The 56928-nt window shown below is 60.4% G+C and carries 54 protein-coding genes and 1 riboswitch (2 of these 55 running past the window's edge); of the genes, 22 read left to right on the forward strand and 32 right to left on the reverse strand.

Annotated features, from left to right (window positions below; translation table 11 throughout):
- Together Q9290_RS11685 and Q9290_RS11690 are read right to left on the reverse strand one after the other, a co-directional pair.
- A protein-coding gene (locus Q9290_RS11685) for a PAS domain S-box protein (protein WP_306079823.1) crosses the window boundary here: on the reverse strand, window positions 1-1139 show its 5' portion. The gene continues 1705 nt to the left of window position 1, outside the view; the window shows 1139 of its 2844 coding nt (coding positions 1-1139); the start codon lies at window positions 1137-1139; its stop codon lies off the left edge, out of view.
- Entirely contained in the window at window positions 1139-2941 is a 1803-nt protein-coding gene (locus Q9290_RS11690; protein ID WP_306079824.1) for a sensor histidine kinase, read from the reverse strand. Before Q9290_RS11690 ends, Q9290_RS11685 begins: the two co-directional genes overlap by 1 nt.
- A gap of 145 nt (window positions 2942-3086) precedes the next feature.
- Between Q9290_RS11690 and Q9290_RS11695 the strand changes: the two genes are divergently transcribed.
- Genes Q9290_RS11695 through Q9290_RS11705 form a run of 3 tightly spaced genes read left to right on the forward strand, consistent with a single transcriptional unit; the run spans window position 3087 to window position 6329 of the window.
- Window positions 3087-4739: a GGDEF domain-containing protein gene (locus Q9290_RS11695; protein ID WP_306079825.1), complete on the forward strand. Its 1653-nt coding sequence runs from the start codon at window positions 3087-3089 to the stop codon at window positions 4737-4739.
- Window positions 4740-4748: 9 nt separating this feature from the next.
- Complete coding sequence (locus tag Q9290_RS11700) at window positions 4749-5906, forward strand: response regulator (RefSeq protein ID WP_306079826.1); 1158 nt, start codon at window positions 4749-4751, stop codon at window positions 5904-5906.
- Between the two features lie 27 nt (window positions 5907-5933).
- Window positions 5934-6329, forward strand: coding sequence for a response regulator (locus Q9290_RS11705; RefSeq protein WP_306079827.1), 396 nt, complete (start codon window positions 5934-5936; stop codon window positions 6327-6329).
- 252 nt (window positions 6330-6581) lie between these two features.
- Here the strand turns inward: Q9290_RS11705 and mnhG are convergent, their stop codons facing one another.
- From mnhG to polA, 9 genes are all read right to left on the reverse strand, one after another.
- A complete protein-coding gene (gene mnhG / locus Q9290_RS11710) occupies window positions 6582-6956 on the reverse strand; it encodes a monovalent cation/H(+) antiporter subunit G (protein WP_306079828.1) in 375 nt (124 codons plus the stop codon).
- Window positions 6946-7221, reverse strand: a complete 276-nt coding sequence (locus Q9290_RS11715) for a monovalent cation/H+ antiporter complex subunit F (protein ID WP_306079829.1) — start codon at window positions 7219-7221, stop codon at window positions 6946-6948. Before Q9290_RS11715 ends, mnhG begins: the two co-directional genes overlap by 11 nt.
- Before the next feature lie 4 nt (window positions 7222-7225).
- Window positions 7226-7699, reverse strand: coding sequence for a Na+/H+ antiporter subunit E (locus tag Q9290_RS11720; protein ID WP_306079830.1), 474 nt, complete (start codon window positions 7697-7699; stop codon window positions 7226-7228).
- On the reverse strand, window positions 7696-9198 hold the full coding sequence (locus tag Q9290_RS11725; protein ID WP_306079831.1) for a Na+/H+ antiporter subunit D: 1503 nt from the start codon (window positions 9196-9198) through the stop codon (window positions 7696-7698). The genes Q9290_RS11720 and Q9290_RS11725 overlap by 4 nt, the downstream gene beginning before the upstream one ends.
- Window positions 9195-9542 carry a Na+/H+ antiporter subunit C gene (locus Q9290_RS11730; RefSeq protein WP_306079832.1) on the reverse strand — a complete coding sequence of 116 codons (348 nt, stop codon included), beginning with the start codon at window positions 9540-9542 and terminating at the stop codon, window positions 9195-9197. The genes Q9290_RS11725 and Q9290_RS11730 overlap by 4 nt, the downstream gene beginning before the upstream one ends.
- Window positions 9543-9974 (reverse strand): Na+/H+ antiporter subunit B, encoded by a 432-nt coding sequence (locus Q9290_RS11735; protein WP_306079833.1) that lies wholly within the window; start codon window positions 9972-9974, stop codon window positions 9543-9545.
- Complete coding sequence (locus tag Q9290_RS11740; RefSeq protein WP_306079834.1) at window positions 9971-12268, reverse strand: putative monovalent cation/H+ antiporter subunit A; 2298 nt, start codon at window positions 12266-12268, stop codon at window positions 9971-9973. The genes Q9290_RS11735 and Q9290_RS11740 overlap by 4 nt, the downstream gene beginning before the upstream one ends.
- Window positions 12269-12466: 198 nt before the next feature.
- On the reverse strand, window positions 12467-13273 hold the full coding sequence (thiD, locus tag Q9290_RS11745; protein WP_306079835.1) for a bifunctional hydroxymethylpyrimidine kinase/phosphomethylpyrimidine kinase: 807 nt from the start codon (window positions 13271-13273) through the stop codon (window positions 12467-12469).
- Between the two features lie 34 nt (window positions 13274-13307).
- Window positions 13308-13407: riboswitch (TPP riboswitch) on the reverse strand.
- Window positions 13408-13677: 270 nt separating this feature from the next.
- Window positions 13678-16410 (reverse strand): DNA polymerase I, encoded by a 2733-nt coding sequence (gene polA, locus Q9290_RS11750; RefSeq protein ID WP_306079891.1) that lies wholly within the window; start codon window positions 16408-16410, stop codon window positions 13678-13680.
- A 312-nt stretch (window positions 16411-16722) separates the two neighbouring features.
- On the opposite strand from polA, the gene elbB reads away from it, so the two are divergent.
- Entirely contained in the window at window positions 16723-17370 is a 648-nt protein-coding gene (gene elbB / locus Q9290_RS11755; protein WP_306079836.1) for an isoprenoid biosynthesis glyoxalase ElbB, read from the forward strand.
- A 361-nt stretch (window positions 17371-17731) separates the two neighbouring features.
- On the opposite strand, the gene Q9290_RS11760 is transcribed toward elbB, so the two are convergent.
- The 3 genes from Q9290_RS11760 to Q9290_RS11770 form a co-directional block, all read right to left on the reverse strand.
- The gene (locus tag Q9290_RS11760) at window positions 17732-18391 is read right to left on the reverse strand and encodes a 7-cyano-7-deazaguanine/7-aminomethyl-7-deazaguanine transporter (protein ID WP_306079837.1); all 660 of its coding nucleotides are present in this window, start codon (window positions 18389-18391) and stop codon (window positions 17732-17734) included.
- A gap of 147 nt (window positions 18392-18538) precedes the next feature.
- Window positions 18539-18799, reverse strand: coding sequence for a DUF3630 family protein (locus tag Q9290_RS11765; protein WP_306079838.1), 261 nt, complete (start codon window positions 18797-18799; stop codon window positions 18539-18541).
- Window positions 18799-20232, reverse strand: a complete 1434-nt coding sequence (locus tag Q9290_RS11770; RefSeq protein ID WP_306079839.1) for a protein adenylyltransferase SelO — start codon at window positions 20230-20232, stop codon at window positions 18799-18801. Before Q9290_RS11770 ends, Q9290_RS11765 begins: the two co-directional genes overlap by 1 nt.
- 175 nt (window positions 20233-20407) lie before the next feature.
- On the opposite strand from Q9290_RS11770, the gene Q9290_RS11775 reads away from it, so the two are divergent.
- The gene (locus tag Q9290_RS11775) at window positions 20408-20707 is read left to right on the forward strand and encodes a c-type cytochrome (protein WP_306079892.1); all 300 of its coding nucleotides are present in this window, start codon (window positions 20408-20410) and stop codon (window positions 20705-20707) included.
- Window positions 20708-20758: 51 nt separating this feature from the next.
- Here Q9290_RS11775 and recQ read toward each other — a convergent pair whose 3' ends face one another.
- Entirely contained in the window at window positions 20759-22585 is a 1827-nt protein-coding gene (gene recQ / locus Q9290_RS11780) for a DNA helicase RecQ (protein WP_306079840.1), read from the reverse strand.
- Between the two features lie 153 nt (window positions 22586-22738).
- Here recQ and rarD point away from each other — a divergent pair, with 153 nt between their 5' ends.
- From rarD to Q9290_RS11800, 4 genes are all read left to right on the forward strand, one after another.
- Window positions 22739-23650 (forward strand): EamA family transporter RarD, encoded by a 912-nt coding sequence (rarD, locus tag Q9290_RS11785; RefSeq protein ID WP_306079841.1) that lies wholly within the window; start codon window positions 22739-22741, stop codon window positions 23648-23650.
- A gap of 9 nt (window positions 23651-23659) precedes the next feature.
- Window positions 23660-24448 carry an AraC family transcriptional regulator gene (locus Q9290_RS11790; protein WP_306079842.1) on the forward strand — a complete coding sequence of 263 codons (789 nt, stop codon included), beginning with the start codon at window positions 23660-23662 and terminating at the stop codon, window positions 24446-24448.
- A 63-nt stretch (window positions 24449-24511) separates the two neighbouring features.
- Window positions 24512-25141, forward strand: a complete 630-nt coding sequence (locus tag Q9290_RS11795) for a LysE family translocator (RefSeq protein ID WP_306079843.1) — start codon at window positions 24512-24514, stop codon at window positions 25139-25141.
- A 190-nt stretch (window positions 25142-25331) separates the two neighbouring features.
- Window positions 25332-26429, forward strand: a complete 1098-nt coding sequence (locus tag Q9290_RS11800; protein WP_306079844.1) for a chymotrypsin family serine protease — start codon at window positions 25332-25334, stop codon at window positions 26427-26429.
- Between the two features lie 18 nt (window positions 26430-26447).
- Here the strand turns inward: Q9290_RS11800 and uvrD are convergent, their stop codons facing one another.
- From uvrD to Q9290_RS11815, 3 genes are all read right to left on the reverse strand, one after another.
- Window positions 26448-28616 carry a DNA helicase II gene (uvrD, locus tag Q9290_RS11805; RefSeq protein ID WP_306079845.1) on the reverse strand — a complete coding sequence of 723 codons (2169 nt, stop codon included), beginning with the start codon at window positions 28614-28616 and terminating at the stop codon, window positions 26448-26450.
- A gap of 179 nt (window positions 28617-28795) precedes the next feature.
- Window positions 28796-29503, reverse strand: coding sequence for an HAD-IA family hydrolase (locus Q9290_RS11810; protein ID WP_306079846.1), 708 nt, complete (start codon window positions 29501-29503; stop codon window positions 28796-28798).
- Window positions 29504-29579: 76 nt separating this feature from the next.
- Entirely contained in the window at window positions 29580-30464 is an 885-nt protein-coding gene (locus Q9290_RS11815; protein ID WP_306079847.1) for a LysR family transcriptional regulator, read from the reverse strand.
- Window positions 30465-30702: 238 nt separating this feature from the next.
- On the opposite strand from Q9290_RS11815, the gene Q9290_RS11820 reads away from it, so the two are divergent.
- Genes Q9290_RS11820 through Q9290_RS11855 form a run of 8 tightly spaced genes read left to right on the forward strand, consistent with a single transcriptional unit; the run spans window position 30703 to window position 37408 of the window.
- Window positions 30703-31428, forward strand: coding sequence for a succinate dehydrogenase/fumarate reductase iron-sulfur subunit (locus Q9290_RS11820; protein ID WP_306079848.1), 726 nt, complete (start codon window positions 30703-30705; stop codon window positions 31426-31428).
- On the forward strand, window positions 31425-31763 hold the full coding sequence (locus Q9290_RS11825; RefSeq protein ID WP_306079849.1) for a hypothetical protein: 339 nt from the start codon (window positions 31425-31427) through the stop codon (window positions 31761-31763). The genes Q9290_RS11820 and Q9290_RS11825 overlap by 4 nt, the downstream gene beginning before the upstream one ends.
- Window positions 31760-32098 (forward strand): succinate dehydrogenase/fumarate reductase transmembrane subunit, encoded by a 339-nt coding sequence (locus Q9290_RS11830; RefSeq protein ID WP_306079850.1) that lies wholly within the window; start codon window positions 31760-31762, stop codon window positions 32096-32098. Before Q9290_RS11825 ends, Q9290_RS11830 begins: the two co-directional genes overlap by 4 nt.
- A 55-nt stretch (window positions 32099-32153) precedes the next feature.
- Entirely contained in the window at window positions 32154-33899 is a 1746-nt protein-coding gene (locus Q9290_RS11835; protein ID WP_306079851.1) for an L-aspartate oxidase, read from the forward strand.
- Complete coding sequence (locus Q9290_RS11840; RefSeq protein ID WP_306079852.1) at window positions 33899-34837, forward strand: fumarate hydratase; 939 nt, start codon at window positions 33899-33901, stop codon at window positions 34835-34837. Before Q9290_RS11835 ends, Q9290_RS11840 begins: the two co-directional genes overlap by 1 nt.
- On the forward strand, window positions 34837-35571 hold the full coding sequence (locus Q9290_RS11845) for a fumarate hydratase C-terminal domain-containing protein (RefSeq protein WP_306079853.1): 735 nt from the start codon (window positions 34837-34839) through the stop codon (window positions 35569-35571). The genes Q9290_RS11840 and Q9290_RS11845 overlap by 1 nt, the downstream gene beginning before the upstream one ends.
- Entirely contained in the window at window positions 35568-37058 is a 1491-nt protein-coding gene (locus Q9290_RS11850; RefSeq protein ID WP_306079854.1) for a CoA-acylating methylmalonate-semialdehyde dehydrogenase, read from the forward strand. The genes Q9290_RS11845 and Q9290_RS11850 overlap by 4 nt, the downstream gene beginning before the upstream one ends.
- 23 nt (window positions 37059-37081) lie before the next feature.
- Window positions 37082-37408 carry an NIPSNAP family protein gene (locus Q9290_RS11855; RefSeq protein WP_306079855.1) on the forward strand — a complete coding sequence of 109 codons (327 nt, stop codon included), beginning with the start codon at window positions 37082-37084 and terminating at the stop codon, window positions 37406-37408.
- 500 nt (window positions 37409-37908) lie between these two features.
- Here Q9290_RS11855 and Q9290_RS11860 read toward each other — a convergent pair whose 3' ends face one another.
- The 9 genes from Q9290_RS11860 to lptM all read right to left on the reverse strand — a co-directional run bounded on the left by Q9290_RS11860 (window position 37909) and on the right by lptM (window position 45846).
- Window positions 37909-38682 carry a sulfite exporter TauE/SafE family protein gene (locus tag Q9290_RS11860; protein ID WP_306079856.1) on the reverse strand — a complete coding sequence of 258 codons (774 nt, stop codon included), beginning with the start codon at window positions 38680-38682 and terminating at the stop codon, window positions 37909-37911.
- A gap of 84 nt (window positions 38683-38766) precedes the next feature.
- Window positions 38767-40278: a tripartite tricarboxylate transporter permease gene (locus tag Q9290_RS11865; RefSeq protein WP_306079857.1), complete on the reverse strand. Its 1512-nt coding sequence runs from the start codon at window positions 40276-40278 to the stop codon at window positions 38767-38769.
- Window positions 40279-40283: 5 nt separating this feature from the next.
- Complete coding sequence (locus Q9290_RS11870; protein ID WP_306079858.1) at window positions 40284-40778, reverse strand: tripartite tricarboxylate transporter TctB family protein; 495 nt, start codon at window positions 40776-40778, stop codon at window positions 40284-40286.
- 65 nt (window positions 40779-40843) lie between these two features.
- On the reverse strand, window positions 40844-41830 hold the full coding sequence (locus Q9290_RS11875) for a Bug family tripartite tricarboxylate transporter substrate binding protein (RefSeq protein ID WP_306079859.1): 987 nt from the start codon (window positions 41828-41830) through the stop codon (window positions 40844-40846).
- A 195-nt stretch (window positions 41831-42025) separates the two neighbouring features.
- Window positions 42026-42952: a tyrosine recombinase XerC gene (xerC, locus tag Q9290_RS11880; RefSeq protein WP_306079860.1), complete on the reverse strand. Its 927-nt coding sequence runs from the start codon at window positions 42950-42952 to the stop codon at window positions 42026-42028.
- Entirely contained in the window at window positions 42939-43622 is a 684-nt protein-coding gene (locus tag Q9290_RS11885) for a DUF484 family protein (protein ID WP_306079861.1), read from the reverse strand. Before Q9290_RS11885 ends, xerC begins: the two co-directional genes overlap by 14 nt.
- On the reverse strand, window positions 43619-44452 hold the full coding sequence (gene dapF, locus Q9290_RS11890) for a diaminopimelate epimerase (RefSeq protein WP_306079862.1): 834 nt from the start codon (window positions 44450-44452) through the stop codon (window positions 43619-43621). Before dapF ends, Q9290_RS11885 begins: the two co-directional genes overlap by 4 nt.
- Window positions 44453-44455: 3 nt before the next feature.
- Window positions 44456-45712, reverse strand: a complete 1257-nt coding sequence (gene lysA / locus Q9290_RS11895; RefSeq protein WP_306079863.1) for a diaminopimelate decarboxylase — start codon at window positions 45710-45712, stop codon at window positions 44456-44458.
- 11 nt (window positions 45713-45723) lie between these two features.
- A complete protein-coding gene (lptM, locus tag Q9290_RS11900; RefSeq protein ID WP_019934645.1) occupies window positions 45724-45846 on the reverse strand; it encodes an LPS translocon maturation chaperone LptM in 123 nt (40 codons plus the stop codon).
- 71 nt (window positions 45847-45917) lie between these two features.
- Between lptM and cyaY the strand changes: the two genes are divergently transcribed.
- Window positions 45918-46229, forward strand: coding sequence for an iron donor protein CyaY (gene cyaY, locus Q9290_RS11905; RefSeq protein WP_306079864.1), 312 nt, complete (start codon window positions 45918-45920; stop codon window positions 46227-46229).
- A 96-nt stretch (window positions 46230-46325) separates the two neighbouring features.
- Here cyaY and Q9290_RS11910 read toward each other — a convergent pair whose 3' ends face one another.
- Entirely contained in the window at window positions 46326-48830 is a 2505-nt protein-coding gene (locus Q9290_RS11910; RefSeq protein ID WP_306079865.1) for a class I adenylate cyclase, read from the reverse strand.
- Window positions 48831-49025: 195 nt separating this feature from the next.
- Between Q9290_RS11910 and hemC the strand changes: the two genes are divergently transcribed.
- Genes hemC through Q9290_RS11930 form a run of 4 tightly spaced genes read left to right on the forward strand, consistent with a single transcriptional unit; the run spans window position 49026 to window position 53018 of the window.
- On the forward strand, window positions 49026-49955 hold the full coding sequence (gene hemC, locus Q9290_RS11915) for a hydroxymethylbilane synthase (protein WP_306079866.1): 930 nt from the start codon (window positions 49026-49028) through the stop codon (window positions 49953-49955).
- Window positions 49952-50704, forward strand: a complete 753-nt coding sequence (locus tag Q9290_RS11920; RefSeq protein WP_306079867.1) for a uroporphyrinogen-III synthase — start codon at window positions 49952-49954, stop codon at window positions 50702-50704. Before hemC ends, Q9290_RS11920 begins: the two co-directional genes overlap by 4 nt.
- Window positions 50691-51830 carry a uroporphyrinogen-III C-methyltransferase gene (locus tag Q9290_RS11925; RefSeq protein WP_306079868.1) on the forward strand — a complete coding sequence of 380 codons (1140 nt, stop codon included), beginning with the start codon at window positions 50691-50693 and terminating at the stop codon, window positions 51828-51830. The genes Q9290_RS11920 and Q9290_RS11925 overlap by 14 nt, the downstream gene beginning before the upstream one ends.
- Window positions 51831-51839: 9 nt before the next feature.
- Window positions 51840-53018 (forward strand): heme biosynthesis HemY N-terminal domain-containing protein, encoded by a 1179-nt coding sequence (locus Q9290_RS11930; RefSeq protein ID WP_306079869.1) that lies wholly within the window; start codon window positions 51840-51842, stop codon window positions 53016-53018.
- Between the two features lie 227 nt (window positions 53019-53245).
- On the opposite strand, the gene Q9290_RS11935 is transcribed toward Q9290_RS11930, so the two are convergent.
- The 4 genes from Q9290_RS11935 to ilvD all read right to left on the reverse strand — a co-directional run.
- A complete protein-coding gene (locus Q9290_RS11935) occupies window positions 53246-54115 on the reverse strand; it encodes an NAD(P)-dependent oxidoreductase (RefSeq protein ID WP_306079870.1) in 870 nt (289 codons plus the stop codon).
- A complete protein-coding gene (locus Q9290_RS11940; protein WP_306079871.1) occupies window positions 54112-54954 on the reverse strand; it encodes an urea transporter in 843 nt (280 codons plus the stop codon). The genes Q9290_RS11935 and Q9290_RS11940 overlap by 4 nt, the downstream gene beginning before the upstream one ends.
- 310 nt (window positions 54955-55264) lie before the next feature.
- Complete coding sequence (gene ilvA / locus Q9290_RS11945) at window positions 55265-56821, reverse strand: threonine ammonia-lyase, biosynthetic (RefSeq protein WP_306079872.1); 1557 nt, start codon at window positions 56819-56821, stop codon at window positions 55265-55267.
- 3 nt (window positions 56822-56824) lie between these two features.
- Window positions 56825-56928, reverse strand: the 3' end of a protein-coding gene (gene ilvD / locus Q9290_RS11950; RefSeq protein WP_306079873.1) for a dihydroxy-acid dehydratase. 1747 nt of this gene lie beyond the right edge of the window; the window shows 104 of its 1851 coding nt (coding positions 1748-1851); its start codon lies beyond the right edge, outside the window — the gene reads right to left on this strand; the stop codon is at window positions 56825-56827.

Consider the following 56928-nt stretch of genomic DNA (forward strand, 5'->3'; position numbering starts at 1 on the left):
AGCCGGCAGTAGGTCTGCTCCAGCTCAAAGTGCAGGCCGGGGGCAATGCCGGCCTCATCGGGTGCCGACACCCAGCGCACCACGTAGACGTCACCGATGATTTCGCTGGCAATGGCCACCTCCAGCTGCAGAAATTCCCGCCCCAGCGCCAGCGCCTGGGTAATGCGCTCGTCCACCGAGCCTTCCAGCTTGAAGGCCATGCGGTTAAGCATGGCCAGGGCCCGGTTGCGCCGCTCCAGCTGGGCCAGCGCCTCCTGCTCGGCGCTGATGTCGATATGGGTGCCATAGATAATGCCCGGCTTGCCATCGGTGCCGCACTCGAGCAGCCGCCCGCGGCTGTGCACCCAGACCCAGTGGCCGTCCCGGTGACGCATTCTCAACCGGCATTCATAAACCGGGTTCAGGCCCTTGATATGCCGCTCCAGCATGTCTTCGGCCACCGCCAGATCCTCTGAGTGTACCCGGCTTTTCCAGGTGTCGAGACTGGTGGCGCCCAGCTCATCCAGCCGGTAGCCCAGCATGTCGGCCCAGCGGTCGTTAAAGTGGCACTGGCCAGTCTGCATATCGCACTGCCAGGTACCGATATTGGCCCCCTCGATAATCAGCTGGGCGCGGTATTCGCTCTCGGCCAGGCTTTTGCGCAGCTCTTCCAGCCGCTGCCGGCTGAGCTGCTCTTCCACGCAGTCGGCCAGGTTGCGCAGCAGCTCACGGTCGCGCTCGTCAAAGCGGCGGGGACGGAAGTCGATCACGCACAGGGTGCCGATACGAAACCCCTCGAGGCTGTGCAGGGGAGCACCGGCATAAAAACGAATATGAGGGGCGCCGGTCACCAGGGGATTGTCGGCAAAGCGTTCGTCCCTTGCGGCGTCTTCCACCACAAAGAGCCGGCTGTCGAGAATGGCATGACCGCAAAAGGAGATGTCGCGGCCGGTTTCACAGGCATCCAGACCCTGGGCCGACTTGAACCACTGGCGTTCGCTGTCGACCAGCGACACCAGGGCGATGTCGACACCAAAGCTCTGTTGCGCAATACGGGTCAGCCGGTCAAAGCGGGCCTCGGGAGGGCTGTCGAGCAGGCCGGTACGCAGCAGTGCCTGTAATCGTTGTTGCTCGTCAAAGGGCAAGGCGGGTGTTTTCATCACGGATGTCCCTCGCTTGAGGCGCCGCCGATCCCGGTTTCGGTACCGGCCGGCCATTCAATCCACAGGTGGGCGCCGCCTTGATTATAAAAACCGATACGTCCGCCCATCAGCTCCACCAGCTCCTTGCAGATGGCCAGTCCCAGCCCGGTACCCTGGACCGCGCGCATGGTGCCGTGTTCGGCCTGGGCGAAGCGATCAAACAGCCGGTCGGCAAAGGCCTCGGGAATGCCCCCGCCCTGATCGCTGACGATCAGCCGCAGCCGGTCTCCCTGAGGCCGCTCCACCGATACCGTGACCCGGCCGCCGGCGGGGGAAAACTTGATGGCATTGCTGATCAGGTTGTCCAGCAGCTGGCGCACCCGCAGCGGATCCAGCACCACCGGCAGCGGCCGGCCGTACGCATTGCGCAGGGTCACCTCGTGCTCTTCGGCCATGGGGCCGTTTCCGGTAACGGCTTCATCGATCAGCCCGTTAAGGCAGCAGGGCACCGGCGCCAGTTCCAGCTTGCCGGTGCTGAGCTTGCTGAAATCCAGCAGATCGTTGATCAGATGCTGCAGTCGCTCGCCGTTGCGCAGCGCCAGCTCCACCAGCTCGCCGGTTTTCTGCGGCAAGGGCCCGGATACCCCCGAGTTTACCAGCCGCAGGGCGCCGTTGATGGAGGTCAGCGGCGTACGCAGCTCGTGACTGACCACGGCCACAAAATCGTCTTTTACCTGACTCAGGGCCCGGCGCTCGGCGGTCAGCCGGTTAAAGGCCCGGGCCAGCCGCACCAGCTCGGGCACCCCGGTTTCCGGCAGGGGCTGATCGTTGCCGGCCCGGGATGCCATGGTGTGAATGCGCCGGGTCATGGCCTCCAGCGGCCGCATGGCGCTCCAGGCCATCCAGAAGGCGACCAGCGCCAGACCGGCGCCAATCAGCACACTGATGCCGGCAAACCGCATAAAAAAGGCCCGGGCTGGCGCCACCACCTGTTTGTGCGGCAGCGCCCGCACAAACAGCCACCCCAGCTGCTGCAGGTGGGTAGTGGCATACACCCACTGCTTTTCACCATGGCGCTCGATCACCCCCAGGCGCTCGCCGGCCAGGGCGGCGTCGATCAGCGGGTCCTGGCCCGGTGGCGGCAGCGGCTGCAGCTCACTCGCCAGCTCCCGGCCGTTATACACATACACCTGGTTCTCGGTGTCGAGGATCCTGAAGTTCACGCCTTCACGCAAGGCTTCGGTCAGCCGTTGTTCGGGCAAAATGGAGGTCTTGGCCAGGTTGAGCACGCCCCCCAGTATGCCCAGCAGGTCGCCGTCATCGGACAGAATAGGACTCAGAAAGGACACCAGCGGCGTACCGGTGGTGCGGCCGACAATGGGGTGACTGATCACCGCTTCATGGGTGCGCATCAGGGCCTTGAAATGAGCGCGGTCGGCGTAGTTGGTGCCCAGCCGGCCCGGCACCGGGGTGGTTTCGGCAATGGCGGTGGCGTTGGCATCAAACACCATGACGCCGTCGGGAAACAGCCGTTGCAGGGCGGAATGACGTTCCAGCCGGGCCAGCAGGCCGGCCAACGGATACATACTGATGCCATTCGACAGCTGGGGGGACAGGCTTTCCAGGGTCTGCTGGCGCAACGCCAGAGCCTGCTCCACCTGCTCGGCAGCGCGGACAGTTGCATTGAACTGGCGCTGGCTGTATAGCTGTTCAAAGTCGTCCACCAGCGAATGATAGGCAGTGGCCAGCACACCGAGCACGGTGAGCAGGGCGCCGGTCAGCATGATCAGCGCGATACGTCCCTTGAGAGATAATCCCATTTGGCCTTTTCCTTGTTCAATGGCGGGGCAAAACGGAACCTCCCTCTTACAAACAGGTCCCGTACGAAACTTTATCAACATATAATGGCCATGACCACGCAGAACAGGGTCACATGAATTTCACTCAATGTCCCGGGAGCCGCTAATGTCCGATACCAAGCCACTGGAACAACAGCTGGTCCTGCTGCGCGAGCGCTTTGGCGAACGCACCCTGACCCAGCTGCGGGAACTGCTGGACCGGCTCAGCGCCTGGCAACCGGCCCAGCCTCCCCAGCCGCTGCTGGAAGAGGTAAACCAGCTGCAGCACCGGCTGGCCGGCTCGTCGGGCACCTTTGGCCTGACCGAGCTGGGCCGGCAGGCCTCGGCTCAGGAGCTGGCGCTCAAGGCCCGGCTGACCCCGGGGAAACTGGCCGACGAAGGCGCCGCCGCCCTGCTCGACCAGGCCCGACACGATCTGACCCTGCTGATGGGGTTACTGCAGCCGCCCCCGCAGCCGGTGTCCGTTCCTCCTCCCCAGGCTCCCGCCGCCGCCGAGGCCGGCCATGAATTGCTGGTACTGGGCCAGCGGCTGAGTGCCCTGGCCGACGCCCTGCTCCATTACGGTTACCGGGTGCACACCAGCAGCAGCCAGGCGCTGCAGCCGTCGGACTGGCACGACGGTCTGATCATGCTCACCGACGACTCGCAGTTGCAGGCCGCCACTGACTGGAACCGGCAACAGGCCATGCGGGCCGGCGGCAAGGCGGTCCCGGTGTTGTGTGCCGGCGCCGGGACCGACTTTGCCAGCCGCTACCAACTGGCCGAACTGGGCGTGGACGGCCTCTTTACCCTGCCGGCAGACGTTCCCGAGCTGGTGGAACGCATTGAGCGGCTGCGCCGAGAGCGTCTCGACACAGGCAGGGCCAGGGTGCTGCTGCTGGATGACGACGAAGATCTGGCCGAACGTTACCGCCTGGTGCTGACCGGCGCCGGCATGGTTGCCCGCGTGCTGAACCGTCCCGAGGCCCTGATGACGGAGCTGGCCGAGTTCCGCCCCGATATTTTGCTGATGGACATTCACATGCCGCCCTGGTCGGGCACCACCCTGGCGCGCATGGTTCGCTTTGAGCCCCAATGGCTGAGCCTGCCCATCGTTTACCTGTCGTCGGAGCAGGACCGGGATCGCCAGCTCAGCGCCCTAGCTCAGGGGGCCGACGAGTTCATCACCAAGCCCATTTCCGATGAGCGGCTAATCCGCACCGTCAGCATTCTCTGCCAACGGGCCCGCCAGCTGGGTCAGCTGCTGTCGAGCGACGGCCTCACCGGCCTGCTCAACCACCCCCATATCAAGCAGGCCCTGGCCCAGGAACACGCCCGGGTGCGCCGGCTGGGCCATGCCACCATGGTGGCCATGCTCGACCTGGATCATTTCAAGCGGGTCAACGACACCCATGGTCATGCCACCGGTGATCTGGTGATCCGCACCCTGGCCCACCTGCTGAAGCGGCGCCTGCGTCATACCGACCGCCTGGGCCGCTATGGCGGCGAAGAGTTTGTAGCGGTGCTGCCCGACTGCGAACCGGACCAGGCCCGCGCCCTGTTTGAGCAGTTGTGCCGGGACTTTGCCGCCCTCAATTTTCACGGTCCGCAGCAAGCGTTTCATGTCACCGTCAGCGTGGGCCTGGCCCGGCTTAACGACTTCACCTGCGCCGAGCAGGGTCTGAATGCCGCCGACAGCGCCCTGTATGAGCGAAAACGACTCGGACGAAACGGCGTGACCGACTATGCTGAGACGTGTCTGCCGGAATCAAATGAGTAGGTATTTTCCGTGAACATACTGCTGCTTGAAGACGACGAACTGATCGCCGATCTGGTGGAAGCCGTGGTCACCGGCCTGGGCTCACACATTCGCGTGACCCACGCCACCACCCTGACCGCCGCCCGTAACGCCTGGCAACGCCAGGGCGCCGACCTGGTGCTGTGCGACTGGAACCTGCCCGACGGCTCCGGGCTCGATCTGGTCCGGCTTATTCGCCACAACGACCAGGCCACCCCGGTGATCATCATCAGCGCCAGCTCCGACCGGGAGCACGTTAAGCTGGCGCTGCATCAGGGCATTACCGACTTTATCGCCAAGCCCTTTGACGTGGCCATGCTGCACCAGCGGCTGCAGCCGGTACTGAACACAATACGTGAAGCGAATTTGGCGAACACGCCCTCGGTGCCCCCCCTGGCGCAGTGGCTGGAACAGGCCCTGGGCGACAAGCTGCAACTGCCGGGCGCGCTGTCCGCCGACCAGGTGGTGCCCTTGCTCGGCAAGCTCGAGGAGCTGACCGCGGTGGAGCTGGCCAGCCAGTGGAAAAACCAGACCGCCCTGATTACCCGCTTGCTGCAACTGGCCAACAATATTTCCCTCAAGCGCAGCGGCCGGCCGGTATCGAAACCGAGCGAGGCCATCGCCATTCTCGGAGTGCCCATGGCCGTCAATTGCGCCATGGCCATGGCGCTGAACATTGCCGGCGGCCTGCACAGCCCGATACTGAAGGAGCGGGCTCGCCACTACCAGACTCACTCCGAGCAGGTGGCCGCCATCGCCCGGGCCATGGCCCTGAGCCTGGATCTGGAGGCCGCCAGCTGCCACGCCGCCGGCCTGCTCAGCCGTTGTGGAGAGCTGGCGCTGCTGCGCACCCTGCAGGCCTACATCGATCAGGGTGGCCAGCCCGATGAAAGCACACTGGATGCCCTGCTGCAGGAATGGGGGCCGCGCTACGGCAACCGATTAAAGATTCAGTGGGGTCTTCCCATTCCGTTACGGGAGCTGGCCGGTGCCGTGCACATGGCGCCGTCTCACGCCACCCGCAAGGCCCTGATGGTCATGCACCTGGCCGGGCTGCGGGTGGCCTCCAAACTACACGGCCCCGACGCCGAGCGCCTGCTGCGCCGCGCCGGGCTGGATCCGGACAAATGGCTGGACGCCCCGGCCTGACTCATACCATTACACCAAGGACAGGACATGCAACCGAGTACCGAGCCCAAGCGCATACTCTATGTGGAAGACGACGAGGACATTCGCGAAATCGCCCGGCTGGCGCTGGAAGTGGTGGGCGGATTTGACGTGATGCTGTGCGCCTCCGGTGAGCAGGCACTGGCCGACGCCGCCGCCTTTAACCCCGACATTATTCTGCTGGATGTCATGATGCCGGGCATGGACGGCCCGACCACCCTCTCCGCCCTGCGCCGGCAGCCGGCGGTCAGCCGCACCCCGGTCGCCTTTATGACCGCCAAGATCCAGCCCCAGGAGATCGCCGCCTACAAAGAGATGGGTGCGGTGGATGTGATCGCCAAGCCCTTTGATCCCATGACCCTGCCCGAGCAGATTCGGGATATCTGGCACGCGGCCAGGGCGTAGGCAGCCAACTTTTCAGTCACAAGCCACCGAGAACAACCACGCTGCTGATTCGTAAAGCTCCGATGCTGTCTGCCAAATACCGACAGTCAACTTGATACCCAACCAGGAGGACAAAGGGTGTCTGCTTCGCCGCGCCCTTCGCGCCAGGGATGGCGCGACGGAGCCTACATGGAGGTATTCACGGCGTGCCGGAGAAGCAGTGCGCTTTGGCCGACGACAGTACACGGCCGGACAACAATTTAAGGTTTAATATCAGTCATCCCGCTTGCGGGCGGAACTGCCGAGCTTGTGGGTCTTGAGATCGTAGCGTTCCTTGATCACGTCCTTGACCGTGCCTTCCCACAATTTAATGCCCACGAAATAGCCGGCCCGGGCCAGCACATGGGCCGCCACCGGCGCCGTCATGATCACGAACACCACCACCGCCAGTGCCCGCACCACCAGGCTGGCCTCGGGAAAATACACCGCAAAGCCGCAGGCCATCAGGCCGGCCCCCAGGGCGCCGGCCTTGCTGGTGGCGTGCATGCGGGTCAGCAGGTCGGGCATGCGAATAATGCCGATGCCGGCCAGCAGCATCAGAAAGGAGCCCAGCAGCAGAAACAGGCTGGTAATGATTTCAGTCATCATCGCGCTGGCCTCCCTGCTCCAGGTAACGGGCAAAGCCCACCGCCGCCATAAAGGAGGTCAGCGCCAGCACGATCACCACATCGATCAGCACCGGGGTATCAAAGGCCACGCTGTACAGCAAAATAAAGCCGATGGTCAGCGAGGCGATCACTTCCAGCGCCACCACCCGGTCCGGCAGGGTGGGGCCGATCAGCAGCCGCACCGTGGCCAGCACCAGGCCCAGGCTCAGAAAGATAAACGACAGGGTCAGGGCAAGTTCAAACATGGGCTCATCCCAGCAAATCGATAACACGGGCCTCAAGGGCCTTGAATTCCGCCAGCTGACGGGACTCGTCTTCCAGGTACATCAGGTGCACATACAGCACCCGGCGGTCGCTCGACACGTCCAGGGTCAGGGAGCCCGGGGTGGCGGTGATCAGGTTGGCCAGTATGGTAATGCCGCCCTCGTCCTTCAGATCCAATGGAATGGCGATCACCCCCGGTCGCATCAGGTGAGTGGGGGTCAGCACGTCGTAGGCCACCCGGGCGTTGGACTTCACCAGATCCCAGATAAAGAACAGCACAAAATTCACGATGCGCGGCGCCTTGCCGAAATAACGGGCAAAGGTGGGTTTGTCACGGCCCACATAGGCCAGCACCAGATAACTGAGCAGAATGCCGATCACCAGGTTACTGATGCTGTAGGTGCCCGAGAGTACCACCCAGGCCATGGCCAGCAGCATGTTCCATCCAAAGGCTTTCATCGCTCACCTCCCAGCACCGCATCGATATAGCCCGCCGGCGACAGCAACTGCTCCGCCGTGGCCATGGCCAGTTGCACAAACCACTCGGCGCCAAAACCTATGGTCAGGGTGATCAGCGCCAGCCCGGCAATGGGTACATAAAGCACGTACAGGTGGGGATCTTTTTCGCCCCGCATGGGCTTGGCGCCCTCGGGCAGCCCCTTCCAGAACGCCTCGGCCCAGATCTTGACCATGGAATACAGGGTCAGCAGACCCACGATCAGCGCCATGGCCACCATCAGCCAGTGGCCCTCGAGCACACCCGCCTTGATCACCGTAAACTTGGCAAAAAAGCCCGACAGCGGCGGCAGCCCCGCCAGCGACATGGCCGGAATCATGAACAGGGCCGCCAGCCAGGGCGCCGAACGATAGAGGCCGCCGAGGTGGGCCAGATCATAGCTGCCGTGATAGCGGTACATGACCCCGCTCACCAGGAACAGGTTGGTCTTCACGATAATGTGGTGAAAGATGTAGAACACCCCGCCGGCCACCGCCAGGGGGGTGAACAGCGCCAGTCCCACCAGCATGTAGCCAATCTGGCTGATGATGTGAAAGGACAGAATGCGCCGCACCTCAAACTGGGCCGCCGCCCCCAGCACCCCGGTCACCATGGTGAAAATGCCCATGGCCATCAGCACGGTACCGTGAGTAAAGCCGGTGTCCTGCACAAAGATCAGGCTGAACACTCGGTACAGGGCGTACACCCCCACCTTGGTGAGCAGGCCGGCAAACACCGCCGAAATGGCCACCGGGGGCGTGTGGTAAGACGCCGGCAGCCAGAAGAACAGCGGAAACGCCGCCGCCTTGATGCCAAAGGCCACCAGGAACAGCATGGCGATCACCGTCACCAGTCCGGACTGCTCGGCACCATTCAGCTTCACCGACAGATCCGCCATGTTCAGGGTGCCAGCGTAACCGTACAGCAGACCCACGGCGGTGAGGAACATGGCCGAGGAGATCAGGTTAAGGGTGACGTACTTGATCGCCCCCTCCATCTGCGCCCGTTCGCCTCCCAGAATCATCAAACCAAAGGAGGCGATCAGCAGTATCTCGAACCACACATAGAGGTTGAAAATATCCCCGGTGAGAAAGGCGCCGGCCACCCCCGCCAGCATCAGGTGCAGCAGTGGATAATAGCCAAAGGCCTCGTGACTGCGGGACATGGTGGCCAGGGAATAGACCGCCACCGCCAGGCCGATGGTGCCGGTGACCACCACCATGATGGCGCTAAGCAGATCCGCCACCAGGGTAATGCCGTAAGGGGCAGGCCAGCTGCCCATGTAGGCCACCTGAATGCCGTCGGTCTGCACCTGGTGCAGCAGCACCAGCGACGCTGCCAGCAGGCCGGCGCCCGACAGCACGGAAATCCAGCGCTGAACCAGCCGCCAGCGCCAGCAGGTGAGGCACAGGGCCCCGGCCAGCATGGGAATAAGAATGGGTATAATGACTTCTGCGTTCACGAATCCGTGCTCTTCATTTTGTTGACGTCGTCGGCACCGATCACTTCATAAGCCCGGTGAATAAGCACCACTGCAAAGGCCAGCACCCCGAAGCTGATCACGATGGCGGTAAGGATCAGCGCCTGGGGCAGCGGGTCGGCAATCACCCCCGCCGGCTGATACAGGCCTTCCGGGATCAGCGGCGGCGCGCCCCGCACCAGGCCACCGCTGGTGAAGATCAGCAGGTTGGCGGCGTTCGACAGAATAATCAGACCGATCACCAGTTTGACGATGCTGCGCCTGAGCATCATGAACAGGGCGGTGGCGTACAGACCGCCCACCACAAAGGCAAACAGGTTTTCCATTTATTCCTCCACCTTGGCCAGGGACAGCATGATGGTGGTGACCACACCGATCACCACCAGAAACACGCCGATATCAAAAAACAGCGGCGTGCTCAGTTTGAGCTCGCCGATGCCCGGCACATACAGGGTCCACCACTGGCTGGACAGAAACGGCTGGCCGTTGAGCACCATGCCCACCACGCCGCTGGCCAGCGCCAGCAGCAGGCCGCAGCCCATCAGCAACTGGCTGTCCACTCCCATCAGCTTGCGGGTGCTGCTGGCATCAAAGGCAAACAGGTGCAGGGCAAAGGCCCCCGAGGCCACCAGACCGGCAATAAAGCCGCCCCCCGGCTCGTTGTGCCCGCGCAGCAGCAGAAACACCGCAAACAAAAACAGCAGCGGCACCAGAAAACGGGTGGCGGTCTGCAGGATCAGCGAAGAGCCTAACATCATCGGTAGTCCTCCCAGCGAAAGCGGATCATGGCGCTGACACCAATGGCCGCCAGGGCCAGCACGAAAATTTCCCCCAGGGTATCGAGGGCACGGTAGTCCACCAGGATGACGTTGACGATATTGCGGCCATGAGCCACCTCATAGCTGTTGGCCACCAGGTAGTCGCTGATGCCGCCCCCCAGGGAAGACTGGTTGACGGTGAGTACCATCATGGTCACCAGCACGCCAAACACCCCGGCCACGACGGCGTCGCGCCAACGCACCCCCGGGGTGGACAGGTCCTGAAACCCGGGCAGACGGAACAGCACCAGTACCAGCAGGATCACCGTCAGGGTTTCCACCAGCACCTGGGTAATGGCCAGATCCGGCGCGCTGAAGAACACGTAGATCAGCGCCATGGCAAAGCCCAGCACGCCCACCGCTGCCACCGAGCCCAGCCGCAGGTGGGTGGCACTGGCATAGATCACCGCCACCAGCATCAACAGGCAGATCACCACCTCGTACAGGTGCACGCCCTTGAAGGACAACGAATACACAAAGGCATCGTGGGCCCAGAAGGCATACACCAGCAGGCCGATGGCGGTGACCAGTATGGTCATGATGTAGTTGGTCATGTAGCCGTTTTGCAGCAACCGGGTTTGCCAGCGGGCCAGCCGCACCAGGCCATCCATCATGTGCTCATAGCCCCGCTCGGGACCGTAAGCAAGGGGATAAATGGCCTGACCAAGTGGCTGATACACCCGGTCCCAGCTGCGGTAAAGCAGGGCACCGGCCACCAGCGCCAGCGCACTGAGCAACAGCGGCAGGTTGAGGCCGTGCCACAACGCCAGGTCCAGATCGGCGGCGGGCGCGCCGCTGATGGCGGTGACCGCCGCCGCCAGCAGCGGCTCGGCCAGGCCAGGCACCAGCCCCAGCAGCAGACTTAGCAGCGCCAGCACACTGAAGCCCAGACGCATGGCCGCCGGCGCCTCGTGAGGCGTTTTGGGCGTGGGTTTGTTGTCACCCCAGAAGGGCTTGATGGCCACCAGGGCGCTGGCAGCGACGATGCTCACGGCGGTGATCATGGCCAGCGCCACCAGCAGAGCCGACAGGGCCGTTGCGCCCAGTGCCGCCTCGAACATCAGCTCCTTGGCAATAAAGCCGAACAGCGGCGGAATACCCGCCAGGGACAGCGCCGCTACCCACAGGAACAAGGCCGTGTGTGGCATGTGGCTGCGCAGACCGCCCAGCTCGCGCACGTCCTTGGTGCCGGTGGCGTGATCCAGGGTGCCGGCGGCCATAAACAGCGCGCCCTTGTACAGGGCATGGGCCAGCAGGAACACCATGGCCGCCTTCAGCGCCACCGGGGTGCCGATGCCGATCAGCATGGTCAGGGTGCCCAGGGCCATGATGGTGGAAAAGGCCAGAATGCGCTTGAGATCCGTGCTGCATACCGACATCACGGCGCCCACCGTCATGGTGACGGCGCCCACCGCCGACAGCGTCAGCAGCCAGGCCTCGCTGCCGGCCATCACCGGCTGCAGCCGGGCCATCAGAAAGACCCCGGCCTTGACCATGGTGGCCGAGTGCAGGTAGGCACTCACCGGTGTGGGCGCGGCCATGGCATTGGGCAACCAGAAATGAAACGGAAACTGGGCCGACTTGGTAAAGGTGCCCAGCAAAATCAGCCCCATCATGGGCAGGAACAGCGGGTGCTGCTGCAGTGCCGTCCCCTGGGCCAGCACCTCGGTGAGCTCGAAGCTGCCGGCCATCCAGCCCAGCATGACCAGCCCGGTCATCAGCGCCAGACCGCCACCCATGGTGACAAACAGGCCCTGCAGCGCCGCCTTGCGGGCCTTTTCCTGCTCGTGGTTAAAGCCGATCAGCAGGTAGGAGGTAATGCTGGTGAGCTCCCAGAACACGAACAGACCAATGAGATTGCTGCACAGCACCACCCCCAGCATGGCGCTCATAAAGGCCAGCAGGTACATCAGCAGCTTGTGCCTGTCCTTGTTGCCTTCGAGGTAGCGGCCGCCATAGATAAGAATGAAGGTGCCGATGCCGGTGATCAGCAGGGCGAACATCAGGCCGAGACCATCGAGCAGAAAGCTCAGGCTGACGTTAAGGCTGGGAATCCAGTCGTAATGAAACACCACCGCTTCGCCGCCGGTGACCCGGGGCCAGAAGCTGGCGAAATAACCAAACAGGGCAGCGGGAAGTGCCGCCAGACACCAGCCGATATGCCGGCCAAGCCGGGGGCTCAGCAGCGGCACCAGGGCGGCCAGAACAAAACCTGCCAATACGGCAACAAGCATACGCAAGGCTCCTTTTTAGGCCCGTGCAAGGCGTCAGGATCGGCGAATATAAAGGAGAGACTCTGAATGCAGACTATAGCAGTGAACATATTTGGATTAACTATCAGGGAGTTAATCCGTTTTTTATTGATTATTGGCGAAATGCATACTACAAGCCGCTCCGGCCGGACGCAAGCGGACCGGGGCAATAAGGCTCACTCAGCGGGCGAAGAAGTGCTCCACCGGGCCGCGGCCCTGACCGATTTTCAAGTGAGCACCGGCCTCGATGGCCTTTTCGATATAGTGCTTGGCCGAGGACACCGCCAGCTCCAGAGAGAGCCCCTGGGCCAGATAGGATGCCAGGGCGCCGGACAGGGTACAGCCGGTGCCATGGGTGTTGGCGGTCACCACTCTGGGGGTGTCAAAACAACGCACCTCATCACCATGCAGCAGCCAGTCGGGGCTGCGCGGCTCCTGTTGCAGAAAACCGCCCTTGAGCAGTACCGCCCGGCACTCCAGCTCGTCCAGGGCGGTCAGCAGCGGCTCCACCTCGCGCAATGACGCCGGCACCGGCCGACCCGTGAGGCAGGCGGCTTCCGGCAGATTGGGGGTGATCACGTCCGCCAGCGGCAGCAGCCGCTGCTTGAGGCAGTCCACCGCTTCGGGGGCCAGCAGCATGTCGCCATTGGCACTGACCATCACAGGATCCACCACCAGGTGTTGCGGCCGGTATTGTTCCAGGGCATCCGCTACCGTGTTGATGGTATCCACGTCGCCCAGCATGCCCACCTTGACCGCGGTCACCGGCAGATCGCCGAACACGGCATCGAGCTGGGCGCGAATGATGTCTTGCGGTACCGGGTGCACGGCGGTCACCCGCTGAGTATTCTGGGCAGTAATGGCGGTGATCACCGAGCAGGCATAGCCGCCGGTGGCGGAAATGGCCTTGATGTCGGCCTGAACACCGGCGCCGCCGCCGCTGTCGGAACCGGCAATGGAGAGAATAATGGCTTTGCTGCTGTGCATGTCCTTATGGTCCTTGTGAGGCGCAGAACCCCAAGGCCATCGGCCATCGGTTCCCTACGCCAGTGTTAACTGGATCAGGTTCAACGGGTTCGGCATGATGCCGTCTCGGCCTTTCGGCTCCCCGACCAATGGCAGAATCATACCCAGCCCACCGGTCAAATGCCAGCCGCTCCACACGCACACAAAAATGTAACTAAATAACAAAAATTATTCGATTGTATACAAAACAAAGGCTCATCCGGAGAAACTCGCCCATAAAAAAACGCCTTCAGCAGGTTTGCTGAAGGCGGCCTGAGCAGCATATGAAGTAAATGCAAAAAGCGCGGCAGGGTGGGTTCCCCTGCCTCTGTACCTGACGCCACTTTAACGTAATATTATTTCATTATCGTTACTTATTTGTCAGATTAGTGAGCCTGATCCCAGTTGTCACCCACCCCGGCTTCCACCAGCAGGGGCACATCCAGGCTGGCGGCCTGCTGCATCAATTCACAGATTTTTTCCCGGTACGCATCCACCCTGTCTTCGCAAATCTCAAACACCAGTTCATCGTGCACCTGCATCAGCATGCGCACCTCGCCCTCCGGCAGCTCGGCCAGCCAGCCGTTTACCCGAATCATGGCTTTCTTGATGATGTCGGCGGCGGTGCCCTGCATGGGCGCGTTGATGGCGGCACGCTCGGCACCCTTGCGCCGGGCGCCGTTCCTGGACTTGATTTCCGGCAGGTAGAGGCGTCGGCCAAACAGGGTGGAAACATAGCCCTGCTCGTTGGCCTGCTCGCGGGTTTCCTCCATGTAGCGCAGCACACCCGGGTAGCGCTCGAAGTAGATATCCATGTACTGCTGGGCCTCGTTACGGCCAATGCCCAGCTGACGGGCCAGACCAAAAGCGCTCATGCCATAGATCAGGCCGAAGTTGATGGCCTTGGCCCGGCGGCGCTGTTCGGTGGTCACTTCGTCGAGGGCCACGCCAAACACTTCGGCGGCGGTGGCCTTGTGAATGTCCTTGCCGTGGGCAAAGGCATCGAGCAGGCCCTTGTCCTGGGACAGATGCGCCATGATACGCAGCTCAATCTGGGAGTAGTCGGCCGCCACCAGCTTGTAGCCGGGCTCGGCCACAAAGGCCTGACGAATTCGCCGTCCTTCGGTTGTGCGAATGGGAATGTTCTGCAGGTTGGGATCCGATGACGACAGCCGGCCGGTGGCGGTGTTGGCCTGGTGATAGGAGGTGTGAATGCGGCCGCTGTGCTCGTTCACCATCTGCGGCAGCTTGTCGGTATAGGTGGACTTGAGCTTGCTTAAGCCCCGGTATTCCATCAGCAGCTTGGGCAGGGGGTAATCCAGCGCCAGCTCCTGCAGCACCTCCTCGGCGGTAGACGGTGCGCCCTTGGGAGTTTTCTTGATCACCGGCAGCGCCAGCTTGGTAAACAGTATCTCACCCAGCTGCTTGGTGGAGCTCAGGTTAAAGGACTCGCCGGCAAGCGTGTGGGCCTCCTGCTCCAGCTCCTTGAGGCGTTTGGTAATTTCGTCGCTCTGGGTGGCCAGCAGCTTGCTGTCGATGCGCACCCCCGTGTATTCCATGCTCGCCAGTATCGGCACCAATGGCATTTCGATGTCGTTGAACACGCTTTCCAACGCCGGTTCGGCGGCCAGCTGTTCGCTCAGATGATGGTGCAACCTAAGGGTAATGTCGGCATCTTCCGCCGCATAGGGGCCGGCCTGCTCCAGGGGGATCTGGTTAAAAGTGAGCTGCTTGGCGCCCTTGCCGGCAATGGACTCAAACGACGTGGTGCCGTGATTGAGAAAGAAGGCCGCCATGCTGCCCATGTCGTGCCGGGTCTGCACCGAATTCAGGGCATAAGACTCCAGCATGGTGTCGAGCAATGTGCCCTTCATGTGAATGCCGTGATTTTTCAGTACATTGATGTCGTACTTGAGGTTCTGGCCCAGCTTGATGTGCTGGTCGTCTTCCAGCAACGGCTTGAGCGCGCCCAGCACGGCGTCTTCGCTCAGCTGCTCGGGGGCATCCAGGTAGTCGTGGCCAAAGGGCACGTAGGCGGCCTGCCCCGCCTCCACCGCGAACGACACCCCCACCACCCGGGCGTCCCGGTAGTTGAGGCTGGTGGTTTCGGTATCAAAGGCAAACAGCGGCGCCGCCTTGAGCTTTTTGATCCAGGCATCCAGCTCGGCCTGTTCGGTCACCAGCTGGTAGTCAGTGGCCAGTGCCGGGGCGGCCGGGGCGGCTTCCTCGGCCTCGGGATCCAGCTCGGCCAGCAGGTTGCGGAACTCATATTCCTGATACAGGGCGCGCAGGGCTTCAACATCCGGCTCGCTCTGCTGCAGATCGGCGGGGCCCACGTGCAGTGCCACGTCGGTCTTGATGGTGGCCAGGGTATAGGACAGCCGCACCATCTCCTCGTGCTCGGCGAACTTGGCGGCAAAGGACTTGGATCCGCGAAAGCCGAGCGCCGCAATCTTGTCGGTGTTGGCGGCAATGTCGTCGATGGATCCCAACCCCTGCAGCAGCGCCAGGGCGGTTTTCTCGCCTACGCCGGGCATGCCGGGAATGTTGTCCACCTTGTCGCCCACCAGTGCCAGCAGATCGATGATCAGCTCTGGCGGCACGCCGAATTTCTCCACCACGGCGTCCCGATCGAGAAAGCTGTTTTTCATGGTGTCCATCAGCAGCACATGGTTCGACACCAGCTGGGCCATGTCCTTGTCGCCGGTGCTGATCACCACGTCCAGCTGCTGCTCGGTAGCCTGCCGGGCCAGGGTGCCGATCACATCGTCCGCTTCCACCCCTTCCTCGATCAGCAGCGGCAGCCCCATGGCACGAATAATGTCGTGAATGGGCTTTATCTGCTCCCGAAGATCGTCCGGCATCGAGGGCCGCTGGGCCTTGTATTCCGGGTAGATGTCGTCACGAAAGGTCTTGCCCTTGGCATCGAACACCACCGCCACCCGGGACTCGGGAAACTGCTTGTGCAGGCTGCGCAGCATGTTGGTGACCACGCGAATGGCCCCGGTGGGGCGGCCGTCACTGGTGCGCAGATCCGCTTGCTGAGACGCAAAATAGGCACGATAAAGATAGGAGGATCCATCGACCAGGATCAGGGGTTTGGCAGGAATGGCAACCATGGTGTTGTTCTCGTTAATGCGTTGGCCGCTAGCATGCCACAGCGGGCCGCCGGACTCCATGTCGATGCCATGTGAGGCCTGTGGATAACTCTGTGAAAGGACGATCCGAAGCGGATCAGGATAAAAAGCAGTAAGCTTTAAATATCATATACTTACAACTAATCAACGGATCTTGATAAGGGATCCGTTATTGTGGAAAATCGACAGGGAAGGAATGTTGCACAAAGATTAACCGCGAGTAATCCTAGCACAAGCTGATCCCTTCAGCCCGACCCGGGTCACAAAAAACGAACCCTGAACGAGGAGAGCAAAATGAAAAAAGTTGCCGTTATTCTGAGCGGCTGCGGCGTGTACGACGGCGCAGAAATTTACGAGACCGTACTCTGCCTGCTGCATCTGGCCCGCAACGGGGCCCGCTACCAGTGTTTTGCCCCCGACCAGCCCCAGCATCACGTGATCGACCACCGCACCGGCGAGGAAAGCGGTGAGCAGCGCAACGTGCTGACCGAGGCTGCCCGCCTCGCCCGGGGCGACATTCAGCCCCTGAGCGAGCTCAAGGCCGATGACTTTGATGCCCTGCTGCTGCCCGGTGGCTTTGGCGCTGCCAAAAACCTGTGCAATTTTGCCTTTGAAGGGGCGGAATGCGAGGTGGACAACGAGGTGCTGGCCGCCTGTAAGGCCTTTGCCCAGGCCCGCAAGCCCGCCGGCTATTGCTGCATTGCCCCTGTACTGATCCCCAAAATCTACCCGGCGGGAGTCAAGGGCACCATCGGCACCGATGCCCCCACCGCCGAAGCCTTTGCCGCCATGGGCGGCGAACACATCGGCTGCGCCGTCACCGACGTGGTGGAAGACGAGCACTACCGGGTGATCTCCACCCCCGCCTATATGCTGGCCCGAAGCATTACCGAGGCCGACACCGGCATCGGCAAGCTGGTGAAACGCCTTTTAGAAATGTAACCCCCAATATCCAGGAGCGTCGCGAGCGAAAGTCAGACGAGGCGAAAAGTGGCGAAAAAGCGGAGTGTACTTGTAGTACATGAGCATTTTGAGCCACTGTTCAACGGCGTATAACTGAGCGCAGCAGCTCAAACACGGATAAAAAAAGGGCCGGCATCAAGCCGGCCTAAATACTCTGGAAGCAATGTGAGCAATGTCGTGCCTTCGCAAGCTGCCGTGCCCTGTGTTAGATGGGAGGCCGTGTTCGGAAAGCAAGTTAACGATAATTGTTATCATTTATAATTGCAACCTTTTTTCCGGCCCGAACGGCGGGCATAAAAATGCCGGGCAAGCCCGGCATCAAAACGGTCAACGAGAGCACTCAGGCATTGGTTTGCAGCGCGGCCTGTTCGTCGCCCAGCACCCGGCGGCTCAGGTATTTCAGCAGCAGGCCGTAGGCGGGCACGAACAGGCCTAAGCTGAACACCAGCTTGAAACCGTAATCCACCCAGGCGATTTCCACCCAGTGCTCGGCCATAAAGGGATCCGGCGAACGCCAGAACGCCAGACTGAAAAACGCCAGGGTATCCACCAGGTTGCCGAAAATGGTGGAGCAGGTGGGTGCCACCCACCAGGCCTTGATTCGGCGCAGCCGGTTAAACACCGACACATCCATGATCTGCCCCAGCACATAGGCCATAAAGCTGGCCAGGGCGATGCGGGCCACGAACAGGTTGAACTCCGACAGCGCCCCCAGGCCCTGATAGCTTGCCTCAAAAAACAGCACCGACAACACATAGGAGCTGGCCAGGGCCGGCAGCATCACCGCAAAGATAATGCGCCGGGCCAGTCCGGCACCAAAAATGCGCACCGTCAGATCCGTGGCCAGATAAATAAAGGGAAAGCTGAGCGCGCCCCAGGTGGTATGAAAGCCAAACAGGGTAAAGGGCAGCTGCACCAGGTAGTTACTGGCGGCGATGACCGCGATATGAAACAACGACAGGCGGATCAGCGCCGTGCGGTATTGAGAGGCAGAAATCATCCGATACCTTTTTGATTAATGGGGTCAGGGAACCCATTCCGGACTGAAAACACTGAAGGCCGTTTGTTTATTCACCACCCGGAATGCGCAGTGGCGATATTCTAGCCGTTCTTCGAACAATTGTCTTCACTTGAAGTGACTTTTCGATCAGCCCTGATTCCACTGGTCGGTAAGCCAGGCGGCCACCTCTTCGTCCTGCCCGCTCAGGGCTTCCAGCCAGGCGCAGTCGGCATAGTGCTGAAAGCACAAAAACAGCCGGCTGCTTTCAAAGTCCACCAGCCACTGGTGGTAGTCGGCACCGGCTTCACGCTCCAGCACGGTCAGCTCCAGTGCCTGCACCAGCGCAGTGGCCCAGTCGGGAAAGGCTTCAATGGTCAGGGGTGATTGGCTTTTTAACGGGGTCATCATCAGGAACTGCAGGAAATACACAGGGATGCCGCCCACTCCGGGGCCGGCTCGGCATAGGCGTCAAAATCGGGCTGGTCATCAAAAGGGTTTGCCAGCAATTGCAGCAGGGTGTCGGCTTCCGCCATGTCGCCCTGCTCGGCGCGCTCAATGGCGCGCTGGGCCAGATGATTACGCAACACGTATTTGGGATTGACCGCCTCCATGGCCGCCCGGCGCTCGGCCTGAGGGCGGTTTTCCAGCGCCAGCCTAGCCCGGTAGCGGACAAACCAGTCACTCCAGGCGTCAGGCTCAGACAACAGCGCCGCCAGACGTTGCGGCAACTCCCCCTCGGGCTCGAGCCGGGACAGGCGCCGAAACCAGCAGTTGTAGTCCACCTGGTGTTTGGCCATCAGCGTAAACATGTCCCGGAACAGGGCCGGATCCTCGTCCTGCCACTGCTCAAGCCCCAGCTTTTGACGCATGCGCTCGGAATAGGCGGTCAGCAACCGGTGTTCGTATTGCCCCAGGGACTGTTGCAGCGCCTCCAGCTCAATGTGGCCCGACAGTGCCTGAGCCAGCCGCTGCAGATTCCACAGCCCCACCGCCGGCTGCTGATCGTAGGCGTAGCGACCGGCGTGATCGGAATGGTTGCAGATATGACCGGGATCGTAGGCGTCGAGAAAACCGTAGGGGCCGTAGTCCAGGGTCAGGCCCAGCATCGACATGTTGTCGGTGTTCATCACTCCGTGGCAAAAGCCCGCCGCCTGCCAGTGGGCGATCAGTTCGGCGGTGCGCAAAACCACCCGCTCAAACAGCTCAGCATAGCCCTGGAGGCTTTTGTCCAGATCCGGCCACTGGGTGTCGATCAGGTAGTTCAGCAGTTCGGGAATACGCTCGGGCTGGCTGCTGTAATAGAAGTATTCAAAGTGGCCAAAGCGCAGGTGGCTGGGAGCGGCCCGCAGCAGGGCGGCGCCGGCTTCCACCTGCTCCCGGTACACCGGCTCGTCACTGCCCACCAGGCACAGCGCCCGGGTGGTGGGAATGCCAAGGTAATGCAGGGCTTCCGACGCCAGGTATTCTCTGAGGGAAGAGCGCAGCACGGCACGACCATCGCCAAAGCGGGAATAGGGGGTTTTGCCCGCGCCCTTGAGATGCAGATCCCAACGCTCGCCGCCGGGGGTAACCACCTCGCCCAGCAGCAGGGCCCGGCCGTCGCCCAGCCGCGGACTGAAGCCACCGAACTGGTGGCCGGCATAGACCTGTGCAAAGGGGATCATGTCCGGCAGCAGCCGGTGGCCACTGGTGATCTCCAGCCACTGGTGATCCTTCAGTGAAATGCCCAGAGACTCGGCCAGGTCATAATTGATGAGCAATAACCGGGGAGTATCCAGCGGATCAGGCTCTACCCGGGCCCCGGCCCATTCAAGGCCCGCATAACGATTATCCAGGATCATGGTTTCACCTTTTAGCTGATGTGCGGGTTTTATTTTTGACCACAGCTTACCTTATACTGCCAAAAGCTCTAAAGGAGGTTTCAGTGCTGGGCAATCAAGCGCAACATGGGAACACACCTTGACCGAGCTCGGAAGCAATTCGCAATTCGCGATTCGATAACAACGGAGTTCAATGATGAAGAAATTGATGACAGCTGCCGCTCTCGTGGCCATGATCAGCGCTCCTGCCTTTGCCGCCGGCGATGCCGAAGCAGGCAAGGCCAAGTCCGCCGCCTGCGCCGCCTGCCATGGCGCCGATGGTATTTCCACCATGGATATCTATCCCAACCTGGCCGGCCAGAAAGCCGCTTACATCGTTAGTCAGCTGAAAGCCTTCAAGGCCGGTGAGCGTAACAACCCCATCATGGCTCCCATGGCCATGCCCCTGTCCGATCAGGACATGGAAGATCTGGCCGCTTACTACGCCAGCATGTAAGGCCAAAGGGTCCGCCCCGGCGGGCCTTTATTTTGCCAAAGGCTGACGTCTTCAGCCTTCCTGCCGCAACAGTTCCAGAAACGCCTCGCCAAAACGCTCCAGCTTGCGTACCCCCACGCCATTAATGCCCAGCAACTCCGCCTCGGTCTTGGGCCGGTAACGGGCAAGCTCGGTCAGGGTAGCATCGTTGAACACCACATAGGGTGGCACATCCGCATCGATCGCCAGCTGCTTGCGCAATTGCCGCAGCGCCTTGAACAGGGCCCTGTCCTCGGCCCGGGTCAGGCCGGTTTCGCCCTTGTCCTTTTGCTTCACCCGCGCCAGCCGCGGCTCGGCCAGCTCAAGCCGCACCTCGCCACGCAGCACAGGACGGGCCGCCTCGGTGAGCTGCAGCACCATGTTGCGGGTGATGTTCTGGGTCAACAGGCCGGAGTGGATCAGCTGACGCAGCACGCTCACCCAGTGTTCCTGGCTTTTGTCCTTGCCAATGCCGTAGGTGGACAGCTTGTCATGGCCGTGTTCCCGCACCCGCTGGGTATCGGCGCCGCGCAGCACCTCCACCACATAGAGCACACCAAAACGCTGGCCGGTGCGATACACGCAGGACAGCGCCTTTTGTGCGTCTTCGGTGCCGTCGTAACGCTTGGGCGGATCCAGGCAGATATCGCAGTTGCCGCAAGGCTCACGCTGGTATTCGCCAAAATAGTTGAGCAGCACCTGGCGGCGACAGGTAAGGGACTCGGCAAAGGCCGCCATCACGTTGAGCTTGTACAGCTCCACCTGTAACTGCTGTTCGTTGTCGCTGTTTTCCAGCAGCCGCCGCACTCGGCCCACGTCGCCCGGATCGTAGAGCAGCAGGGCTTCCGCGGGCAGGCCGTCGCGCCCGCCCCGGCCGGTTTCCTGGTAATAGGACTCGATATTCTTGGGAATGTCATAGTGCACCACAAAGCGCACGTTGGGCTTGTCGATGCCCATACCAAAGGCCACCGTCGCCACCACTATGTCGAGATCGTCGCGAATAAAACGCTCCTGCACCGACTGGCGCAGTTCCAGGGGCAGGCCGGCATGGTAGCTGGCGGCCTTGTGGCCCCGGGCCAGCAGACGCTCGGCCACCTCTTCCACCCGCTTGCGGCTGGAACAGTACACTATGCCGCACTGGCCGTTCTGCTCGGCCACGTAGCGCACCAGTTGATCCAGCCCCTTGAACTTTTCCACCAGGGTGTAGCGAATGTTGGGCCGGTCGAAACTGGCGATGTGGATCAGCGGCTCGGTGAGGTTGAGCCGGCCCAGCATATCGTGGCGGGTGGCCTCATCGGCGGTGGCGGTGAGCGCAATGATCGGCGTATGGGGAAACCACTGCTTGAGCCGGCCCAGCTCGGCGTATTCGGGACGAAAATCGTGGCCCCACTGGGAGATGCAGTGCGCCTCGTCGATGGCGAACATGGCCAGATCCAGCTCACCCAGCCGCTCCATGAATTCGTGCTGCAGCAGCCGCTCCGGTGACACATAGAGCAGTTTGATCTCGCCTCGGCGCAGGGCGGTGAAGTGGCGCAGCATGGTTTCCCGGCTCAGCGAGCTGTTGATGTAGGCCGCCGCCACCCCGTTGGCCACCAGGGTGTCGACCTGATCCTTCATCAGCGAGATCAGCGGCGACACCACCACGGTCAGCCCCGGCCGCAACAGCGCCGGAATCTGGTAACACAGCGACTTGCCGCCGCCGGTGGGCATGATCACCAGGGCATCGCGCCCGGCCACCGCCGCTTCCACGATTTCCAGCTGGCCCTGACGAAAGTCCTGGTAGCCGAACACCTGCTGCAACACACCATGGGGTGTGTCGGGAATGGGTACGGAAGCGGTGTCGTCGGTTTCGGGATTCATCTCGGTCAGCCGGGCAAAAATGAACGAGCATTGTAAGACAGGGGGCTCAAACAATAAACCGCGGGCCGGCGGCGAAAAGTTGCATATGTTACTGGCACGCCAGCCGCCCTTGTGGCTACACTGCTTTCCTTCCACTTTATTCGGTACTCGACCATGGAGAAAGACCAGGCTGGCCAGGGCGCCCTGTTCGCCCTCGGCGCCTATTTCCTGTGGGGCATTGCGCCCATGTATTTCAAGCAGCTGAGCGCGGTGCCGGCCTATGAAATTCTCACCCACCGCATCATCTGGTCCTGGCTGTTGCTGGCGTTGTTGCTCTCCGTGCTCGGCTACTGGCCCCGGGTGCGCGCCCTACTGCACACACCGCGTCAGCTGCTGATGCTGACCCTGTCGTCGGTGATCATCGGGGTCAACTGGCTGCTGTTTATCTGGGCGGTAAATAACGATCACATGCTCGATGCCAGTCTGGGCTACTACATCAATCCCCTGTTCAATATCGTGCTGGCCATGCTGTTTCTGGGGGAGCGCTTTCGCCGCACCCAGTGGCTGGCAGTGGGGCTGGCCGGCGCCGGCGTGGCCATTCAGATCCTGGTGTTCGGCAGCCTGCCCTGGATCGCCCTGGCCCTGGCCTTTTCCTTTGGCTGCTACGGTCTGATCCGCAAAAAGGTGCCGGTGGATCCCTTTACCGGTCTGATGCTGGAAACCCTGGTGCTGCTGCCCCTGGCCCTGATCTATCTGGGCGGGATCGCCGATTCAGCCACCAGCCGGCTGACCGCCAACCCGCTCGACCTGAACCTGTGGCTGATCGCCGCCGGCCTGGTGACCACGGCGCCGCTGTTGCTGTTCGCCGGCGCCGCCCGCCGGCTGCGGCTGTCGACTCTGGGCTTTTTCCAGTATCTGGGCCCCAGCCTGATGTTTATGCTGGCGGTCGGGCTGTATAACGAGCCCTTTACCCTGGACAAGGGCATCACCTTTGCGCTGATCTGGGCCGCCCTGGTGATCTACACCCTGGACGGCCTGCGCCACCGGCGCAATTCTTTACAAAACTCAGGCACTGCGAACCGCTAGAATGGGCGCATGAGCAGCGTAAAGTACTGGAAAAGCGGTACCCTGAGCGGCCTGGAGCTGTGCCTGGCGGAACACGCCGGCTTCAGTTACGGCCGCCACATTCACCTCGACTACCACCTGGGCCTGGTGGAAGCCGGGGCCCAGAAATTCATGCACAAGGGCAGTTCGGCGCCCCTGGCGTCGGGCCAGCTGTCACTGCTCAATCCGGACGTGGCCCATGACGGCGGCAGCTTTGACGAACGGGGCTTTCGCGTGCGGGTTTTCTCGATCGCGCCCGAACTGGTGGCCGGCCTGGCCGACGAGCTGGAACAACCCCAGCCCTTCTTCGCACAACCGCTCATCCACCAGCCCCGTCTCTACCACCGGGCCCTGACCCTGCATCGCCAGCTGGAGCAAGCAAACACGGATCCCCACTTCGCCGAGAGCCGGCTGCTGGCACTACTGGCCGACTGCTTGCCACTGCAGTCGGCCCGGCCGCTGGCACCGCCCCTGCTGGCCCGAGTGCGGGAGCGTCTGCTGGACGATCTGGACCAGCCCCATTCGCTGGCCGAACTGGCCAGCGAGCTGGGCCTGTCGCGCTTTCAGTTTCTGCGTCAGTTCAAGGCCGGGCTGGACATGACACCTCACGCCTACCTCAAGCGGCTGCGGCTGGAAGCAGCCAAGAAACGACTGGCCGCCGGCGAGCCCGTGCTCGACACTGCCCTGGCCACCGGCTTTTTCGACCAGGCCCACTTTCACCACGCCTTTGTCGCCGCCTACCGGCTCACCCCGGCCCGTTTTCGCGCCCAGATGCAATAACTTACAAGCCTTTGGCCACCGCCTTGCCTAGGCTGACGGCTCACTCATCACGGGGAGCCATCCATGAATCTTTCACTGCTGCTGACCATAGGCCTGATCCACCTGGTGGCACTGGCCAGCCCGGGGCCGGACATGGCGCTGGTGCTGCGGCTGTCGCCCCGACGCCGGGCTGCCTTGGGTGCCGCCCTCGGCATCGCTACCGGCATACTGGTGCACAGCCTGCTCAGCCTCACCGGCGTGAGCCTGCTGCTGCAGGGACATCCGTTGCTGTTTAATACCGTGCGGCTGGCCGGTGCCGGTTACCTGGGCTGGCTGGGATGGCAATCGCTGAGCGCCGCCCGCCAGACTGCGAGCACCGCTGGCCCGGCATTCGAACACGAACTGCCGGGACGGGGGTTCTGGACCGGGTTCAGCACCAATCTGCTCAACCCCAAGGCGCTGGTGTTCTTTATCGGTCTGCTCGCCGCCCTGGTCAGCCCCGAAGAGAGCTGGCTGACCCGCAGCCTGCTGGTGCTGGAGCTGTTTGTGCTGAGCCTGCTCTGGTTTGCCGGGCTGGCCTGGTGGCTGTCTTCCGCCGCCATGCAAGCCCGGCTGCTGGCCTGGAGCCGCCCCATCAACGTCCTGTGCGGCCTGCTATTCTGCTCCGTGTCCGGCTCCATGCTGTGGGTGCTCGCCACGCCGCTGGTGGGCTAGGCACCACAGACACACCAACAAACTGTACTAAACTCCAAAAGCGACAAGGATGCGGGCCATGAGGGCCCGGTTTTCACCTGACAAGGAGTCGATTATGCAGTTTACTTCCCTTCCGGCCACGGCCGCCGCCCTGCTGCTCATACCCTGGGGAACCTGGGCCGACCACACAACCATTGAGGACCACCGAGGATTGAGCGATCAAATGGGCGTGTCCGGCGGCAGTATAGAGCACGTGCTCAACAGAGCCAGAGCCTACTGTTACACCGGCACCCTGGGCGCCCTGGTCAAAGATGCCAGCGGCGCAGAATATATGCTTTCCAACAACCATGTGCTGGCAAAGGAAAACGATCCGGACAACAGCCTGGAGCCGGACGGCAACATCATGATTCAGCCCGGCCTGCTGGACGAGGGCGCCTGTAGCCTGTCCCTGGGGGATCCCTCGCACCGGGTCGGTTATCTGGCCGACTGGGTGCCCCTGCAATTCGGCAAAGGCAAGAACCCGCCGGAAAATATCGTGGACGCGGCCATCGCCAGCAATGAAGGCATGAGTGCGGAGATTCTGGGGATCGGCGGCCTGTCCGACAATACGGTGGCGGCCCCGCCGCTGGGGCTGGCGGTGCAGAAGAGCGGTCGCACCACGGGACACACCTTTGGCCAGGTCACCGCCGTGGATGTTACCCTGACCGTCGATTATTCGTCAGGCCAGGCGCGGTTCGTGAACCAGCTGGAGCTGACCGGCACCTGCATGAACTTTTCCGACTCCGGTGACTCGGGCTCGGTGATCGTCACCGTGCCCGCCAGTACCAGCGACGGTGCCGATGCCGTCGGCCTGCTGTTTGCCGGCGGTGGCGACCTCACCTTTGCCAACCCCATCAATACAGTGCTGGAGGCCCTGACGGTGACGCAGCCGCCGTTGACCATGGTCGCCTCCGCCGCCGGTACCGAGTCCGGCGCTCTCACCGACCAGATGCCGGATCCAGCTCTCTGCGGCGACGAGGGCGATGCCGGTGGCCCGCCATCGGATCCGCCGGGACGGGGCAACAAGAAGAACCTGGATCATCCAGCCATTGCCAATGCCAGCGCTGTGGCCCTGCGTCACAGCGCCGCCCTGCTGGCCACACCCGGCGTATACGGCCACGGCATTGGCCTGAATACCCAAGGTGACCCGGTGATCCGCGTGTATACCGACAAGGCCGCCCGCCGTCCGGCGAGTGGGACAGGCATACCGGCCGCGCTGGACGGAGTAGCAGTGATGACGGTGCCGACCGGGCCGATCCGAGCCTATTAAGCCGACCTCAGCCGGGGATCAGAGCGCCTCGAGCCGGGCGTAGGCGGTAACCAGCCACTTGGCGCCGCTATCGTCAAAATTGACCTGTACCCGGCTCTGGGCACCGGCGCCCTCGAAGTTGAGCACCACGCCTTCGCCGAACTTGGGATGCATGACCCGCTGGCCCAGACGAAAACCGGTCTGGTTAAAGGTGTCCTGCACGCGGTCCTGGCTGAAGCGGCCGTTGGGAATGGTGCGGGTCACCTTGGCCTTGAGCCGGATTTCTTCCAGACAGTCGGCGGGCAGTTCCTTGATAAAGCGGCTGGGGCGGTGAAACATTTCCCGGCCGTAGAGACGGCGGCTTTCGGCATGGCTGATATAAAGCTTTTCCATGGCCCGGGTCATGCCCACATAGGCCAGCCGGCGCTCTTCTTCCAGCCGGCTGCTTTCTTCCGCCGATAGCTGGCTGGGGAACATGCCCTCTTCCACCCCCACCATAAACACCAGCGGAAACTCCAGGCCCTTGGCCGAATGCAGGGTCATCAGCTGCACGGCATCGTCAAACTGATCCGCCTGGCCCTCACCCGCCTCCAGGGCGGCATGGGACAAAAATGCCGACAGTGGCGACATGTCGTCTTCTTCCGACGGCGTAAACTGGCGAGTGGCGGTGACCAGCTCCTCGAGGTTTTCCACCCGGGACTGGGCCTTTTCGCCTTTTTCCGCCTGATACATGGCCTTGAGTCCGGACAGTTCGATTACCCTGTCGGTCTGCACATGCAGCGGTAGCTCGCGGGTATCGTCTTCCAGCTGATTGATAAGATTGATAAAGCGGCTCACCGCCGCGGCGGCGCGGCCGGTGAGCACCTTGTCTTCCACCAGCACCCAGGCCGCCCGCCACAGGGTCAGCTCGCGATCCCTCGCCGCCTCGCGGATCAACCCCAGGGTACGCTCGCCGATGCCCCGGGTGGGGGTGTTGACGATACGCTCGAACGAAGCCTCGTCGCCCCGGTTGTTAATCAGCCGCAAGTAGCCGAGGGCATCCTTGATTTCCTGGCGCTCAAAGAAACGCAGGCCGCCGTAGATGCGGTAGGGAATGCGCTCCTGAATAAGTGCCTCTTCCAGCACTCGGGACTGGGCGTTGTTGCGGTAGAGAATAGCGCTGTCACTCAAGGCCCCGTCCTGCTGGCGCCACTGCTTGATACGCTCTACCACAAAGCGGGCCTCGTCCACCTCGTTAAAAGCGCTGTACACGGCAATGGGCTCACCTTCGGTGCCCTCGGTCCACAGCTCCTTGCCCATGCGCTCGGCGTTATTGGCAATCAGCTGGTTGGCGGCCTTGAGAATGGTGCCGGTGGAGCGATAGTTCTGCTCCAGACGCACTGTCTCGGCGCCGGGAAAGTCCTGCAGAAAGCGGGAGATGTTTTCCACCCGGGCACCGCGCCAGCCGTAAATGGACTGGTCGTCGTCGCCCACTATCATGACCCGGGCACTGTCGCCGGCCAGCATGCGCAGCCAGGCATACTGAATGCTGTTGGTGTCCTGAAATTCGTCCACCAGAATATGCTGAAAGCGCTGCTGGTAATGGGCCAGTATGTGCGGCTTGTACAGCCACAGCTCGTGGGCACGCAGCAGCAATTCGGCAAAGTCCACCAGTCCGGCCCGGTCGCAGGTGTCCTGATACACCTGATAAATCTGCCGGTAGGTCTTTTGCAGCGGATCGTTGAGCACCTGAATATCCCCCGGACGCAGGCCTTCGTCCTTGCGGCCGTTGATGTAGCCAGCCACCTGCCGCGGCGGCCACTGCTTTTCATCCAGGTTCAGGCTCTTGAGAATGCGCTTGAGCAGGCGCAGCTGGTCGTCCGAGTCGAGGATCTGAAAGTCCTGAGGCAGGTTGGCGTCCAGGTGGTGCGCCCGCAGCAGCCGGTGCGCCAGGCCGTGGAAAGTGCCCAGCCAGAGCCCGAACAGGCGCCCGCCCAGCAGTTGCTCCACCCGGCTGCGCATTTCGGCGGCGGCCTTGTTGGTGAAGGTCACCGCCAGAATGCCCGAGGCCGGTACCTGCTCCACCTGCATCAGCCAGGCGATGCGATGCACCAGCACCCGGGTCTTGCCGCTGCCGGCACCCGCCAGCACCAGCATGTTCTGGGAAGGGGCGGCCACCGCCTCTCTTTGCTTGTCGTTCATGCCGTCAAGCAGGCTGGATACATCCATCACAACTCCTGTCTTTACTTTAAAGGCAATACCGTGCAGCCGGGAGGGGGAAAGGCAGCCAACGCCAACACGCAGCAAGTACATCCATGTATGCTCGACGATGGCATCCCTGCCATCGACGGTTGGCTAAGGCTATCCCTTCCCTCTCCCGAATAGTATGTATTGCTGTAAGCCGGCGATTATAACAGCTCGAGCAGGTGCTCCAACCGCGTCAGGGCAACCTGAGGCAAACACTTCAGGTCGGCTTCGGTACGGCCGTTGTCGTTGAGCCACACCGCCTGACAACCACTATGCACGGCACCGGCCACATCGGTGCGAATATGATCGCCGATATGCAGGATCTCGGAGTGGTCCACGCCGGCCTGTTCCGCCAGCCGGTTAAACAAGTCTGGTGCCGGCTTCATGCGGCCGTCGGGGCCGGCCTTGAGCACGATCTCGAAATAAGGCGCCAGCTCGGTGTGCTCCAGGGGCATGTTGCCGTTGGTGATCACCGCCAGCCGGTATTTCTGTTTCAGGGTGGTGAGCACCCTATGGGTTTCCTCGGGCACGTTAATTTTACCCCGCTCGGCGAGAAAGCCCTGGTAGAAGGTCTCGGCCAGCTGCTCCGCTTTATCTTCCGATACCCCCTGCTGACGCAGGCCCTCGGCCAGCACGCGCAGGCGGCAGACGCTGACGTCGTGGGCCAGGGCCGGCTCTTCGGCAATCAGCCGGCGCTTGATGGCCGCCAGATTGTCAGCTCCCAGCAAAGTGGATTCCGGGTAATCATTCCGCAACGCCTGCAACAGCCAGTTTTCGGCCGCCGCCATCACCGGCACGTTGTCGTAAAGGGTGTCGTCCAGATCAAAGCTGAGTACCTTGATCGGCGCCATTCGTTTGTAGAAGCGCATGCGTTTGTTCCATTTTCGGTAATCGTGCGGGGATTGTACTCAAAAAAAGCGAGTAAAATCCTTAAATCTGCAGCGCTTATACGCGCCGGCTTCCCCGTATCGTCTGGGCCAGCTCCGAGAGCAGCTCTTTGGTCAGGTGCGCCTTACTGCTGCCCTCTTTTTCAATCAACCCCAGAACCCGGTGCGGAGCCTTGTTGGTAAAGGAAATGCGCTTCAGGGGCAAGGTTCCCGGATACTGGATGCTGGACTGGGGAATGATGGACACACCCAGGCCGTGATAGACCATGGCAGAAATGGCCTCCAGGGTATTCAGCTCCATAATGTCGTTCACCACTATTCCCAGATTTTTAAGGTGCTCCTCGATCAACTGACCGACAAATTCATTTTTATTGAAACGAATAAAGGGGTGGGTCTGCAGCAGCACTTCGGGAGGATCATTGGGTGAGTCGATGGGTGCAATCACAATCAGCGGCTCTATGCCAAAAGGTGTCCATTTAAGCCCCGGACGATCAGAAGACGGTTCGCTGATAATGGCAGCATCAATCGCCCCTCTGTCCACTTGGGCAATCAGAGAATTGGACTGGCCGCTGGATACGGAAATATGCAGCTGGGGTAAGGAGTCACGCAGGCTGGCCAGGGCAGTTGGCAGCACCCCGGTCAGCATGGTGGGCACCGAGCCCAGGGACAACTGCCCGGACAGCCTGTCAATAATCGCCGAGGTTTCCATCAGCTGTTCATAATGCCTAACCAGCTCCCTGGCCTTGGGGACCAGGGCAATGCCCACGGCATTCAGTACCGGTGGCCGGCGGGTGCGGTCAAACAGCGATATTTTCAACTCTTCTTCCAGCGCCTTCATCTGCATACTTACAGCGGCCTGAGTAATAAAAACCGCCTCCGCCGCTTCCACGAAGGAGCCTTTGTCGGCGATAGCAACGAGGGTTTTCAGATGACGAATCGACATGTTTACTACCTCGGTTGAAGTCTGGTGAAGGCCTGCGCAGTCTGACTCTGTCGGGCCAACTCCATCCCTGAGCACACCTCTGCCCGCCCATCATATCCAGCAGGGCACTTCTTAATAAAGTGTTAAGTTGGTGTTAAATTTATATCGTTATCATAAGAAAGACTAGTTAAATATGATGCGCTTAGTGAAGTGACAGCCATTGCTCCCGCAGTCATTTTTCCGATGAGGAACTAAGCGTATGGAAACCAAGCACGAGAAAATAAGCGTATCTGTCTGGCGCGGTCAGGAAGACGGTGAGTTCGACACCTTTCAGGTTCCCTTTGTGGAAGATCAAACCATTCTGGATCTGCTGACCCATGTTCAGCGCTCCGTGGACAGCTCTCTGTCCTATCGCTTTGCCTGCCGGGTCGGCATGTGTGGTTCTTGCGCCATGCAGGTTAACGGCAAGCCGCGCTGGACCTGCCGGACCCTGGTTCGCGATGTGATACAAAATGGGCAGTTAACCCTCAAGCCCCTGGCCAACCTGCCGATCGTCAAGGATCTGGTGGTGGACATGGAGCCGTTTTTCAAAAAATGGCAGTCGGCCAAAGGGCGGTTCGAGCCGTCCCCGACTCCCGTTGAGCACTTTGTGCCCATCAAGCCCGGCGACAAACAGCGGCAAAAGGCGGATGAAGCCATTGAATGCATCAACTGTGGTTGCTGCTATTCCGCCTGTGACGTGGTGGAGTCCAATCCCGCCTACCTGGGCCCGGCGGCCCTGAACCGGGCCTGGTCACTGATCAATGATGCCAAGGATTATGCCAACCCGGAACGACTGATCGCGGTCAGTAGCGATGGCGGCTGTCAAAATTGCCATACCAACTCCCAGTGCGTGGCGCGCTGCCCCTTGGGGCTTAACCCGACGCGATCCATCGCCGGCCTTAAAAAGGCAGTCTCCCTGGCCACGCTGAAGGGGGAAATATGAATAAAAGAACTGAATTCAAAGTGTGGCTGGCTCATCGCCTGAGCGGCATGCTGCTGGGATTATTCGTGGTCATTCATATTACCGGCATGATTGTCGCTATTCAGGGGGGCCTGTCCGCCTCCGAGATTCTGCAGCGAACCAACGGAAATTATTTTCTCGGCCTGTTCTATTCCCTGTTTACCCTGGCGGCGGCGACCCATTCCGTTATTGGTCTGCGCACCGTGGCAAAAGAGGTCATGAACTGGCAGGGGAAAAGTGCCAACCTGGTACTGGCCGTCTTTTTCCTAATGCTCTGTATCACGGGTATTTCTGCAGTAGGAGGTCTGGTGCTATGAAAAAGAATAGAGACAAAAAAGAATACTGGGCGTCGTTTATTCAGCGCTGGTCAGGCGTGGCTCTGGCCCTCTTTCTTCCTTTTCACTTTATGGTACTAAGCCTGATTCTTCAGGGTCCAGAAGTACTGGATGGTTTTCTTTACTGGGCTGACGCGCCACTCATCAAGTTTGCCGAAGCCGGCCTGGTGGGCCTGCTGGCCATTCACTTGCTGGGAGGGGTCCGGCTTTTGATTATCGAGTTCTTTGCCTGGAAAGAATGGCAGGGATATCTGATATCCGCAGCCGCTACCGGCGCCGCCGCGACGGGGTGTTTATTTCTTCTGAGGGCACTTTGAGTATTTGACCTTAACGCATCTTATTGTGTCCTTTGCAGGATAACGAGGGGGATTTATGAATATTGAGACCAAACAGACCGATATTCTTATTCTGGGATCTGGTGGCGCTGGCCTGTTTGCAGCTCTGCATGCCTATAAAAGTAATCCGGAACTGAAAATCACCGTGGCTGTAAAAGGTTTGCTGGGAAAATGCGGCTGCACCCGCATGGTACAGGGTGGATATAACGTCGCCCTGAACCCGGGGGATTCGGTAGAGCGCCATTTCATGGATACCATTCACGGCGGCTACTGGATTCCCAACCAAGAGCTGGCCTGGAAACTAGTGAAAACGGCTCCTGGCCGCGTGCTTGAGCTGGAAAACGAAATCGGCTGTTTCTTTGATCGGGTGGAAGACGGCTCTCTCCACGGCAAGGCATTTGCGGGCCAGACCTTTGATCGCACCATTCACAAAGGCGATCTGACCGGTATCGAGATCATCAACCGGCTCTCCGAGCAGGTCTGGGCACGCCCCATCGACCGGCTCGAGGATCACAGGGCCATCGAGATCATCAAGTCACAGGACGGTGACCGGCTTGCCGGTATTCTGATGGTCAACCTGCGCACCGGCAAGCCGCTGTTTGTCCAGGCCAAGGCGGTCATGCTGGGCACGGGTGGCGGCCCGACCATGTACCGCTATCACACCCCTTCCGGCGAAAAATCCTGCGACGGTCTGGCCATGGCACTGAGAGCCGGGCTGAATCTGCGAGACATGGAAATGGTGCAATTCCACCCCACCGGCCTGCTGGCGGGAGAAGGTACCCGGCTGACCGGCACCGTGCTGGAAGAAGGACTACGCGGGGCGGGAGGACACCTGCTCAATGGCAAGGGTGAACGCTTTATGCACTCCTATGACGAGCGTGGCGAGCGCGCCACCCGCGACGTAGTCTCCCGCTCCATTTATCGCGAGATGCGCAAGGGCAACACCACCAAAAGCGGCGGCGTGCATATCAGCATGGGCCACCTGGGTCCGGAAAATGTACGCAAGAAGTTTAAGGGCATGGTCAGCCGCTGCCAGGATGTGGGCGCGGACCTCGCCGGTGGCCTGGTCGAGGTAGTGCCCACCGCACACTACATGATGGGGGGCGTTGAGGTGAACGTGAACAGCGAAACTACCCTGCCGGGGCTCTACTGTGCTGGTGAAGATGCCGGCGGCGTCCATGGCGGCAACCGTCTTGGCGGCAACGGGGTGGCCAACTCCACCGTGTTTGGCGGCATTGCCGGTGACGTTATGGCGGACTGGGTAGAGCGCGAAGGCCGCTTTGCCGAACCGGATCAGGCGAGCATGGCCCGAGCCCTGGACTTTATCGAAACGCCATTCCGCAACCAGCCGGGGGACCTCAATGATCTTCGCTACCGGCTGCTCGACAAGATGTGGGATGACGCCGGCATTATCCGCAACGCCGAAGGGCTGGATCGCGCCTACCAGGATGTGATGGCCATTCGTGAAGAGTTGCTGCAACTGGGTATTCCCGAGCAGGCCAAAGCCTATAACCAGACCTGGCACGACTGGCTGAACCTGCATTCCCAGATCAGCGTCAGCCTCGCCATTATCAAGTCGGCGCAACTGCGCAAAAACTCCCGGGGTGCGCATTTCCGGGACGATTACCCCGACAAGGGCGATCTGGAAACCTCGACCTATATTCGGTCGAGCCAACAGGGCAATGAGATAGCAGTGACAGAAGTTCCGGTGGAGTTCACTCGGGTCAGACCCGGACAGACCCTGATTATGGAAGAGCAAGAAGCGAAAATGGGAGTCGCATGATGAGCGCAAAACGGATACCCCAGCAACTGGTACTGGAAACGGCAACGGTACTGATGGCACGGGCTGCCATCGATATTCCTCCCGATTACAAGCTGGCCCTGCAGCAGGCGGCCAGCCAGGAAACCGAAAACCTGTCCTGCTTTGTGATCAAGACCATGCTGGACAATTACGAGGTAGCCGAAAAAGACCGCCGGCCCATGTGTGCCGACACCGGTCTGCCACGATTTTATGTCAAGGCGGGAAACGAGGCCATGGTGGAAGGTGGCTTTGTGGCCTTGGAACACGCCGTGCGTGAGGCGGTGGTCAGGGGCACCCTGGATATACCCCTGCGTCCGAATCGCGTGCATCCATTAACACGCAAGGACAACAACAACAACCTGGGTATCCATGCACCGGAAATCGAATATACCTTTGAGCCGGGCGGCGACTGGATTGACCTGATCACCGTTCACAAGGGCGGCCTGTTCGGTACCGATTACCGTATGCTGTTTCCCGGCGACGGCATCGACGGTATCAAACGGTTCTTTCTCGATACCATGGCGTCATTCGGGCGCCGGGGTCTGGCCTGTCAGCCCGCCATCATAGGAGTAGGCCTGGGCGGCAACAAGGACACCTGCATGCGTATTGGGAAAGAAGCCGCCTGCCTGCGGGTGGTGGGGGATGTCAACCCGGATCCGGAAGTCGCCAAGCTGGAACGGGAGCTGAAAGAGCTCGGCAACAGTATTGGCATGGGCCCTATGGGCTTCAAGGGCAACACCTTGGTGGTGGACTGCCATGTTGAGGTGGCCTACACCCACACCGGAGGCATGCCCATGAGCATTCATTCCTTCTGTCATTCTTCCCGCCGGGCGGCGGCGCGTATTTACAGCGATGGCCGAGTGGAATTCAGGGACGATCCCCAGTGGTTCACTGACTTTTATCGCAGGGAGGGTATCTGATGAGTCAGATGAGAGTGGTCAAACTGCAAGTACCGGTATCACAGGAAGATGTCGACAAGCTGGAACAGGGAGATGTGGTTTACCTGACCGGCACCATCTATACCGCTCGGGAAGGGGTGTACAAAAAAGTGCTGGAAAGCGGGGATGAACTGCCGGTCGACATTCGCACCATTTCCAATGTCAACTTTCACTGTTCACCAGCCGCCAGCCCGAATGCAAACGGGGATTACGACGTAGGCGCCGTGACCGCCACTGCCAGTTTCCGTTTTGGCAAATGGATGAAGGACTGGTTCGACACCTCGGGTGCCAAGATCATTATCGGCAAGGGCGGCATGCCGGAAGAAGCCTACCGCGAGGTGTTTATGCCTTATGGCGCCCGCTATCTGTCAACGGTGGGATACGGGGCCGGCGCCCTGCTGGGCCGCGGCATCAAACGGGTGAAGGACGTGCACTGGCTGGAAGAAAACGGCATCGCCCAGGCCATGTGGATCTTCGAAGTGGAAGAGATCGGCCCCTTTATTGTGGATAACGACCGGGAAGGCAACAGCCTGTTTGTTAACCATGAACACGCCGTCAACGCCAAACTGGAAAAGCTGTACGAAGGGCTCAAGCCCCCCGCCCTAAAACGCTACGGCGAAACCACCAGTCGTGCCGATGAAGTGATCGGCGAGCCAGACAATACCCCCATTCAAATTGTCAATGTAATGCCATATCAAGGGAGTGATAAAAAATGAACCAATTAGGACACTATATTAATGGCGAAACCGTTATGGGTCGTGGTGACCGTCACAGCGCGGTCTACAACCCCGCCACCGGCATGCAGACCGGCCAGCTGACTCTGGCCACGGGAGCGGAAGTGGAGGACGCCATTCAGGCCGCCACCCGCGCATTGCCTGCCTGGTCGGCCACCCCGGCGGTACGCCGGGCCCGTATCCTGATGAAGTTTCTGCAGTTGCTGAACGAAAACATTGATGAGCTGGCCCTGCTGATCTCCAAAGAGCACGGCAAGGTGCTGGACGATGCAAGGGGGGAAGTCACCCGGGGCATAGAGGTAGTGGAGTTCGCCTGCGGCATTCCGCACCTGCTGAAGGGCGAATATAGCGAAAACGTGGGCACCCGGGTCGACAGCTGGTCCGTCCGCCAGCCGGTAGGCGTCTGTGCCGGTGTTTCCCCGTTCAACTTTCCGGTCATGGTGCCGCTGTGGATGTTCCCCATCGCCATCGCCTGCGGTAACACCTTTATCATGAAGCCGTCTGAAAAGGATCCCACCAGCACCCTGCGGCTGGCAGAGCTGTTTGCGGAAGCGGGGCTGCCTGCGGGCGTATTCAACGTGGTCAACGGTGACAAGGAAGCGGTAGACACGCTGCTGACCCACCCAGGGATCAGTGCGGTCAGCTTTGTCGGCTCTACCCCCATTGCCCGCTATGTACAAAAGGTCGGCATCGAGCACGGCAAGCGGGTTCAGGCGCTGGGCGGCGCCAAGAACCACGCCATCATCATGCCGGATGCCGATCTGGACTCAACTGTCAATGCGCTGATGGGCGCGGCCTATGGCTCGGCCGGCGAGCGGTGCATGGCGATTTCGGTGGCCGTGGCGGTCGGTGACATTGCCGACTCTCTGGTGAGCACCCTTCAGGAACGACTGAAAGAGCTGCGGGTATTACCCGGCACTCACCCCGACGCCGAGATGGGTCCGCTGGTCACACGGGAACACCTGGAAACAGTGCTCAGCTTTGTGGACAGCGGCCTCAAAGAAGGCGCCGAGCTGGTGGTCGATGGGCGCCGGTCCGATCACCCGGATCACGGGGACGGCTTCTTTATGGGTGGCTGCCTGTTTGACCATGTTACCCCCGACATGCGCATCTACCAGCAGGAGATCTTCGGGCCCGTGCTCTCCGTAGTGCGGGTGGATGACTATGAGCAGGCACTGGATCTCATCAACCGCCATGAATACGGCAATGGCACCGCCATTTTCACCCGCGAAGGCCACGCCGCCCGCGAGTTTGCCGCCCGCGTTCAGGCCGGCATGGTGGGCATTAACGTGCCTATTCCCGTGCCCATGGCCTTCCACAGCTTTGGCGGCTGGAAAGGCTCCCTGTTTGGTGACCACCATATGCATGGCATGGAAGGCGTACGCTTCTTCACCAAACTGAAAACAGTGACTTCCCGCTGGCAGGAAAACAGAACTCAGTCGCAGTTTTCCATGCCAACCATGAAGTAAGCACTCTGAAAGGGAAGAAAGTCATGTTTATTGATGAGCGTATTTATACTCTGAAAAACGGCAAACTGGGGGAGTTCCTCAAGTTGTATGAGGAGCTGGGCAAGGACGTTCAGGTCCGAATTCTCGGCAATATGGTCGGCTATTTTCATACCGATATCGGCCCCCTGAATCAGGTTGTGCATATGTGGGGATATGAATCCCTGGATGACAGGTGGCAGCGCCGCAAGGAACTGCAGGCCAGTGAGGAATGGCTGAAATACGCCCTGCAGATGCGCCCTCTGGTACAGAGTATTGAAAACAAGATACTGATCCCCGAGCCCTGGAGTCCCATCGGCGGAAATCAGAACTGAGCGTAATACCTTATCTTTTTCACAGCAGGACACCACTCCGGTCCTGCTGTTTTTTTATGCTCCCTGTAACCGGATCGTGGTGTCAAATCCCGTCCACAGCAACCGTCCCGCCAGCCCCCCCAAGAGAACAAAAAGCGCCCAGATCACCTTCTGAAACAGCTCGGCATTTATGCTGTCCGTCAACCGGTTACCTACCAAGGTGGCCAGCAAGGTCAGAGGAAGAAAAAGCAGGTAAAGCCCGACCAGACGGGGCGTAACCAGAAAAATAACCCACCGGGATCAACACACCGCTGAGAATATAAAAGCCACTGGTAGTGCTCTTAAACTGGGTCTAGCACCATCACAGCAGGTCTCCGTAAATGGTAAAGACGATCCTACCCTCCAAGCCCTAGAGCCCAATCGGCGGTAATAAAAACTGGGCGAAATCCCTTATCTTTTTTACAGCAAGGAGGTTACTCCAATCCTGCTAATTTGTTTATTCGTTCTGCAATCAAACCGGGTCAGGATCCCGTCCACAGCAACCGTCCCGCCAGCACCACCCCAAAGAGCAACAAAAACGCCCATATCACCTTTTGAAATAGCTCGGCATTCATGCTGCCCGTTAACCGGTTACCCACCAAAGTGGCCAGCCAGGCCAGGGGGAGAAAAAGCAGGTAAAGCCCGACCAAACGGGGCGTAACCAGACCGGCAGAAAAATAACCCACCGGGATCAACACACCGCTAAGAATATAAAAACCACTGATGGTGCTCTTGAACTGGGTCTGGCTCCATCCGCGTAATCCCCCATAAATGGTAAAGACGATTCCTCGAAGGGCGTAGGCAGAGCCCAGCATGCCGGCCAGCCCGCCAAAGAAGTAGCTCCAGCCATGCCCCTGCAGCCGATAACCGGAATTCGGCAGCAGTTTCCAAGTGGCCATGGAGATCAGCAGTATACCCAGCAGCCCTTTTACCACATGCTCACTGCCCAGGCTCAGTAACATCACTCCCAGAGGTACTCCAAGCAGGGCCGCTACCGTTGTGCGCTTCAGGGAACCGACCTGCAGATAATGCCGATCTTTCCACAGCGCCATAAAGGAAATGGTGGTGGACAGGCCAATCAGCAGGGGCACAGCCTCGCGCAACTCAATAAACAGGGTCAACAACGGCACCGCCACCAGACCATCACCAAATCCGATGGCTGCCCGCAATAACAAGGCCACAAACAGTATCAGTGCAATGTACCCAAGATAATTCACGCTCATCGCAAGACCGAGGGTTGAAAACACATAATCCATTATTAATTATCCTTAAAGACATTGATAAAAAATGGCTACCAACACAGGTTGGCAGCCATTGTTCAGCCGAAAAAGTAAAATCAACTACTGAAGGGATGAGGCCGCTGAAGTTCCTACTTTTTTCTTGCTCTTTCCACAAAAGTGGCTTTTGACAAGAAAGAACACGGCGATCGCTGTCAGAGTCCAGAACACCCAGGTGATCACTCCACGGAACAAAATTCCAAGGTCTCCATTCGACATCAGCATGGACTGCCTGAAGTTATCTTCAAGCAGCGGACTGAGAATAAAGGCAATCAAGAAAGGTGCAGATGGCACATCAAGCCGTAAAAATACATAGCCCAGCAGTCCCAGTGAGAACATAACCATGATGTCAAACATGGAGTTATTTACCGCATAGGTCCCATAAACACACAGCACCAGCACTGCCGGCATCAATATAGATTTGGGCACGTCTGCTACAAGCCTGAAAATGCGAATTGAAAATCCACCAATAAAAAACAGAAAAAACGAGCTCAGTAGCAGTCCCATGAAGAGAGCATACACCAAGCTACCGTTGGTTTCGAACAGCATGGGGCCAGGCTGGATGCCATGAATCATAAAGGCACCGATAATAATGGCGGTAATCACGTCACCAGGAATCCCCAAAGCCAGCAAAGGTATAAGGGTCGACCCACAGACTCCGTTATTACCCGCCTCCGCCGCCGCCACGCCTTCTATTTCCCCCTTACCAAAGTTATTTTTATTAAAGGACTTACGCTTAGCTTCGCTGTAGGAAAGAAAGGCGGCAGGAGCGGCGCCGATACCCGGAATGGCCCCCAGTACCACACCAATAACACTACCCCGACAGATAGAACGAAAACAACGTTTGTATTCCTGCAACGACACCATATTGCTGCCCAGTTGGCGAACCTTGCCATTGTCATCCGACGGGTTCAGAGCAAAGGCAATGATCTCCGGAAGAGCAAATAGACCGATAAGCACCACAATAAAGTTGAGGCCGCTCATCAGATCCACACTACCCATAGTAAAGCGATCGGTCCCGTACACCAGATCCAGGCCAACGGTCGCCAGCAACAGCCCCAAAGCGGCAGAGAAAAGCCCCTTCATCAGGTTTTCACCAGATATACCGGCAATGATCATCAGTGAGAACACCATCAGGGTAAAATATTCAGGCGGGCCAAAGCTCATGGCGAACGAAGCCAGCCAGCCAGCAAACATGATCAGGGACAGATTAGAAATAATGTCTGCGGTACAGGACGCATACAGCGCCATACCCAGCGCCTTTCCCGCCTGCCCCTTGTCAGCCATGGGATAGCCATCCAGAATGGTGGCACTGGAAGCCGGCGTACCCGGTGTTTTGATCAAGATGGCCGGTATGGAGCCACCAAAGACACCTCCCTTGTACACCCCCAGCAACAATAGAATGCCCACCACTGGCTCCAGTGCAAAGGTGAACGGCAATGTCAGCGCCACCGCCATGGTCGCAGACATGCCAGGAATGGCCCCGCAAATAACACCAACAGCCACTCCCACAGCCAAGGCCAGTATACTGTTCCACTGGGCAACCATTGAAAAAGCGTCAAACATTGTATCCATTATACTCATGGCAACCTCACCATTTCACTCTGGGGTATACTTACGCCGGCCACATGATAAAAAAATGCGTACAATATTATGGGTAAGAGAATGCCGACAATAACGGCAGAAAGTCGATGCTTGGTTTTGTAGATAAAAACTGAAAGGAAAATATATGAAATACTGGACCCCCATACCATACCAAGATCGGGAAGTAGAAGATAATAACCAACAAAAAATAAGATGAGGAGCAGTATAGGCAACTCCTTTTTATAAGAAACCAAGCCATGATTCCTGGACGACTCAGCCTCCTTACTTTTTGATAACGAGGTGGCCATCATGACAACCCCAATCAGTAACATCATCCATGAAATGACATTCGGCCAAAAAGCTGGATCCAGAACTAACAATCTGACATTTGTAGGCGATATCACTGCAACCGGAACGACATAATAAATCAACAGTAGAGACAGAGATAAAACCCCGACACCGATGGAGAAGTCTTTGTTTTTAAAAAGCATGAAGTGAGCCTCATGTTTATTAAAAAGTCATGCGCACCGTAAAGAGTGCGCATGAATAAGGAAAATCAATTAACCTGCATATTCATTTTCACCACCAACTCCCTAAAGGCGTGATACTGACCGTTAATAAACTTTTCCGACTCCTCCGGTCCCATATTCACAACAATGGAGCCCAGTTTTTCCATACTATCCACAAAGGTGGGGTTACGAGTGGCGGTATTCATCCATTTTTCCCAAGATGCCACCACTTCGGGCTTTAATGTTTCAGGCCCCGCTATGCCGGTCCAGCCAAGCAATGCTTCCAGCTCGGGATGGCCCAGCTCAGAGGCCGTGGGAGCATCAATACCCTGCAACCTTTCTTTAGTAGTCACCAGCAATGGATTGGCCTGACCATTCTTGATAAAACCGGCCACCGCCGCAGAGCTTTCACACAAAAAGGTGGCCGTTCCGTTCAATACAGCCGTGGCTGCCTCTCCACCTCCCCTCATGGGTAAATGTACTGTGCTTTCCAAAGGCTTTTCCACACCGAAAGCATTCATCACCATAGTGCCGGCCAGCTGCTGTAAGGAGCCCACCCCCGATGAGCTGTAACTGACTGAGCCCGGTTCAGCGCGCACTTTGTCCACCAACTGGTTGATGGACTCAATACCGCTCTCGCGGCTGGTAATACACACCACTGGATTAATTTCATAAACTCCCACCATTTTGAAGTCTTCCAGCTGGTAAGGCAGGGTTTTCTTCATGGCAGGGTTAACTGTATGAGAGCCCACCCGGGCAGCCATCATTGTATAGCCGTCCCCCTTGCTGTGGGCGACAAAGGCTGAGCCGGCAGCGCCCCCCGCACCGGTACGGTTGACCAGCACCAGAGGTTTCGATACCTCATCCGCCATCGCCTGAGCCAGCGCACGTGCCGAGATATCCGTAACACCGCCGGTGCCATAGGGGATCACCAGAGATATGGGACGGCTGGGGTATTCCGCGTAGGCAGGGCAGGAAAGGGCGATACCGGCGCTTAAAAGCAGCGTGGTTTTGAGCAGGTTATTTATAGCCATGTTTAATCCTTTAAACTAAGTCGGTTCAATCTTCAAAAGACTTCACTGATGGCTAGGAGCGCTGCATATCACAAGAACGCAACCACTGATAACCATGTGACAACAGAAAGGTAACATAACAAAAACAAACTAAGATTGATTTTTTATTGACTAGTTCTTAAGCAGCAATTAAGAACACTTAACCGGCGGGAAACATTACTCGCCCTTTTTACGTTTGGCCCTGGGGTGGGCCTGGTCGTAGGCATTGGCCAGGTGCTGAAAGTCGAGATGGGTATAGATTTGCGTGGTGGCCAGATCGGCGTGGCCCAGCAGCTCCTGCACCGCGCGCAGGTCGCCGCTGGACTCCAGCATGTGAGTGGCGAAGGAATGGCGCAGCTTGTGGGGGTGCACATGACCGGCCAGTGCCTGCTGCTGACCGCGCTTGGCCAGACGCAGCTGCACGCTGCGATGAGTAATGCGCCGGCGTTGCTTGCTCACAAACAGGGCCGGCTCGTCGGGCCCGGCCAGCTCGCCGCGCACGCTCAGCCATTTTTGCAACCAGTCCAGCGCCATGCGCCCTACCGGCAGAATACGCTCCTTGTTGCCCTTGCCGATCACCCGCACCTGACGCTCGGCAAACTGAACATCGGTGACGTTCAGCGCCACCAGCTCCGCCAGCCGCAGCCCGGAGGAATACATCAGCTCCATGATGGCCCTGTCCCGCACCGCCAAGGGGTCCGATTCGTCCAGGTTCATCAGCTGATGCAGTTCGTCCACGTCCAGGTTCTTGGGCAGGGGCCGGCCTTGTTTGGGCGCGCTCACGCCCCTGGCGGGGTTGGCTTCCAGCTGGCCGGTGAGTACCAGCCAATCGCAAAAGCTGCGCAGGGCGCTGAGGCGGGCGGCAATGGAGCGGGGCGAGAGCCCCTGTTTGTGCATGCGGGTGGCCAGGCCCCGGGCATGGGCGACCGACAGCTGCTGCCAGTCACTCAGGTGCAGCTCGGCCAGCTGCTCGCTCATGGCGCTCAGGTGGCGGCGGTAGTTGTCCAGGGTGTGCGGGCTGAGCTGGCGCTCCACCCGCAGGTAGTCGAGAAAGTCGGTAATGGCCACGGCCAGTTGAGGCGGGGCCAGATCAGGCGTGGCCATTTTCCACCATGCGCGGCAGCAGCAGCGCGAGGAAGCCGGCGAGCTGGCGAATGATCAGGGTATCCATGCCCGAACGGTAATGGCTGCTGTCGGCGCTGCCAAAGGCCAGCAGACCCATTTCTCCCTGCAGGCCAATGCGGATCAGGGCGCAGGAGTTGACCAGAGAGTCGCCAAACAGCCACTGCTTTTCTTCCCGGCCCAGGCGGCCCAGGTAGACGTCCTGGCCCGCCATGCGCTCACGGTAGAGTTTTTCCAGCTGCTCGCCGATCCGGGCCCGGGGCAGATCGCACCAGCGCGCGTCCGGCACCAGCCGCACCGCCGTGACCCTGAGCCGTTCGCGCAGGGCATGGGCAATGCGCTGCTCCAGCTCGGCCGGGGTACGACACTCAAACAGCCGGGGATACATGTCGAGGTAAACGCGAAAAATTCGCTCGTTCTCGCCGGCCACCGTCATCAGCTGAGTGATTTCTTCCTCCAGCTGGTGAATGCGCTGGCGCTGGCGCTCCATGCGAGCTTCCACCAAGGACACGCTGCCCCGCTGCTCGTGGGGCAGACGCAGGGCTTCCAGCAACTGCGGATGGCGCACAAAAAAGTCCGGCTGGCTGGCCAGGTAATCGGCAAGCTGGCTTTCATCGAGCCCGGCCTCGGCCAGGGCGCATTTCTCGGTCATAGGCTGATCTGTCCGTCAAACACGTGTTTGGCCGGGCCTGTCATGAACACCGGCTTGCCCGGCCCCTGCCAGGCAATGGTGAGATGACCGCCCGGCAACTGTACCCTGACCCGATCCGCCAGCTTGCCCCAGCTCATACCCATCACCGCCGCCGCACAGGCGCCGGTGCCACAGGCCAGGGTTTCACCGGCGCCACGCTCGTGCACGCGCAGTTTCACTTCCCGGGCATTTTCTATCTGCATAAAGCCGACGTTCACCCGGGCCGGAAAGCGCTCGTGGTTTTCCAGCTCGGGCCCCAGGGTGGCCACCAGATCGGTGTTGATGTCGTCCACTTCCACCACGCAGTGCGGGTTGCCCATGGACACGGCGCCACACAGCACGGTCTGATCCTGGGTGCGTACCAGGTAGGTTTTTTCCGCCTTCTGGGCCTTGAACGGAATATGGGCCGGATCGAACTCGGGCACGCCCATGTTGACGGTGACCTGGTTGTCCTTCTCCAACTGCAGCACGATATTGCCCTTTTGCGTGCTGACGGCAATACGGTCCTTGTTGGTCAGGCCCTTGAGCCGAACAAAACGGGCAAAGCAGCGCGCACCGTTGCCACACTGTTCCACCTCGGAGCCGTCGGCATTGAAGATGCGGTAGTGAAAATCGAGCTCGGGATCGTAGGGCGGCTCCACCAGCAGCAGCTGATCAAAGCCCACGCCGAAGTGACGATCCGCCAGCTGGCGGATCACCTCGGGGTTGAAAAAGACTTTCTGGGTGACGCCGTCCACCACCATAAAGTCGTTGCCCAGCCCCTGCATCTTGGAGAAATGAAGCGTGCTCATGACTCAGGCCTCGGGCAGCAGGTGCTCGCCCCGCCACAGATCCGCCAGCTGCTCGCGCTCACGCACCACATACGACTTTTCACCGTCCACCATCACCTCGGCGGCCCGGGGGCGGCTGTTGTAGTTGGAGGCCATCACAAAGCCATAGGCACCGGCAGAACGCACCGCCAGCAGATCCCCTTCGGTAATGGCCAGTTCGCGGTCCTTGCCAATGAAGTCACCGGTCTCGCAGATGGGGCCGACGATGTCATACACGGCGCTGTCGCGCTTCAGGGTGGAGTCCACCGGAATAATGGCCTGCCAGGCGCTATACAGGGCCGGACGAATAAGATCATTCATGGCCGCGTCGACAATGGCGAAGTTCTTGGCCTCACCGGGCTTGAGGTGCTCAACCCTGGTCAGCAGCACACCGGCGTTGGCGGCAATGGCCCGGCCCGGCTCAAACACCAGAGTCAGGTTGCGGCCCTGCAGGCGCTTTTTCAGCTCTTCGGCGTAGTGGCTCGGCTCCGGCGGAGTTTCGTTGTCGTAACGCACGCCCAGACCGCCACCCACGTCCAGGTGACGAATATGAATGCCGTCGTCGGCCAGGCCGTCAATCAACGCCAGCAGCTTGTCTACCGCTTCCAGGAAGGGCGACAGCTCGGTCAGCTGGGAGCCGATATGGCAGTCCACACCGTGGATCTCGAGGTGGCTCATGGCGGCGGCCTGGCGGTAGATGTCCCGCGCCTGCTCAATGGGAATACCGAACTTGTTTTCCTTGAGGCCGGTAGAAATGTAGGGGTGGGTACCGGCGTCGATATCCGGGTTCACGCGAATGGAGACCGGCGCCTTCACGCCCATGGTTTCCGCCACCCGGTTGATGCGCGCCAGCTCCGCCACCGATTCCACGTTAAAGCAGAAAATGCCTTTTTCCAGGGCAAAGCGAATTTCGTCGTCGCGCTTGCCAACACCGGAAAACACCACTTTTTTCGGGTCGCCGCCGGCGGCGATCACCCGGCTCAGCTCACCGCCGGACACGATATCAAAGCCCGAGCCCAGCCGGGCCAGCACATTGAGTACCGCCAGGTTGGAGTTGGCCTTGACCGCATAGCACACCAGGTGGTCCACCTCGCCGGCGGCCTGATCAAAGGCGTTCCAGTGACGCTCCAGGGTGGCACGGGAGTAAACGTAAAGCGGAGTGCCGTGTTGTTCGGCCAGGCGGGAGAGATCGCAGGCTTCACCGTACAGGCGGCCATCATCCTGATAATTGAAATAATCCAAGGTTGTTTCCTTTACGACTGCTCAACCTGAGTGGGTTGCTGCTCGGTTTCGGGCAGGGTCAGCGGGCCTTTGAGGCCACATGCCGACAGGCCCAGAACCAGCGCAACCAGTGCGGTCAGCTTGAATTTGTTCATCGTATGACTGTGAATATGGTTCAGGGCTCTTATAATCGCATTCACATTCTCAAAAGCAATAGGAAGCGGGTATGAACGACAGCGAATTCCACGCTCTGGCGGACGCCATTTACGAGCATATCGAAGCACGTATCGATGAAAGCGGTGAAGACATTGAATGCGAAACCGTGGGTGGTGTAATGAACCTGACCTTTGAGAACGGGGTCAAGTTCGTCATCAACCGGCAGGAGCCGCTGCACCAGATCTGGCTGGCGACCCGGGAAAACGGCCATCACTTTGCGCTGCAGGGTGATCAGTGGATCGACAACCGCCACGGCCATGAACTGCTGAGCTGGCTCACCCTGCAGGCCAAGCGCCAGGGCGGCGTTGAACTGGCGCTGTAAGCCAAAGACACATCCTCATGCCATTTGCACACAGTGCGCTTTCATCGGACAAAGCGCACTGCTGGCTTGCATGACGACACTCTCGGCAAATGGTGGTCAAGAGGCCCGCAGCGGATCCCGGACATCCTTGCTGGTGCGGTAGGTCAGCACCTGCACTTCGCCGTCCACCCGCACAATTTCATAATACTGGGGCAGGTTGAAATGGCTGAAGTGGCTTTGCCCTTCCCCCTGCTCCTGGTTGGCGGTGTAGAAACGGTTGATGCTCTGCACCAGCTCGTCCTTGCTGCCGGCAATCTGGTGATACACCTCGGTGCGGTTGGCCTCGTCGAGAATATAGAGGCTGTAGCCCTCGCCGCTGTTTTCAAAGAAAAACTGCATCAGGCCCTCGCTGGCGTAGGTATCCACCACCTCAGGCACCGGCTGCCGTGGGTGCCGGTCCAGCCGCAGGGCATGGAACGCCTGACTGGCTGGTGCTCGCCGGCTGTCCGGCTCGCCCTGCATGCGCTGCACGCTGACCCCGCGCCGCTCAAAGACAATACCAACCCGCTCCGTGCCCAGCACCAGCCGTTTTAACTGATTCCCCTGCACCGGTTCCAGTCGCAACCGGATGCACTCCTTGACCAGTTGCTCAAAACGGGTGCGCAGCAGGCTGCGGAAATGCCGGCTGTAACAGAACACATCCAGGCTTTCGGGCGGGTTGGAGCCCTGGTGCATCTTGCCCAGCATGGCGGTAAGGGCGTCGACCACGGCGGTGTCACCGTCAAAATGCAGGGTCCGGATTTCGTCCCAGGAATTGCGGTAGATGATGTCCACCGAGCCCGCCAGGTTTTCCCGCTGACGGCCAAAGCTGAAGGGATCACTGGTATCGGCGCCAAACTCGATGGTTTTCTCCCGCCGCAGGGCGGTGGGATCCCGCTCCAGGTTGAGGAAGACGGCGAGATTGCGCACCTCACAGGGCCGGCTCAGGGCCAGGTTGGTGGGAGCCGGCAGGCGTACCGGAAACACCCGCGCCAGATCCCGGCTGAACTCCTGCAGCTGCTGAAGCTCGAGGTCCGTACTCTGGTTAAACAGGTGCCAGCGGCTGCGCTCGGTGAGCAGGCCATTGAAGTGCGCCCAGGCCACCAGCTTGCCGGCGTAGCTGCTGTGATCCAATGGCCGGCGCCCCAGTATCTCTACCGGCGACAGGCCGTATTTGTAGAGGTACCAGCCGGCCTGATTAACCCGCCCCTCCGGCACCTGCACCAGGCTGATGTCCGGCTCGCTCAGATCCGGTGCAATGCGCAGGTTAATAAGCTGCACCTTGCCCGGCAGGTTTTCAAAGGCGGCATAGAGCTTGCGCGACAGAATACCGATGTCTTCCGGGTTGATGGACTCGCTGATGTTGTTGCGCCGGGCAAACTGGATCAGGCTGCGGTAACTCTGCATCAGGGCTTCCAGCAGCTCGCCGTAGGCGGCCCTTACCTCTTCCACCTTCCAGTTTTCCCGATCGTCGAGCCTGGCCAGCTTTTCCGCCGGCCAGCCCCAGATGCCGATCAGCCGCTCCATGATTTGCCGCCGCCAGGCCAGGGCCGGGTCATTTTCCTGCCCCGGCTCCAGCGCTTCCGACACCTTGAGATAAAAACAGCGCCGCACCAGATCGAGTCGCTTTTCATCCCCGATGGACTTAAGGTAATCGGTGACCTTTTCCAGCATCAGCACATAGTGATCCTGGGTTTCATCCAGGATCTCGGCGGTCTGAAACACGCTCTTTAACTGGCGGCACAGCAGGTGGGTGTCGGGATACTCATGGGAATAGGCTTCCATCAGCACGGTTTTCAGCACCGCCTTGTAGGGCGAGTCGATGCTTTTATAGAGCTGCCACAGTGCCGAGCCGAAGTATTCTTCTGCCGGAATGCGGGCAAACCCGCCCAGATCCAGCCATTCATCATGATTCAGGGTGCCGTTGGCAAACTGCTCGGCCACAAAGCGATCGTAGTCGGGGCCCAGCTTGCCGGGGGCGAACATCCACACCAGCCGCTTGCCGGCAATACGCAGATGACTGCGGTAGAACTCGTCCAGCAGCAACAGGTGCTGGGCACTGCCACAGCTCTCCCCTTCCACCCATTGCTGATTGTCGGTGCGAAACTTGTTGTCGGGGATCAGAAAGAAGTTGAGTTCAACCCGGCGCTGCTCGGCCCACTTGGAGATCAGCAGGCACTTCTGCTGCAACAGCTCCACTCTGAGTGGGTCCAGCTGATGGGAATGGCACACCCAGATATCGAGGTCGGAACGGCGGCCCTGGCCGATGGACGAGGTGCTGCCCATGGAATACAGGCCGAGGATTTCATCCCCTTGCTGTTCCAGGCCCTGATGGCCGTTGGCCGCCCGGCACAGCTCGTCGATAAACTCTCGCTGGCAGTCATTGGGCGCAAACTGACAGATACCCGCCGGCACGTCGCCGGGTACATAGCCCGGCAGCAGGGGATGGTGGTAGTGCAGCAACACCGGCAGTAACTGAAACACCTGCTGGCCGTAGCGGTTCATCACCGCCAGGGCGCGCGCCTGCTTCTGCTGATTGAATTGCTCACACCGCTCGACGAGCCGATGAAAATTAGCGTGCAAGGGTTTGGCCTTCGTTGGACCGACACAGACCCAAAGCGGGTCAAAAGTGTGATCATGGTAACAATTAGTCAGTAAATGAACAATATCCTGCCATCACCCGGTCACCGGATGCTGTCAGGGCGATGCTGTATGCCTGAAACAGGCGTGCAACAGTGATAACATCGGGCTCAATTACTCACAGACAACGAGAGTTTTATGGCCAATCGCACCATTCGTATCGCCACCCGCAAAAGCCTGCTGGCCCTGTGGCAGGCCCATTATGTCAAGGAACGTCTGGAAACCCTGCACCAGGACGTGACCGTTGAGCTGGTGCCCATGACCACCAAGGGCGATGTACTGCTCGACACCCCCCTGTCCAAGATCGGCGGCAAGGGGTTGTTCATCAAGGAGCTGGAGCAGGCCATGCTCGACGGCCGTGCCGACATTGCCGTGCATTCCATGAAAGACGTGCCGGTGGAGTTTCCCGAAGGCCTGGGCCTGACGGTGATCTGCGAACGCGAAGATCCCCGCGATGCCTTTGTGTCCAATCACTACAAAACCCTGGACGAACTGCCCGCCGGCGCCGTGGTCGGCACCGCCAGCCTGCGCCGGGAATGCCAGATTCGCGCCCGCTATCCCGAGCTGCAAGTCAAAACCCTGCGCGGCAACGTGCAGACCCGGCTGCGCAAGCTGGATGACGGCGAGTACGACGCCATCATTCTGGCCGCCGCCGGCCTCAAGCGACTGGAGCTGGACGACCGCATCGCCGGCCTGCTGAGCCCGGAAGACAGCCTGCCTGCCAACGGCCAGGGCGCCGTGGGCATTGAATGCCGCCTGAACGACGCCGAGTTGCTGGAACTGCTGGCACCGCTGGACGATCACGACACCCGGCTGCGGGTGGAAGCGGAGCGGGCCATGAACCACGGTCTGCAAGGCGGTTGTCAGGTACCCATCGGCTCTTACGCTCTGCTGGAAGGCGACCAGATCTGGCTGCGCGGCCTGGTGGGTCGCCCCGACGGCACCGAAGTGCTTTACGATGAAGTGCGCGGGCCCGCCGAACAGGGCAAGGCCCTGGGCGCCGAACTGGCCAAACGTCTGCTGGCCGCCGGTGCCGACAAAATTCTGGCCGAGGTCTATTCGTCGTGATCCCGCTGGTGGTGCGTCCCGAGCCGCAAAACTACAGCCTTTGCGAAGCATTGCGCCGGGCCGGCCACCAGCCGGTGGCCACCCCGCTACTGCGCTTTGCCCCCGGCGCCGGGCTGGAACAGGCACCGGCGCTGCTGAGTGAACTCGCCAGCGGGGATTATGTGATTGCGGTCAGCGTACAGGCGGTGAATTTCGCCGATAATGCGCTCAAAACTCGAGGACTGCCCTGGCCCGATGTCACCTATGTGGCGGTGGGCGAGGCCACCGGCCGGGCATTTGCCGCCGTGGGCGTCACCGCACTGGTGCCGGACGACCCGCGCTCGGAAGGCATGATTGCCCTGCCCCAGTTGCAGGATCCCGCCGGCCGCCGGGCAGTGATACTGCGCGGCGACGGCGGTCGTGACATGATGGCGCCAACCCTGACACGGCGCGGGGCGCGGGTGGACTACTGTGAAGTTTACCGGCGCTGCTATCGGGACGATGCCGACGGCGAGCTGGTGAAACAGTGGCGGCGATTGGGGGTGGACAGTATTATCATCACCAGTGGCGGCCTGCTGCAGCACCTGTTTCAGCTTGCGGCCAACAGCGCAAAGGACTGGCTGCTAAGCCGTTTATTGATTGTGCCCAGCATTCGCGTGGTGGAACAGGCGAAGACCCTGGGCTTCACTCATATCATCAATGCCAAAGGTGCATCCGACCCGGCGTTGCTCAGCGCCCTGGATGAGAGGAAAAGGAATGACAGACAATAAACAAGATCAACAGGACGACAAGCTGGTAACCGGCGCCGCCGACACTCAGGCGGAAACTCCGGCCACCGAAGCCTCGGCAACCGAGGCCCCGGCCGCAGACAAGGCCCGGCCGGAACAGGCCGCCGAGCCGGTAAAAGAAAAGCAGCCGTCTTCCGGCAAGGGGCTGGCCACGGTCGCCATTGTGCTGGCGATAGTGCTGACCGGCGGTCTGTACTGGCACGGCCATCAGCAGGGCGTGGCCCAGGCCGGCCAGCTTGCTGCCATGGAAAGCCGCCTGGCCCAGCAGCAGAGCACCATTGATGCGCTGAAGAGCGAGCAGAGCACCACTCTCGGCAAGCTGCAAAGCGCCCAGAGCAGCGTCACCGAGCAGGTGGAAGGCCTGTCGCGCAAGGTGCTGGATCTCGACAGCAAGCGCCCCAACGACTGGATGCTGGCAGAAGCCGAATACCTGGTGCGCATGGCCGGCCGCAAACTGTGGCTGGAGCATGACGCCGTGTCTGCCGCCATGATGCTGGCCAATGCCGACGAGCGCCTGGCCGCCCTGAACGATCCCACCCTGGTCCCCATTCGCAAGGCCCTGGCCGACGACATTGCCAGCATCAAGTCGGTGAAAAAGGTCGACCGGGAAGGTCTGGTGATCAAGCTCAACAGCATCAACGACCAGGTCGACAAGCTCAAGCTCGCCGGAGTGATCATGGCCCGGGCCGAGGAGCCGGACTTCACCCTGTCCGAGTCGGTCAGCGACTGGAAGGAAAACCTGAAAAAGAGCTGGGCCAGCTTTACCGACGACTTCGTGACCGTACGCCGTCGTGACGGCAACGTGGAAGCCCTGCTCTCCCCCCAGCAGCACTGGTACCTGAGCGAAAACCTCAAGGGCAAGCTGCTGCAGGCCCAGCTGGCGGTCTACCGCGAACAGCAGGAAGTCTTTGACAGTTCCCTGGCCCAGGCCGAGCAGTGGCTGCAGGACTACTTTGCCGACGACAGCGTGCGCCAGTTTATGCTGGAGCAAATCGGCCAGCTCGAAGGCCAGCAGATCAACGTGGACTATCCGGAGCAGTTCGCCGCTCAGGAGCGCCTGCAACAACTGCTGGATGACCGGCTGCAACGCCTGCTCACCGGCCTGTAAGGGGGACTCATGATACGTCTTGCCATTATCATCGCCATTCTGGCCGCCGGCCTGGTGGCCGGCCCCGACTTTATGGGCCGTCAGGGCTATGTGCTGGTGGCCGCCGGCAACTACACCATTGAGACCACGGCCACCGTGTTCCTGGTGGGTGCCGTGCTGTTCTACCTGCTGCTGCTGTTTATTGAATGGCTGCTGGGCCGGGTGTTTGGCCTCAGCCACCGTACCCGTGGCTGGTTTATGGGCCGTCGCCGGCGCAAGGCCCTGAACTACACCCAGAGTGGCATGCAGGCGCTGGTGGCCGAAGACTATGCCACCGCCGAAAAAATGCTGCTCAAGGGCACCAAGGGCAACGAACTGGCGCTGCTCAACTACCTGAACGCCGCCAGCGCGGCTCAGGCCCAGGGCAACGAGGAAAAACGCGACGACTACCTGCGTCAGGCCCAGGAACAGCATCCGGCCGCCAGCCTCGCGGTGGGTATCACTCAGGCCCGACTGCAATATCAGCAGGGCCAGTTTGAAGACGCCCTGGCCGGGGTGCAGGCACTGGAAACCACCTATGGTCACCAGCCCGCCCTGCTCAAACTGCAAAAGGACGTATACGTCGCCACCGGTCAGTGGCAGGCCCTGCTTGGCATTCTCGACAGCCTGGCCAACAAGAACCTGATCAGTGCCGAGGAAAAAGACGCGCTGCGTCATCAGTCCTGGATTGGCCGCTTTGATCAGGCCGCCCATGACGAGGGCAGCGAGGGGCTGATCAAGGTATGGCAGGCCCTGCCGCGCAAGGACAAGTACAACCCCGAGCTGCTGCTGCCCCTGTGTGACCGGCTGATCGGCCTCAAGGCCCACAAGGAAGCCCAGCAGCTGCTGCTGGAAGGCCTCGACAAGAAAACCGATGCCGGCCTGCTGCTGTGTGCCACCCGGCTGCAGCTGAGCGACTACCACCCGCTGCTGAGTGTGCTGGAGAAAAAGGCCAAAAAGGAAAACCTGCCGGAGCTGCATTCGGCCCTGGGCCGGCTGTACCTGAAGGACGGCAAGGACGATCAGGCCGAGCAACACCTGCAACAGGCGGTGGCGCAAAAGCCCGACCCGCAGGATTATGTGCTGCTCGCCGGCCTGGCAGAAAAGCGCAAGGATCTGACCCAGGCCAACGACTACTACAAACACAGTCTGGCCCTGGAAACGGCCTGAACCGTTGCCCAAAACGCAAAAAAGAGGAGCCTGGGCTCCTCTTTTTAGTGACAACGTTGCCTGCAGTGACACTGCAAGTCGGCCAAAGGGCCAACTTCACGACACGCTTCAAGTACTTCCCTGTAACGCTCGGCAAATGCCATCCATGGCATTTGATCGGTCGTGAAGCCGTTCCCTTTGCCCTCCTTTCCGGCAGACAGACGCCGCCGGCTCAATCAATGAAATCGTTACGCGTCTTTATACAGCTTGATCAGGGTCGCCGGATCCCGCTCCAGAAAGCCCTTGCTGCCGTGCTGGCGCATAAGCTGGGCGGCCAGTCCCGACATGGGGGTGGCGCTGCCGGCGCGCAGGCTCTGGGCCACCGCCATGTCCAGATCCTTGAGCAGGGTACGCACGTGCCACTTGGGATCCGGGTTCACCTCTTCCGCCATCAGCGGGCCGGTGATCTGCATCGGCTTGGAGTCGGCAAAGCCACCGGCCAGGGCCGTGGGGATCTGCTCGGCGTCCACGCCGCAGGACTTGGCCAGGGCCATCATTTCCGCCAGCACCATCAGGTTGCAGCCCACTATCATCTGGTTGCACACCTTGGTGACCTGACCGGCGCCCACGCCGCCCATGCGGGTCACCCGCTGGGACAGGGGCGCCAGCACCGGGCGAATGCGCTCAATGTCGGCTTCCTCGCCGCCACACATGATGGCCAGGGTGCCGGCCTCGGCACCGGCCACACCGCCGGAGACCGGTGAGTCAACCCAGTCCATGCCGCAGGCGTCTTGCAATTTGGCGGCATAGTCGCGGGTGGCATCGGGATCGGAGCTGGAAAAGTCCACCAGCAGCTGGCCGGCCCGGCCGTGCTCGGCCACACCGCCCTCGCCAAACACCACGCTTTCCACCACGGCGGTGTTGGCCAGGCACAACATCACCACGTCTACTTGTTTGGTCAGCTCACCAATGCTGCCGGCCACATGGGCACCGGCGGCGGCCACCTCGGCCAGCTTGTCGGCGCTGCGGTTCCACACGGTAACGTCATAGCCGGCGGCCAGCAGTCGCTCGGTCATGGGTTTGCCCATCAGGCCAATGCCGATAAATCCCAGTTTCATACTTTCTCCCTGTTGGTCATGTGTGCGCACCGGTAATAGCACAGGCCTTTCTGCATTGCCAGGCACAGCCAGCAGCTGAGCACAAAGGGCATGGTCAGCATGGGCAGACCCAGCTTGAGCATGGCCGCGGTCATCAGCCCGGCCAGGGCCGCGGCCAGCAGCATCCAGATCTGCTTGTTGCCGTGCCAGTACATGGCGATGGCCGCCAGCACGCCGTTATAACCGGTAAGGCCAAAGTTGATGTAATCCGGATTGACCAGCAACAACAGTGCGGCGCCGCTCGACACCATGGCGCCCACAAAGGCCCAGCCCAGCATCTCGATGCCCACCATCAGCAGGGCGGCGCAGATCAGCACCGCCGGCACCATGTCGGGCAAAAAGATCACCTGGCCAATGGCCGATAATGAAAAGTTGTAGCCCTGAGGCACCTCGTCGGCGACCCGCTGGCCAATAAAATACAGCCAGGGCAACACCACCAGGTTAAACGGCAGCGTGTACCAGGGAATGGCGGCCAGCCGGCGCAGCCGGTAAAACAGCCAGGCCGACAGCCCGCCGCCCAGCACCGACATCAGCAGCCAGAACGGTGTCTGCTCGGCAAACAGGCCAAAGGCCAGCCCCACCAGGGCGGCGTTGAAGCCGAACAGGCCGTCACGCCAGCCGTCCGGCTCCCACCTGCAGGCCAGCGCCAGCAGGGTAGCGGCCAGGGTCGCCAGCATCATGGTGGCGGCCATCCAGGGGGAAATCCAGAGCACACCCGCAACAATCAGGGCACCGGCAAGGCGGTTGTTTATAAAATATATCTGGCCAACGGCGGCCAGCAGGGAAGACAACAGCGCCACGAAAGACACTCCTGTACCAAAAGGGAAGAAAACTAAGGAACGGCGCGATTAAAACAGCTGAGCGAAAACTGGTCAATGAAAAGTTGTAAACAATTTTGTATCAATCACATCAGGAAAATGACCGGCCCGGTACTTAGGGATCAAAGTGTCCTGAACCTTGCCACCGCGGGCCAAATCGAAGCACGCAAACAGCGAGGGTTAACGCAAAAGGTTAATAGGGTGTTAACATCTTTCTTTTGGGAGAGCCGGCGAGCGGACATAAAAATACCGGGCAAGCCCGGCATTTTTTCTTTATTAAACAATAGCCTTGTCAGTGAGCCAGGAAAAAGCGATAGGCCGGATCCTGGGTCACGTCGTACCAGGTGTAGCCCAGCTCCGCCAGATGGCGCTCAAACGAGACCATATCGCTGTCGGGCAGCTCAAAGCCGCACAACACACGGCCAAATTCGGCGCCGTGGTTGCGGTAATGGAACAGGCTGATGTTCCAGCGGGTCCCAAGCGTGCGCAAAAAGCGCATCAAGGCGCCGGGCTGCTCCGGAAAACGGAAGCTGTACAACCGTTCCTGCAGCGGCTTGGGAGTACGGCCGCCGACCATGTAACGCACATGGGTCTTGGCCAGATCGTTGTCGGTCATGTTGGCCACCGGATACCCAGCCTGCTCCAGCTCCGCCATGATCTGCGCCAGCTCCCGATCGCCGTCGGACAGCCGCACCGACACCAACAGTGCCGCCTTGTCGTCCGAGGAATAGCGGTAGTTGAACTCGGTGACCATGCGGTTGCCGAGCACCTCGCAAAACTGCAAAAAGGCGCCCTTGCGCTCAGGGATCGTCACCGCCAGCACCCCTTCCCGCTTTTCACCCAGCTCGCACCGTTCGGACACGTAGCGCAGGGAGTGGAAGTTGACGTTGGCACCGCTCAGCACCGCCGCCATGCGGGCATGGGAATAATCCCCGGCCTGGCTGTATTTCTTCAGGCCGGCCAGCGACAACGCGCCGGAGGGCTCGGCAATGGCCCGGGTGTCCTCGAAGATGTCCTTGAGGGCGGCACAGATCTCGTCGGAGGTCACGGTGATCACGCCATCCAGGTATTCCCGGCACAGACGAAAGGTCTCGGTGCCAATGCGCTTCACTGCCACGCCGTCGGCAAACATGCTGACTCTGTCCAGAGTGACGATATCACCGGCGTTAAGCGCCGCCTTCAGACAGGCAGAGCCTTCGGCTTCCACCCCAATCACCTTGACCTGAGGCAGTAGCTGCTTGATGTACACCGCCACCCCGGCGGCCAGACCGCCACCGCCCACGGGCACGAACACATGGGTCAGGCGAGTATCCTGCTCCAGCAGCTCGCGACCCACGGTCCCCTGACCGGCGATCACGTCCTCGTCGTCAAAGGGCGGGATCAGGGTGGCGCCCTTTTCCTGCATCAGTTCCAGACAGCGGGCATAGGCCTCGTCGAAGTTGTTGCCGTGCAGCACCACGTTGCCGCCAAAGCGGCGTACCGACTCAACTTTAATGTCGGGGGTGACGGTGGGCATGACAATGGTGGCGTCAATACCCAGCTTGGCCGCCGACAGCGCCACGCCCTGCGCATGGTTGCCCGCCGAGGCGGCAATCACGCCGCGCTGTTGCTGCTCGGGGGTGAGCTGGGCAATCTTGTTGTAGGCACCACGCAGCTTGAAAGAGTGCACCGGCTGCATGTCTTCCCGCTTGAGGGAAACCGGGTGCCCCAGCCGCTCGGAAATCTTCTTGAGCGGCGTCAACGGCGTGACCCGGGCCGCCTCGTACACCGGCGACAGCAAAATATGACGCAGGTACTCGGTGGCGGAACGGGGCGTGCCTTTTTCTTCCTTCAATGCCGGTTGTGCCATCGCTCAGCCTCCCAGTTTGCTGCGGTCGCGTACCGCGCCCTTGTCGGCGCTGGTGGCCAGTGAGGCGTAGGCGCGCAGGGCGAAGGACACTTCCCGCTCACGGTCTA

Origin of the sequence: Oceanimonas aquatica, from assembly GCF_030732065.1 — a bacterium.
Taxonomy (GTDB): Bacteria; Pseudomonadota; Gammaproteobacteria; order Enterobacterales; family Aeromonadaceae; genus Oceanimonas.

Coding starts and splice junctions, on each gene's coding strand:
- Q9290_RS11875 (WP_306079859.1), bottom strand. CDS start 41,830: ATGGCTATAAATAACCTGCTCAAAACCACGCTGCTTTTAAGCGCCGGT.
- Q9290_RS11740 (WP_306079834.1), bottom strand. CDS start 12,268: ATGCTTGTTGCCGTATTGGCAGGTTTTGTTCTGGCCGCCCTGGTGCCG.
- elbB (WP_306079836.1), top strand. CDS start 16,723: ATGAAAAAAGTTGCCGTTATTCTGAGCGGCTGCGGCGTGTACGACGGC.
- uvrD (WP_306079845.1), bottom strand. CDS start 28,616: ATGGATGTATCCAGCCTGCTTGACGGCATGAACGACAAGCAAAGAGAG.
- Q9290_RS11885 (WP_306079861.1), bottom strand. CDS start 43,622: ATGACCGAGAAATGCGCCCTGGCCGAGGCCGGGCTCGATGAAAGCCAG.
- Q9290_RS11735 (WP_306079833.1), bottom strand. CDS start 9,974: ATGATGTTAGGCTCTTCGCTGATCCTGCAGACCGCCACCCGTTTTCTG.
- mnhG (WP_306079828.1), bottom strand. CDS start 6,956: ATGATGACTGAAATCATTACCAGCCTGTTTCTGCTGCTGGGCTCCTTT.
- recQ (WP_306079840.1), bottom strand. CDS start 22,585: ATGAATCCCGAAACCGACGACACCGCTTCCGTACCCATTCCCGACACA.
- Q9290_RS11865 (WP_306079857.1), bottom strand. CDS start 40,278: ATGGATACAATGTTTGACGCTTTTTCAATGGTTGCCCAGTGGAACAGT.
- Q9290_RS11830 (WP_306079850.1), top strand. CDS start 31,760: ATGAAAAAGAATAGAGACAAAAAAGAATACTGGGCGTCGTTTATTCAG.
- Q9290_RS11820 (WP_306079848.1), top strand. CDS start 30,703: ATGGAAACCAAGCACGAGAAAATAAGCGTATCTGTCTGGCGCGGTCAG.
- Q9290_RS11845 (WP_306079853.1), top strand. CDS start 34,837: ATGAGTCAGATGAGAGTGGTCAAACTGCAAGTACCGGTATCACAGGAA.
- polA (WP_306079891.1), bottom strand. CDS start 16,410: ATGGTTGCCATTCCTGCCAAACCCCTGATCCTGGTCGATGGATCCTCC.
- Q9290_RS11730 (WP_306079832.1), bottom strand. CDS start 9,542: ATGGAAAACCTGTTTGCCTTTGTGGTGGGCGGTCTGTACGCCACCGCC.
- Q9290_RS11770 (WP_306079839.1), bottom strand. CDS start 20,232: ATGATCCTGGATAATCGTTATGCGGGCCTTGAATGGGCCGGGGCCCGG.
- Q9290_RS11705 (WP_306079827.1), top strand. CDS start 5,934: ATGCAACCGAGTACCGAGCCCAAGCGCATACTCTATGTGGAAGACGAC.
- Q9290_RS11850 (WP_306079854.1), top strand. CDS start 35,568: ATGAACCAATTAGGACACTATATTAATGGCGAAACCGTTATGGGTCGT.
- hemC (WP_306079866.1), top strand. CDS start 49,026: ATGGCCAATCGCACCATTCGTATCGCCACCCGCAAAAGCCTGCTGGCC.
- Q9290_RS11695 (WP_306079825.1), top strand. CDS start 3,087: ATGTCCGATACCAAGCCACTGGAACAACAGCTGGTCCTGCTGCGCGAG.
- lptM (WP_019934645.1), bottom strand. CDS start 45,846: ATGAACAAATTCAAGCTGACCGCACTGGTTGCGCTGGTTCTGGGCCTG.
- Q9290_RS11810 (WP_306079846.1), bottom strand. CDS start 29,503: ATGCGCTTCTACAAACGAATGGCGCCGATCAAGGTACTCAGCTTTGAT.
- ilvA (WP_306079872.1), bottom strand. CDS start 56,821: ATGGCACAACCGGCATTGAAGGAAGAAAAAGGCACGCCCCGTTCCGCC.
- Q9290_RS11795 (WP_306079843.1), top strand. CDS start 24,512: ATGAATCTTTCACTGCTGCTGACCATAGGCCTGATCCACCTGGTGGCA.
- Q9290_RS11765 (WP_306079838.1), bottom strand. CDS start 18,799: ATGATGACCCCGTTAAAAAGCCAATCACCCCTGACCATTGAAGCCTTT.
- Q9290_RS11870 (WP_306079858.1), bottom strand. CDS start 40,778: ATGCTTTTTAAAAACAAAGACTTCTCCATCGGTGTCGGGGTTTTATCT.
- Q9290_RS11775 (WP_306079892.1), top strand. CDS start 20,408: ATGAAGAAATTGATGACAGCTGCCGCTCTCGTGGCCATGATCAGCGCT.
- thiD (WP_306079835.1), bottom strand. CDS start 13,273: ATGCACAGCAGCAAAGCCATTATTCTCTCCATTGCCGGTTCCGACAGC.
- Q9290_RS11790 (WP_306079842.1), top strand. CDS start 23,660: ATGAGCAGCGTAAAGTACTGGAAAAGCGGTACCCTGAGCGGCCTGGAG.
- Q9290_RS11720 (WP_306079830.1), bottom strand. CDS start 7,699: ATGAAAGCCTTTGGATGGAACATGCTGCTGGCCATGGCCTGGGTGGTA.
- Q9290_RS11860 (WP_306079856.1), bottom strand. CDS start 38,682: ATGGATTATGTGTTTTCAACCCTCGGTCTTGCGATGAGCGTGAATTAT.
- cyaY (WP_306079864.1), top strand. CDS start 45,918: ATGAACGACAGCGAATTCCACGCTCTGGCGGACGCCATTTACGAGCAT.
- Q9290_RS11835 (WP_306079851.1), top strand. CDS start 32,154: ATGAATATTGAGACCAAACAGACCGATATTCTTATTCTGGGATCTGGT.
- dapF (WP_306079862.1), bottom strand. CDS start 44,452: ATGAGCACGCTTCATTTCTCCAAGATGCAGGGGCTGGGCAACGACTTT.
- Q9290_RS11840 (WP_306079852.1), top strand. CDS start 33,899: ATGAGCGCAAAACGGATACCCCAGCAACTGGTACTGGAAACGGCAACG.
- Q9290_RS11925 (WP_306079868.1), top strand. CDS start 50,691: ATGACAGACAATAAACAAGATCAACAGGACGACAAGCTGGTAACCGGC.
- Q9290_RS11815 (WP_306079847.1), bottom strand. CDS start 30,464: ATGTCGATTCGTCATCTGAAAACCCTCGTTGCTATCGCCGACAAAGGC.
- Q9290_RS11855 (WP_306079855.1), top strand. CDS start 37,082: ATGTTTATTGATGAGCGTATTTATACTCTGAAAAACGGCAAACTGGGG.
- Q9290_RS11760 (WP_306079837.1), bottom strand. CDS start 18,391: ATGATTTCTGCCTCTCAATACCGCACGGCGCTGATCCGCCTGTCGTTG.
- Q9290_RS11715 (WP_306079829.1), bottom strand. CDS start 7,221: ATGTTTGAACTTGCCCTGACCCTGTCGTTTATCTTTCTGAGCCTGGGC.
- Q9290_RS11825 (WP_306079849.1), top strand. CDS start 31,425: ATGAATAAAAGAACTGAATTCAAAGTGTGGCTGGCTCATCGCCTGAGC.
- Q9290_RS11690 (WP_306079824.1), bottom strand. CDS start 2,941: ATGGGATTATCTCTCAAGGGACGTATCGCGCTGATCATGCTGACCGGC.
- rarD (WP_306079841.1), top strand. CDS start 22,739: ATGGAGAAAGACCAGGCTGGCCAGGGCGCCCTGTTCGCCCTCGGCGCC.
- xerC (WP_306079860.1), bottom strand. CDS start 42,952: ATGGCCACGCCTGATCTGGCCCCGCCTCAACTGGCCGTGGCCATTACC.
- Q9290_RS11930 (WP_306079869.1), top strand. CDS start 51,840: ATGATACGTCTTGCCATTATCATCGCCATTCTGGCCGCCGGCCTGGTG.
- Q9290_RS11935 (WP_306079870.1), bottom strand. CDS start 54,115: ATGAAACTGGGATTTATCGGCATTGGCCTGATGGGCAAACCCATGACC.